The 56785-nt window shown below is 71.4% G+C and carries 57 protein-coding genes (2 of these 57 cut by a window edge); 43 read left to right on the top strand and 14 right to left on the bottom strand.

Annotated features, from left to right (window positions below; translation table 11 throughout):
- Positions 1-2187, top strand: partial view of an isoleucine--tRNA ligase gene (gene ileS, locus EUA94_RS05510; RefSeq protein WP_129425505.1) — the 3' portion only. 1023 nt of this gene lie to the left of the window's left edge; only the last 2187 of its 3210 coding nucleotides appear in the window; its start codon lies beyond the left edge, outside the window; it ends in the stop codon at positions 2185-2187.
- Positions 2188-2211: 24 nt separating this feature from the next.
- Here ileS and EUA94_RS05505 read toward each other — a convergent pair whose 3' ends face one another.
- The 3 genes from EUA94_RS05505 to EUA94_RS05495 form a co-directional block, all read right to left on the bottom strand.
- A complete protein-coding gene (locus tag EUA94_RS05505; protein ID WP_129425503.1) occupies positions 2212-4101 on the bottom strand; it encodes a PKD domain-containing protein in 1890 nt (629 codons plus the stop codon).
- A gap of 90 nt (positions 4102-4191) precedes the next feature.
- Complete coding sequence (locus EUA94_RS05500) at positions 4192-4980, bottom strand: ABC transporter permease (protein ID WP_129425501.1); 789 nt, start codon at positions 4978-4980, stop codon at positions 4192-4194.
- A complete protein-coding gene (locus EUA94_RS05495) occupies positions 4977-5966 on the bottom strand; it encodes an ATP-binding cassette domain-containing protein (RefSeq protein ID WP_129425500.1) in 990 nt (329 codons plus the stop codon). Before EUA94_RS05495 ends, EUA94_RS05500 begins: the two co-directional genes overlap by 4 nt.
- A 91-nt stretch (positions 5967-6057) precedes the next feature.
- Here EUA94_RS05495 and EUA94_RS05490 point away from each other — a divergent pair, with 91 nt between their 5' ends.
- From EUA94_RS05490 to EUA94_RS05465, 6 genes are read left to right on the top strand one after another with little or no spacing between them, the layout of a single operon-like run.
- Positions 6058-6813, top strand: coding sequence for a TetR/AcrR family transcriptional regulator (locus EUA94_RS05490; RefSeq protein ID WP_129425498.1), 756 nt, complete (start codon positions 6058-6060; stop codon positions 6811-6813).
- 13 nt (positions 6814-6826) lie between these two features.
- Entirely contained in the window at positions 6827-7882 is a 1056-nt protein-coding gene (gene dapE, locus EUA94_RS05485; protein ID WP_422879884.1) for a succinyl-diaminopimelate desuccinylase, read from the top strand.
- Positions 7883-7914: 32 nt separating this feature from the next.
- A complete protein-coding gene (locus EUA94_RS05480) occupies positions 7915-8661 on the top strand; it encodes an LOG family protein (protein ID WP_129425699.1) in 747 nt (248 codons plus the stop codon).
- Between the two features lie 4 nt (positions 8662-8665).
- Complete coding sequence (locus EUA94_RS05475) at positions 8666-8941, top strand: DivIVA domain-containing protein (protein WP_242494688.1); 276 nt, start codon at positions 8666-8668, stop codon at positions 8939-8941.
- 16 nt (positions 8942-8957) lie between these two features.
- The gene (locus EUA94_RS05470) at positions 8958-9380 is read left to right on the top strand and encodes a hypothetical protein (RefSeq protein WP_129425494.1); all 423 of its coding nucleotides are present in this window, start codon (positions 8958-8960) and stop codon (positions 9378-9380) included.
- A complete protein-coding gene (locus EUA94_RS05465; RefSeq protein ID WP_242494701.1) occupies positions 9380-10147 on the top strand; it encodes a M14 family zinc carboxypeptidase in 768 nt (255 codons plus the stop codon). The genes EUA94_RS05470 and EUA94_RS05465 overlap by 1 nt, the downstream gene beginning before the upstream one ends.
- 62 nt (positions 10148-10209) lie before the next feature.
- Here EUA94_RS05465 and EUA94_RS05460 read toward each other — a convergent pair whose 3' ends face one another.
- On the bottom strand, positions 10210-11040 hold the full coding sequence (locus EUA94_RS05460) for an enoyl-CoA hydratase/isomerase family protein (protein ID WP_129425490.1): 831 nt from the start codon (positions 11038-11040) through the stop codon (positions 10210-10212).
- Positions 11041-11224: 184 nt separating this feature from the next.
- On the opposite strand from EUA94_RS05460, the gene EUA94_RS05455 reads away from it, so the two are divergent.
- The 3 genes from EUA94_RS05455 to EUA94_RS05445 are packed head-to-tail and all read left to right on the top strand — an operon-like array spanning position 11225 to position 13268.
- Positions 11225-11392 (top strand): DUF3117 domain-containing protein, encoded by a 168-nt coding sequence (locus tag EUA94_RS05455; protein ID WP_129425488.1) that lies wholly within the window; start codon positions 11225-11227, stop codon positions 11390-11392.
- Between the two features lie 2 nt (positions 11393-11394).
- Complete coding sequence (locus tag EUA94_RS05450) at positions 11395-12930, top strand: leucyl aminopeptidase family protein (RefSeq protein ID WP_129425486.1); 1536 nt, start codon at positions 11395-11397, stop codon at positions 12928-12930.
- On the top strand, positions 12930-13268 hold the full coding sequence (locus EUA94_RS05445; protein WP_129425484.1) for a hypothetical protein: 339 nt from the start codon (positions 12930-12932) through the stop codon (positions 13266-13268). The genes EUA94_RS05450 and EUA94_RS05445 overlap by 1 nt, the downstream gene beginning before the upstream one ends.
- A gap of 12 nt (positions 13269-13280) precedes the next feature.
- Here EUA94_RS05445 and EUA94_RS05440 read toward each other — a convergent pair whose 3' ends face one another.
- The gene (locus EUA94_RS05440; protein ID WP_242494687.1) at positions 13281-13940 is read right to left on the bottom strand and encodes an O-methyltransferase; all 660 of its coding nucleotides are present in this window, start codon (positions 13938-13940) and stop codon (positions 13281-13283) included.
- Between the two features lie 209 nt (positions 13941-14149).
- Here EUA94_RS05440 and sigE point away from each other — a divergent pair, with 209 nt between their 5' ends.
- The 3 genes from sigE to EUA94_RS05425 are packed head-to-tail and all read left to right on the top strand — an operon-like array spanning position 14150 to position 16763.
- The gene (gene sigE / locus EUA94_RS05435; protein ID WP_207210409.1) at positions 14150-14737 is read left to right on the top strand and encodes an RNA polymerase sigma factor SigE; all 588 of its coding nucleotides are present in this window, start codon (positions 14150-14152) and stop codon (positions 14735-14737) included.
- Positions 14737-15258, top strand: a complete 522-nt coding sequence (locus tag EUA94_RS05430; protein ID WP_129425481.1) for an anti-sigma factor family protein — start codon at positions 14737-14739, stop codon at positions 15256-15258. Before sigE ends, EUA94_RS05430 begins: the two co-directional genes overlap by 1 nt.
- Positions 15255-16763 (top strand): S1C family serine protease, encoded by a 1509-nt coding sequence (locus EUA94_RS05425; protein WP_129425479.1) that lies wholly within the window; start codon positions 15255-15257, stop codon positions 16761-16763. The genes EUA94_RS05430 and EUA94_RS05425 overlap by 4 nt, the downstream gene beginning before the upstream one ends.
- 144 nt (positions 16764-16907) lie before the next feature.
- Here EUA94_RS05425 and EUA94_RS05420 read toward each other — a convergent pair whose 3' ends face one another.
- Positions 16908-17153, bottom strand: coding sequence for a helix-turn-helix domain-containing protein (locus EUA94_RS05420; RefSeq protein WP_129425477.1), 246 nt, complete (start codon positions 17151-17153; stop codon positions 16908-16910).
- Positions 17154-17253: 100 nt separating this feature from the next.
- Here EUA94_RS05420 and EUA94_RS05415 point away from each other — a divergent pair, with 100 nt between their 5' ends.
- From EUA94_RS05415 to EUA94_RS05405, 3 genes are all read left to right on the top strand, one after another.
- Positions 17254-17943 (top strand): SAF domain-containing protein, encoded by a 690-nt coding sequence (locus tag EUA94_RS05415; protein ID WP_165356810.1) that lies wholly within the window; start codon positions 17254-17256, stop codon positions 17941-17943.
- A 3-nt stretch (positions 17944-17946) separates the two neighbouring features.
- Positions 17947-19194 carry a CpaE/TadZ family protein gene (locus tag EUA94_RS05410; RefSeq protein WP_129425473.1) on the top strand — a complete coding sequence of 416 codons (1248 nt, stop codon included), beginning with the start codon at positions 17947-17949 and terminating at the stop codon, positions 19192-19194.
- 70 nt (positions 19195-19264) lie between these two features.
- The gene (locus EUA94_RS05405; RefSeq protein WP_129425471.1) at positions 19265-20158 is read left to right on the top strand and encodes a calcium-binding protein; all 894 of its coding nucleotides are present in this window, start codon (positions 19265-19267) and stop codon (positions 20156-20158) included.
- On the opposite strand, the gene EUA94_RS05400 is transcribed toward EUA94_RS05405, so the two are convergent.
- Together EUA94_RS05400 and EUA94_RS05395 are read right to left on the bottom strand one after the other, a co-directional pair.
- The gene (locus EUA94_RS05400) at positions 20121-21437 is read right to left on the bottom strand and encodes a hypothetical protein (RefSeq protein ID WP_129425469.1); all 1317 of its coding nucleotides are present in this window, start codon (positions 21435-21437) and stop codon (positions 20121-20123) included. The two genes, EUA94_RS05405 and EUA94_RS05400, sit on opposite strands and share 38 nt — an antisense overlap.
- A gap of 7 nt (positions 21438-21444) precedes the next feature.
- Entirely contained in the window at positions 21445-21828 is a 384-nt protein-coding gene (locus EUA94_RS05395; protein WP_129425467.1) for a hypothetical protein, read from the bottom strand.
- Between the two features lie 50 nt (positions 21829-21878).
- On the opposite strand from EUA94_RS05395, the gene EUA94_RS05390 reads away from it, so the two are divergent.
- Genes EUA94_RS05390 through EUA94_RS22875 form a run of 4 tightly spaced genes read left to right on the top strand, consistent with a single transcriptional unit; the run spans position 21879 to position 25498 of the window.
- Entirely contained in the window at positions 21879-23327 is a 1449-nt protein-coding gene (locus tag EUA94_RS05390) for a WS/DGAT/MGAT family O-acyltransferase (RefSeq protein ID WP_129425465.1), read from the top strand.
- Positions 23324-23668, top strand: coding sequence for a DUF6912 family protein (locus tag EUA94_RS05385; protein ID WP_129425462.1), 345 nt, complete (start codon positions 23324-23326; stop codon positions 23666-23668). The genes EUA94_RS05390 and EUA94_RS05385 overlap by 4 nt, the downstream gene beginning before the upstream one ends.
- A gap of 56 nt (positions 23669-23724) precedes the next feature.
- Positions 23725-25353: an L-glutamate gamma-semialdehyde dehydrogenase gene (pruA, locus tag EUA94_RS05380; protein WP_129425460.1), complete on the top strand. Its 1629-nt coding sequence runs from the start codon at positions 23725-23727 to the stop codon at positions 25351-25353.
- A gap of 10 nt (positions 25354-25363) precedes the next feature.
- The gene (locus EUA94_RS22875) at positions 25364-25498 is read left to right on the top strand and encodes a hypothetical protein (protein ID WP_277986080.1); all 135 of its coding nucleotides are present in this window, start codon (positions 25364-25366) and stop codon (positions 25496-25498) included.
- On the opposite strand, the gene EUA94_RS05375 is transcribed toward EUA94_RS22875, so the two are convergent.
- Positions 25495-25962 (bottom strand): DUF2505 domain-containing protein, encoded by a 468-nt coding sequence (locus EUA94_RS05375; RefSeq protein WP_165356809.1) that lies wholly within the window; start codon positions 25960-25962, stop codon positions 25495-25497. The genes EUA94_RS22875 and EUA94_RS05375 overlap by 4 nt on opposite strands.
- Before the next feature lie 74 nt (positions 25963-26036).
- On the opposite strand from EUA94_RS05375, the gene EUA94_RS05370 reads away from it, so the two are divergent.
- A complete protein-coding gene (locus EUA94_RS05370; protein WP_129425456.1) occupies positions 26037-30914 on the top strand; it encodes an NAD-glutamate dehydrogenase in 4878 nt (1625 codons plus the stop codon).
- 78 nt (positions 30915-30992) lie between these two features.
- Here EUA94_RS05370 and EUA94_RS05365 read toward each other — a convergent pair whose 3' ends face one another.
- Both EUA94_RS05365 and EUA94_RS05360 read right to left on the bottom strand, forming a co-directional pair.
- Entirely contained in the window at positions 30993-31763 is a 771-nt protein-coding gene (locus tag EUA94_RS05365; protein WP_129425454.1) for a sulfite exporter TauE/SafE family protein, read from the bottom strand.
- Entirely contained in the window at positions 31760-32461 is a 702-nt protein-coding gene (locus EUA94_RS05360; protein ID WP_129425452.1) for a FadR/GntR family transcriptional regulator, read from the bottom strand. The genes EUA94_RS05365 and EUA94_RS05360 overlap by 4 nt, the downstream gene beginning before the upstream one ends.
- Before the next feature lie 117 nt (positions 32462-32578).
- Between EUA94_RS05360 and EUA94_RS05355 the strand changes: the two genes are divergently transcribed.
- From EUA94_RS05355 to EUA94_RS05340, 4 genes are all read left to right on the top strand, one after another.
- Positions 32579-33898: an SLC13 family permease gene (locus tag EUA94_RS05355; protein WP_129425450.1), complete on the top strand. Its 1320-nt coding sequence runs from the start codon at positions 32579-32581 to the stop codon at positions 33896-33898.
- A gap of 7 nt (positions 33899-33905) precedes the next feature.
- Positions 33906-35081: a CaiB/BaiF CoA transferase family protein gene (locus tag EUA94_RS05350; protein WP_129425448.1), complete on the top strand. Its 1176-nt coding sequence runs from the start codon at positions 33906-33908 to the stop codon at positions 35079-35081.
- A 61-nt stretch (positions 35082-35142) separates the two neighbouring features.
- The gene (locus tag EUA94_RS05345) at positions 35143-36588 is read left to right on the top strand and encodes a carboxyl transferase domain-containing protein (protein WP_129425446.1); all 1446 of its coding nucleotides are present in this window, start codon (positions 35143-35145) and stop codon (positions 36586-36588) included.
- A gap of 18 nt (positions 36589-36606) precedes the next feature.
- Positions 36607-37497: an alpha/beta fold hydrolase gene (locus tag EUA94_RS05340; protein WP_129425444.1), complete on the top strand. Its 891-nt coding sequence runs from the start codon at positions 36607-36609 to the stop codon at positions 37495-37497.
- A 283-nt stretch (positions 37498-37780) separates the two neighbouring features.
- Here EUA94_RS05340 and ku read toward each other — a convergent pair whose 3' ends face one another.
- Entirely contained in the window at positions 37781-38704 is a 924-nt protein-coding gene (gene ku / locus EUA94_RS05335; protein WP_129425442.1) for a non-homologous end joining protein Ku, read from the bottom strand.
- 47 nt (positions 38705-38751) lie between these two features.
- Here ku and ligD (EUA94_RS05330) point away from each other — a divergent pair, with 47 nt between their 5' ends.
- The 5 genes from ligD (EUA94_RS05330) to EUA94_RS22380 all read left to right on the top strand — a co-directional run bounded on the left by ligD (EUA94_RS05330) (position 38752) and on the right by EUA94_RS22380 (position 42164).
- Entirely contained in the window at positions 38752-39666 is a 915-nt protein-coding gene (gene ligD, locus EUA94_RS05330; RefSeq protein ID WP_129425693.1) for a non-homologous end-joining DNA ligase, read from the top strand.
- Positions 39667-39727: 61 nt separating this feature from the next.
- Positions 39728-40642, top strand: coding sequence for a non-homologous end-joining DNA ligase (gene ligD, locus EUA94_RS05325; protein ID WP_129425440.1), 915 nt, complete (start codon positions 39728-39730; stop codon positions 40640-40642).
- Positions 40643-40762: 120 nt separating this feature from the next.
- Positions 40763-40909: a hypothetical protein gene (locus tag EUA94_RS22065; protein WP_165356808.1), complete on the top strand. Its 147-nt coding sequence runs from the start codon at positions 40763-40765 to the stop codon at positions 40907-40909.
- 20 nt (positions 40910-40929) lie between these two features.
- The gene (locus tag EUA94_RS05320; protein ID WP_129425438.1) at positions 40930-41625 is read left to right on the top strand and encodes a response regulator transcription factor; all 696 of its coding nucleotides are present in this window, start codon (positions 40930-40932) and stop codon (positions 41623-41625) included.
- The gene (locus tag EUA94_RS22380; protein WP_242494700.1) at positions 41622-42164 is read left to right on the top strand and encodes a GNAT family N-acetyltransferase; all 543 of its coding nucleotides are present in this window, start codon (positions 41622-41624) and stop codon (positions 42162-42164) included. Before EUA94_RS05320 ends, EUA94_RS22380 begins: the two co-directional genes overlap by 4 nt.
- Here EUA94_RS22380 and EUA94_RS05310 read toward each other — a convergent pair.
- Both EUA94_RS05310 and EUA94_RS05305 read right to left on the bottom strand, forming a co-directional pair.
- Entirely contained in the window at positions 42136-43431 is a 1296-nt protein-coding gene (locus EUA94_RS05310; RefSeq protein ID WP_129425434.1) for a type II toxin-antitoxin system HipA family toxin, read from the bottom strand. The two genes, EUA94_RS22380 and EUA94_RS05310, sit on opposite strands and share 29 nt — an antisense overlap.
- On the bottom strand, positions 43424-43720 hold the full coding sequence (locus EUA94_RS05305; RefSeq protein ID WP_129425432.1) for a helix-turn-helix transcriptional regulator: 297 nt from the start codon (positions 43718-43720) through the stop codon (positions 43424-43426). The genes EUA94_RS05310 and EUA94_RS05305 overlap by 8 nt, the downstream gene beginning before the upstream one ends.
- Positions 43721-43933: 213 nt before the next feature.
- Between EUA94_RS05305 and EUA94_RS05300 the strand changes: the two genes are divergently transcribed.
- From EUA94_RS05300 to prfB, 13 genes are all read left to right on the top strand, one after another.
- Positions 43934-45229 carry a TadA family conjugal transfer-associated ATPase gene (locus EUA94_RS05300; protein ID WP_129425430.1) on the top strand — a complete coding sequence of 432 codons (1296 nt, stop codon included), beginning with the start codon at positions 43934-43936 and terminating at the stop codon, positions 45227-45229.
- Positions 45229-46083 (top strand): type II secretion system F family protein, encoded by an 855-nt coding sequence (locus EUA94_RS05295; RefSeq protein WP_129425428.1) that lies wholly within the window; start codon positions 45229-45231, stop codon positions 46081-46083. The genes EUA94_RS05300 and EUA94_RS05295 overlap by 1 nt, the downstream gene beginning before the upstream one ends.
- Entirely contained in the window at positions 46080-47021 is a 942-nt protein-coding gene (locus EUA94_RS05290; RefSeq protein ID WP_129425426.1) for a type II secretion system F family protein, read from the top strand. The genes EUA94_RS05295 and EUA94_RS05290 overlap by 4 nt, the downstream gene beginning before the upstream one ends.
- 39 nt (positions 47022-47060) lie before the next feature.
- Positions 47061-47234: a hypothetical protein gene (locus EUA94_RS22060; protein ID WP_165356807.1), complete on the top strand. Its 174-nt coding sequence runs from the start codon at positions 47061-47063 to the stop codon at positions 47232-47234.
- Between the two features lie 10 nt (positions 47235-47244).
- Positions 47245-47646: a TadE/TadG family type IV pilus assembly protein gene (locus EUA94_RS05285; RefSeq protein WP_129425424.1), complete on the top strand. Its 402-nt coding sequence runs from the start codon at positions 47245-47247 to the stop codon at positions 47644-47646.
- On the top strand, positions 47643-48095 hold the full coding sequence (locus EUA94_RS05280; RefSeq protein WP_129425422.1) for a hypothetical protein: 453 nt from the start codon (positions 47643-47645) through the stop codon (positions 48093-48095). Before EUA94_RS05285 ends, EUA94_RS05280 begins: the two co-directional genes overlap by 4 nt.
- A 38-nt stretch (positions 48096-48133) precedes the next feature.
- The gene (locus EUA94_RS05275; protein WP_242494686.1) at positions 48134-48547 is read left to right on the top strand and encodes a pilus assembly protein TadG-related protein; all 414 of its coding nucleotides are present in this window, start codon (positions 48134-48136) and stop codon (positions 48545-48547) included.
- Positions 48548-48551: 4 nt separating this feature from the next.
- Positions 48552-49061, top strand: a complete 510-nt coding sequence (locus EUA94_RS05270) for a hypothetical protein (protein ID WP_129425420.1) — start codon at positions 48552-48554, stop codon at positions 49059-49061.
- Between the two features lie 98 nt (positions 49062-49159).
- Positions 49160-51340 (top strand): glycogen debranching protein GlgX, encoded by a 2181-nt coding sequence (gene glgX / locus EUA94_RS05265; protein ID WP_129425418.1) that lies wholly within the window; start codon positions 49160-49162, stop codon positions 51338-51340.
- Positions 51337-53616 (top strand): malto-oligosyltrehalose synthase, encoded by a 2280-nt coding sequence (gene treY, locus EUA94_RS05260; RefSeq protein WP_129425416.1) that lies wholly within the window; start codon positions 51337-51339, stop codon positions 53614-53616. Before glgX ends, treY begins: the two co-directional genes overlap by 4 nt.
- A 1-nt stretch (position 53617) precedes the next feature.
- A complete protein-coding gene (gene treZ, locus EUA94_RS05255) occupies positions 53618-55366 on the top strand; it encodes a malto-oligosyltrehalose trehalohydrolase (protein WP_129425414.1) in 1749 nt (582 codons plus the stop codon).
- A 60-nt stretch (positions 55367-55426) separates the two neighbouring features.
- Positions 55427-56209, top strand: a complete 783-nt coding sequence (locus EUA94_RS05250) for a hypothetical protein (RefSeq protein ID WP_129425412.1) — start codon at positions 55427-55429, stop codon at positions 56207-56209.
- 107 nt (positions 56210-56316) lie between these two features.
- On the top strand, positions 56317-56785 hold the start of the coding sequence (prfB, locus tag EUA94_RS05245; protein WP_129425410.1) for a peptide chain release factor 2. The gene runs 647 nt beyond the window's last position; only the first 469 of its 1116 coding nucleotides appear in the window; its start codon is at positions 56317-56319; the stop codon falls past the right edge of the window.

Below are 56785 nucleotides of genomic sequence, written 5' to 3'. Positions count from 1 at the left end.
CTGGTGCACACCGCGGGCGCCTTCGGTGAGGACGACAAGGTCGTCACCGACCGCGAGGGCATCGAGGCGGTGATGCCGGTCGGCAAGGACGGTCGCTTCACGTTCCCGGTCGCCGACTACGAGGGCCTGCAGGTCTTCGACGCCAACCTCCAGATCATCGACCACCTCAAGGCCGCCACCTCGGGAGTAGGCGAGACGGGAAGCGTCACGCCCGGCACCGTGCTGGTGCGCCGCGAGACGTACGACCACTCCTACCCGCACTGCTGGCGTTGCCGGCAGCCCCTGATCTACAAGGGCGTCTCGTCGTGGTTCGTCGAGGTGACCAAGGTCAAGGAGCGGCTCATCGCGCTCAACCAGGACATCCGCTGGGTGCCGGACCACATCAAGGACGGCCAGTTCGGCAAGTGGCTGGAGAACGCCCGCGACTGGTCGATCACCCGCAACCGCTTCTGGGGTAGCCCGGTGCCGGTGTGGAAGTCCGACGACGAGCACTACCCGCGCGTGGACGTCTACGGCTCGTTCGAGGACATCGAGCGCGACTTCGGCCGGCTGCCGGTCGACAAGGACGGCACCCCCGACCTCCACCGCCCGTTCGTCGACGACCTCACGCGCCCCAACCCCGACGACCCCACCGGCATCAGCACGATGAGGCGCGTCACCGACGTCCTCGACGTCTGGTTCGACTCGGGCTCGATGAGCTTCGCCCAGGTGCACTACCCGTTCGAGAACAAGGACTGGTTCGACAACCACTTCCCGGGCGACTTCATCGTCGAGTACATCGGCCAGACCCGCGGCTGGTTCTACACGATGCACGTCCTGGCCGGCGCGATCTTCGACCGCCCCGCGTTCTCGACCTGCCTGAGCCACGGCATCGTCCTGGGCAACGACGGCCAGAAGATGTCGAAGAGCCTGCGCAACTACCCCGACGTCCGCGAGGTCTTCGACCGCGACGGCGCCGACGCGATGCGCTGGTTCCTGATGTCGAGCCCGATCCTGCGCGGCGGCAACCTCGTCGTCACCGAGCAGGGCATCCGCGACTCCGTGCGGCAGGTGCTGATCCCGCTCTGGAACAGCTGGTCGTTCTTCAGCCTGTACGCCAACGCAGCGGGCGACGGCGCGGGCCACGACGCCACCTGGCGCACCGACAGCGCGCACCCGATGGACCGCTACATCCTGGCCAAGCTGCGCGACTACGTCGCCGCAATGACCGACCAGCTCGACAACTACGAGGTGGCGGCGGCGTGCGACTCGACGCGCGGCTTCCTCGACGTGCTGACCAACTGGTACATCCGGCGCTCCCGCGAGCGCTTCTGGGACGAGGACGCCGACGCCTTCGACACGCTCTACACGGTGCTCGAGGTCGTCTGCCGCGTGACCGCGCCGCTGATGCCGCTGACGACCGAGGAGGTCTGGCGCGGCCTCACCGGTGAGCGCTCCGTGCACCTCACCGACTGGCCGGCCGCCGACGACCTGCCCGGCGACGAGGCGCTGGCTGCGTCGATGGACGCCGTCCGTGACGTCTGCTCGGCCGGCTCCGCGCTGCGCAAGGCCGCAAACCTCCGCAACCGCCTGCCGCTGCAGTCGCTGACGGTCGTCGTGCCCGACGCGGCGCTCCTCGGCGGCTTCGACGGCCTGGTCGCCGACGAGCTGAACCTCAAGGAGGTGCGCCTCCTCGACCTCGACACGCCCGAGGCTGCGGCGTACGGCGTCGAGCAGCGGCTCACCGTCAACGCCCGCGCCGCCGGACCGCGGCTCGGCAAGGACGTCCAGCTCGCGATCAAGGGCTCCAAGACCGGCGACTGGTCGGTGGCCGATGACGGCATCGTGACGTCAGGCGGGCTGCGGCTGGAGGACGGCGAGTTCACCCTCGACACGGTGGCAGGTGCCACCGACACCGGCACCGCGGTCGGCGTGCTTCCGCGCGGCGGCTTCGTCGTGCTCGACACGGACGTCACGCCGGAGCTGGCCGCCGAGGGCACCGCCCGCGACCTCGTCCGCGCGGTCCAGCAGGCCCGCAAGGACGCCGGCCTCGCCGTCTCCGACCGGATCTCGCTCACCGTGTCCGCACCCGCCGAGACCCTTGACGCGGCACGGACACACGAGGCGCTGATCGCCGCGGAGACGCTCGCCAGCAGCGTGGCGTACGACGACGCGGCCGAGGTCACTGTCGAGGTGGCGAAGGCCTGACCCGGCCGTCGCCACCTCGGCGGATCAGCGGACGACCGTGAGCCGTACGCGCATCCCGGCGCTGCGGCCACCGGCGTTGGTGGCGACGGCGCGAACCTTGTACGTGCCCGGCTTGAGCTTGACCTTGCCGATCTTCGCGCTGAGCTTGAAGGTGTTCTTGCCCGCCCTGAGGGACTTCACCAGTTTGGCCTTCGTCTTGCCCGCGAAGACCAGGCGCACCGTGGCGGCGTCCGTCAGGACAATCGTGACCTTCGTCCTTGCCGGCGTCCGGCTCGTGGATCCCGATGCGCGGATCGTGGCGGGCTTGAGCTTGAAGACCTTGATCTTCGGAGGGATCGTCGGCGTCGTCGGTGCGGCACTGACGACGACGTCGGTCCTCCTCGTCGTGACGTTGCCGACCGCGTCCGTCAGCCTGACAGTGACCGGATAGGTCCCAGCTCGGGTGAAGGAGTGGCTGGTCGACGCACCGGTCGCGGTGGCTCCGTCCCCGAAGTCCCAGCTGATGGCGGAGAGCGTGGACCACACGTCGATGCCGGCCACACCGTAGGCGAGGGAGGTGCCCGCGACGCCGCTACTCGGTGCCGTGAAGGCCGTGATGAGTGGGCCGGCACCGTCCAGCCCGCGCGCCTGGGCGATCTGGTCCGAGCCGGCGCCCCGGACCCACACCGCGACGGCGTTCCCGAAGGGGTCGGGCGCGATCTCGGGCCCGAACGCGTCCCCGCCGGCAGCGGAGAGAGCGGCAGGGGCCGACCAACCGCCACCGGTGGAGCGGGTCGCGAACGTCACCAGGTCGTCGGAGGCTTCGTTCGTGATCCAGACCGCAGTGGCGTTGCCGGAGGGGTCGACGACGAGCCGCTGCCCGCTCGCGCCCTGACCCGTCGAGGAGACGTTCACGGACGGCGACCAGGTGCCCGCCGGGCTGCGCGTGGCGGACTGGAGGATGGAGGTCACCGAGTCGGATCCGCGCCAGATCGCGGTGAGGGTGCCGGCTGCGTCGAAGGCGATCCGTGGCTCGCTGACCAGAGGACCGGTGGTGGTGATGTAGCTGGCTGCCGACCAGGTGCCACCTGCCGGACGGGTCGCGTTCTGGAGGAAGGACCCACCTTCCGGTCGGGTCCAGAGGGCGGCGGCGTTGCCGGCCGCGTCGATCGCAACCTGCGGGTTGGCCGCATTCGCACCAGGAACGGAGAGGTCGATCGGTGGCGCCCAGCTCCCTCCGACGGGACGGGTGGAGGACTGGATGATCGTGTGGGTGCCGTTGGAGCCCGCCCAGACGGCCGTGGCGTTGCCCGCCGGGTCGAGGGCGACCTGTGGGAGGTCGGAGCTCCGGTTGGTGGCCGTCAGGTCGACGGGCGCGGACCACGTGCCTCCGGCGGGACGGGTCGCGGTCTGGATGACGCGATTGGTGGTGCCGCCCTCCTGGCGCGCCCAGATGGCGGTCACGTTGCCGGCCCGGTCCACTGCGAGCCTCGGGTTGTACGGCTGGATCGCCGCGACGGTCGTCGGTGTCGTCCAGGCGCCGCCCGCGCTTCGGGTGGCGGACTGGAGGCCGGGCGAGCCCAGCCAGACGGCGGTGGCGTTGCCCCCCTCGTCCAGGGCGATCTGCGGGGCCTCGGCGTAGAAGTCCGTGCCGAGGGTGTCGGGGCGAGGCAGTACGGCGTTCGACCAGGTGCCGCCCGCCGGCCGGGTGGCGGTCTCGACGACGTAGTGGGTGCCGTCGTAGAAGGCCCAGATCGTCACCGACGTGCCGGCTGCGTTGACGGCGACCTGGACGCGACCGGAGGTGAACCCCGTCGCCGACAGGTCCGTCACCGGCTGCCACGTGAGCGCGGCCTGAGCTGGTGCGGCGACGAGGATCGTCGAGGCGAACGCGAGCGACGTGAGAGCTGCGACGAGACGGTTCTGCCGGACCATGGATGCCCCCGTGTGGAGTTGGGATGGATGCCATTTGGTGCGGTGCGTCGGCCACTCCACAAGCCCGGTCCAGACCGCGGCCGTACGGCCTCAGGCCGACAGCCGCCGGAAGGCGCGCGCCGAGAGCGGGACGAACACTGCGGCCAGCACGAGAGGCCAGACGAGCGCGACCGCCACGGCGTGCTCGGCCAGGACCCCGTCGGTGACCCCGGCCGGGTTGCCGAACAGCTCGCGGCAGGCCGCGGCCGTCGCCGAGACGGGGTTCCACTGCGCCAGGAACCCCAGCCAGGCCGGCATGTCCTGGGGTGAGACGAAGACGCTCGACAGGAAGCCGATCGGCCAGACCAGGATCTGCACCGCCATCACGCCGCCCTCGCCACGCAGGACCAGGCCGAGGAAGATCCCCAGCCACAGCAGGGCGAAGCGGAGCCAGAGCAGGAGGCCCACCGCGAGCAGGCTCTCCGACCACGACCCGCCGGCGCGCCAGCCGATGAGCAGACCGCCCGCCATCAGCACGACCAGCTCGACGGCCGAGTTGGCGAGGTCAGCCCCGGCACGGCCGAGCGGCACCGCGACGCTGCTGATCGGCAGCGAGCGGAAGCGGTGTGTCACGCCCTTCTTGGAGTCGTTGGCGATGGCCGTCATCGTCCCCTCGAGGCCGAACATCATGGCGAGGGCGAACATCCCGGGCATCAGGTACGACAGGTAGTCGCCACCACCGGGCAGCTCGATCGAGCCGCCGAAGAGGTAGCCGAAGACGAGCACCAGCATGATCGTGAAGGCGATCCCGAACAGTGGCGTCCAGGGCTCGCGCTGCCAGTGCTTCAGGTCGCGGAGCATGATGATCCAGCTCTGTCGCAGGGCGCTGGTCGCGTTCATCGGTGGCCTCCGTCGGCGGTGGCGGTGCGGTCTGAGGTGGTGGGGCGGTCGGTGAGGTGCAGGAACACCTCGTCGAGCGTGGGCTCGCGGAGCTGGACCTGGGTGGGCGTGATCCCGGCCGCGTCGAGGGCGCGGACGACGGCGAGCAGGGCGGCGGTGCCGCCCGCCGCCCCGGCCTCGACGACGATCTCGGCGCGCTCCTCGTCGAGGCGTACGTCGACAGGGACCGCGGTGGCCACGGCGTCCCTCGCCGCGACCGCGACAGCCGCGGTCGGCAGGCCGACCAGCACCCGGTCCCCACCGAGCGTGGCCTTCAGCTCGGCCGGACTTCCCTCGGCAACGACCCGTCCGGCCGTCATCACGGTGATCCGGTCGGCGAGCCGGTCGGCCTCGTCGAGGTACTGCGTCGTCAGCAGCACCGTCGTACCCAGGGCCACCACGCGGCGTACGGCGTCCCACACGTCGGCGCGGCCGCGCGGGTCGAGGCCCGTCGTCGGCTCGTCGAGGAAGAGCACCGCCGGACGGGTGATGAGCCCGGCAGCGATGTCGAGGCGCCGTCGCATGCCGCCGGAGTACGTCGAGACCTTGCGGTCGGCCGCGTCGACGAGGTCCAGCGCCTCCAGCAGCTCCGCGGCCCGGCTACGCGCCGCGGACGTGGTGAGCCCGTGCAGCCGGCCGAACATCACCAGGTTCTCGCGCCCGTGCAGGATCTCATCGAGCGCGGCGGACTGTCCGACCAGGCCGATGGACGCGCGCACCTGTGCATGCTGGGTGGCGACGTCGAACCCGGCGACCCGCGCTTCGCCCTCGTCGATCCGGGTCAGCGTCGCGAGGGTATGGACGGCGGTGCTCTTGCCGGCACCGTTGGGGCCGAGCAGGGCATGCACCGACCCGGCGGAGACGGTGAGGTCGAAGCCGTCGAGGGCGTACGTGCCGCCGTAGCGCTTGCGCAGTCCGCGGGCCTTGAGGGGTGGGGCGAGGGTCATCTTTCCTCCAATAATCGTACGACGTACGGAGTTGAACGCGCGGAGAGTAGCACATATTCCGTACGCCGTACGATGTCGTTAGGGTGGCCCCATGCCCGACCCCGATCCCGTGCTTCCGCTGCTGTGGCGGCACAACGCGCCCAGCGCTGACGGCGCACCGCGCAGGGGGCCGAAGCAGAAGGTGAGCGTCGACGACGTCGTCGACGCAGCGATCGACATCGCCGACGCTGAGGGACTGGCCGCGCTGTCGATGCGCGGCCTCGCGCAACGCCTGAACCTCGGGGCGATGACTCTCTACACCTACGTCGCGACCCGCAACGACCTCGTCGTGCTGATGGTCGACCAGGTGCTGGGCCGCACCGCGCTGCCGGCGCACCCCGACGACCTGCGCGAGCGGCTCGCCCTCGTTGTCCGGGTGCAGTACGACGACTGCCGCGCCCACCCGTGGCTCCTGGACGTGACCGGCGTACGAGCCTGGCTGGGGCCGCACATGGCCGACCGCTACGAGTGGCAGCTCGGCGCGGTGGAGGGCCTCGGCCTCGACGACATCGAGATGGACCAGACGGTCACCCTCCTTGCCACCTTCGGGACCGGTGTCGCGCGCGCCGAGCAGGCCGTACGCCACGCCGAGCGCGAGACCGGGATGAGCGACGCGGTCTGGTGGGAGGCCAACTACGAGGCCCTGGGCGAGGTGATGGCGGGGCACGACTACCCGCTCGCCGGTCGCGTCGGCACGGCCGCGGGGGAGGCCTACCAGGCCGCCAGCGACCAGCGGCGCGAGCTGGAGTTCGGGCTCGCCCGGATCATCGACGGACTGGTCGCCCACATCGCGGAGCGGGGTCGCTGACAAGATGGCGAGCATGGATCTCGACCTGACCGCCGACGTCGTCACCCTCACCCAGCAGCTCGTCGACATCGAGTCCGTCTCCCACGACGAGCAGGAGATCGCCGACGCGGTCGAGGCGGCACTGCTCACGCTGCCGCACCTGACGGTCACCCGGCGCGGCCACACCGTGGTCGCGCGCACCGACCTGGGGCGCGGCGAGCGCGTCGTGATCGCGGGCCACCTCGACACGGTGCCGCTCAACGACAACCTGCCCTCGCGGCTCGAGGACGGCATCCTCCACGGCCTCGGCAGCTGCGACATGAAGGGCGGCGACGCGGTGATGCTCAAGCTCGCCGCCGACGTCACCGAGCCCAACCGCGACCTCACGTTCATCTTCTACGAGGCCGAGGAGGTCGACTCGGTCCACAACGGACTGCGCAAGCTCACGGTCAGCGACCCCGACCTCGTGCAGGCCGACTTCGCGATCCTGATGGAGCCCAGCAACGCCTCGGTCGAGGCCGGCTGCCAGGGCACCATGCGCGTCGACGTACGCACCACCGGCGAGCGGTCCCACAGCGCCCGGAGCTGGAAGGGTGTCAACGCCATCCACCTCGCCGCGCCGGTGCTCGCGCGGCTCAACGAGTACACCGCCCGGCAGCCCGTCATCGACGGCCTGACCTACCACGAGGGCCTCAACGCAACCGGCGTACGCGGTGGAGTCGCAGGCAACGTGATCCCCGACGAGTGCGTGGTCGAGGTCAACTTCCGCTTCGCCCCCGACCGCAGCGAGGACGACGCGGAGGCGTTCGTCCGCGACTTCTTCGAGGGCTACGACGTCACCGTGACCGACACGGCCGCCGGCGCTCTCCCCGGCCTCGACCGCCCGGCCGCGAAGGCGTTCGCCGACGCGGTCGGCGGCGAGATCAACCCGAAGTTCGGCTGGACCGACGTCGCGCAGTTCACCAAGCTCGGCGTCCCGGCCGTCAACTTCGGCCCCGGCGACCCGATGTTCGCGCACAAGCAGGACGAGCACGTCCCCACCGAGCACATCGAGCGCTGCGAGCGGATCCTCAAGGAGTGGCTGTCGTGAGCGACCACACCGACGACGGGACCCACGACCGGATGAAGGGCCGCGAGATCGAGCGCCGCGGCCAGGTGCACGAAGGCAGCACGACGGACCAGCGGCTCCTCGATTCCCGGGGCCCCACTGACTGGCTGCACTCGGACACGTGGCGCGTGTTGAGGATTCAGTCGGAGTTCGTCGAGGGCTTCGGCGCACTCGCCGAGCTCGGCCCGGCGATCGCCGTCTTCGGCTCCGCCCGTACGCCGACCGACCACCCCTTCTACGCCATCGGGGAGGAGGCCGGCCGCAAGCTGACCGAGGCCGGCTTCGCCGTGATCACCGGCGGCGGCCCCGGCGCGATGGAGGCCGCCAACAAGGGTGCGTGCGAGGCCGGCGGCATCAGCGTCGGCCTCGGCATCGAGCTGCCCTTCGAGTCCGGGCTCAACCAATGGGTCGACAAGGGCATCAACTTCCGCTACTTCTTCGCCCGCAAGACGATGTTCGTCAAGTACTCCCAGGGCTTCGTGGTCCTCCCCGGCGGCCTCGGCACGCTCGACGAGCTCTTCGAGGCGCTGACCCTCGTACAGACGCAGAAGGTGACCTCGTTCCCGATCGTGCTGATCGGCACCGACTACTGGCAGGGCCTCTTCGACTGGCTGCGCGGGACGGTCCTCGACGAGGGCAAGATCAACGCCAAGGACCTCGACATGATGGTCGTGACCGACGACGTCGACGAGGCGGTCGCGCTCATGGTCGCGGCGCGCGAGGACCGTTGGCCGACGCCCACCCCCGAGAGGCCGGAGTGATCCGATGATGTGGCTCTTCGCCGTCCTGATCGTGCTGGCCATGGGCGGGGTCGCCGTGGTCGCGTCCGGTCGCGGCGGGTCGATGGCGCCGGCGTACGACGACCGCCCCGACGTCCTGCTGCCCGACGACCGCCCCCTCGTGGCGCAGGACCTGCGGACCGTACGTTTCCCCCTCGCGGTGCGCGGTTACCGGATGTCCGACGTCGACGCGCTGCTCGCCCGGCTGGCCACCGAGCTGGAGGACGACGAGCGCTCGTCTGGCGACCCGGACCCCGCCTAGGGCAGACTCCTGCGACATGTCCTTCCCGATAGTCGTGTGGATCCTCACGGCACTGGCCGCCGTGGCGATCGTGCTCACCCGGCTGCGCCTGCGCGGGGAGGACGCGGCGGGCCGGTTCTCGATCAGCCGTCGGGTGCCCCTCGTCCACTTCTTCTCCGGGATCGTGGCGCTGGTGCTCTGGCTGGGCGTGCTGGTGGCGCCCGAGGACAATCCGCTCGGCGGACCGCTCGTCGGCATCCTCGCCATCGCCGCCTGGTGGTTGACGGCCGTCTGCGGGCTGCTGATCCTGATGCGCTGGCTGCCCGCGAGGGGGCGGCACGCCCCCGAGGCGTCGGGTGACAGCTGGAGCGACGGGCCGGGGCTCTCGCTGCTGGCCCACCTCGGCATGGTGGTCGGCGTCCTCGTCTTCACCTACGCCTACCTCACCGCCGCGGTGTGATGCCCCGCAGGCTCGGGGTGCTGTCGACCGTCGCCGGGCTCGTCGTCGGGCTCCTGGCCCAGCCGGTCGTCGCCCACGCCAGCCACGCGGCCACCGCTGATCCCGGCGACCGGCCGGCGGTGGTCGAGGTCCGCATGATCGGTACGTCGGTCCGCGGCCGCCCGATCCGTGCCTGGCGCCTGGGTGAGCCGGGCAAGCGGCCGATCGTGCTCGTCTCGACGATGCACGGCAACGAGCCCCACACCCGCCGCATCCTGGAGAGCCTGCGTGACGGCCCCGCCATCAGTGGCGTCGACCTGTGGGTGATCCCCACGTACAACCCCGACGGGCTGGCGCGCGGCTCGCGCCGCAACGCCCGCGGCGTCGACCTCAACCGCAACTTTCCCTACCGCTGGGCCGATCTCGACGGCAGCTACGAGTCCGGACCGCGTCCGGCCAGCGAGCCCGAGACCCGTGCCGTGATGGCGTTCCTGAAGGAGATCGACCCGCGTCGGGTGATCAGCTTCCACCAGCCGCTGCACGGCGTCGACACCGACACGAAGGACGCCGGCTTCGCCCGACGGCTGGCCCGCGCGCTCCGCCTGCCGCGTACGTCACTCGACTGCGGCGGCCTCTGCCACGGCACCATGACGATGTGGTTCAACCACCGCTTCGCCGGCTCCGCCCTGACGGTGGAGTACGGCGCCCGTCCCGCCCGCCGCCGGATGTCGGTGCAGGCACCGCGCCAGCTCCTCGACGTGCTCCGCGCCCGTCGAGAGGCGGGATAGTCCGCATCACAGTTCTTGCCCGAAGGCCCAGGGACAAGAATTTTGATGCGGATTATCCCGGGTCAGCGGCCCTGGTAGACCGGCTTCTCCTTGGCCACGAAGGCATTGACGGCGGCCAGGTGGTCCTCGGTGCCGCCGGTGAGCGCCATCTTCTCCGCCTCGAAGGCGAGGGACTCCTCGAGCGGGTGGGCGGCGGAGTACGCCACCGCCTGGCGGATGGACCCGAAGGCGACGGTGGGGCCGTCGGCGAGCCGCCGCGACAGCTCGCCGACCGCAGCTGCGAGCTCGCCCTCGGACACCACCTGCGTGGCGAGGCCGAGCTCGAGCGCCTCCTGGGCGGACACCGTGCGCGGGAAGTAGAGCAGCTCCATCGCCTTGGCCCGCCCGACCAGGCGCGGCAGCGTCCAGCTCGACCCGGTGTCGCACGACAGCGCGACGTCCGCGAACGACGTGTTGTAGCCCGCCGTGTCGACCAGGATCCGGAAGTCGGCGGCGAAGGCGAGGCTCGCCCCGGCGCCGGCGGCGACTCCGTTGACCGCGGCGATCACCGGCTTCGGCATCGTCGAGAGGGCCAGCATGATCGGGTTGTAGTGCTTCTCGACCGTGTCCGACAGCGGCACGTCGGCCGCGCCGGTCAGCCCGGCGAGGTGCTCCTTGAGGTCCTGGCCGACGCAGAACGCACGCCCGCTGCCGGTGAGGACGACGCACCGGACCGACGGGTCGTCGGCGACCTGGTGCACCGTTTCGAGCAGGAGGTCCTTGGTCGCGATGTCGAGGCCGTTCATCGCCTCCGGGCGGTTGAGCGTGATCGTGGCCACCGCGTCGACCACGTCGAGGAGGACGGGCGCGGGCGACGAGTTCGGGGAGGCCGGGGCGGTCGCAGAGGTCGTCATGGGGGCAGTCTGCCCGACGGCTGAGGGGCGTCCGTGCGCCCTGTGGTGCCGATCACGTGCGGGATGGGGGATAATAGGAGCGTACGACGCCTATCGGGGCGGCCAAGGATGACTCAGCCGCCTCGATTCGCATGTTGAGAGCCACCATCGCCAAGGCGATGGTTGAACAGGAAGAGGTGCGCCGATGGCCGCCATGAAGCCCCGCACGGGCGACGGACCCCTCGAGGTCACCAAGGAAGGACGCGGCATCGTCATGCGCGTCCCGCTCGAGGGTGGTGGCCGGCTGGTGGTCGAGCTCAACGCCGACGAGGCGCGAGCTCTCGGAGACGCCCTCAAGGGCGTCGTCGGCTGATTGTGGCCGCGACCCCGCAGCTCCCACCACAGGTCTCCCCTCCGCAGTTCGCGCTCAGCCCCGCGCTGCCGCACCAGATCGGCGGGGCCGAGGTCTGGGCCTTCCCGGTCCTCCCCGACGAGGGCGGGCCGCTGCTGGGTCCGGGTGCTGACGAGGCGTCCGAGGCCCTCGGTGTTGACCTGCTCGCGGCCCTGGACGCCGTACGCGGCACCGGACGCGCCGGCGAGGTGACCACGGTCCCGGTGGCCAGCGTGGACCGCGACGACGACGTACGCCTCGTGCTGCTCGTCGGTGTCGGCGACGGCTCGGTCACCGACTTCCGCCGGGCCGGCGCTGCCGTCGCCCGCGCGACCAAGGACCGCGCCAGCGTCGTGACGACGTTGGCGGCCATCGCTCCCGACGAGGGCCTCGGCGCCTTTGTGGTCGGCGCGATGCTGGCCTCGTTCACCTTCCACTGGCGCTCCACCGGCCCCCGGGAGCGCCCCGTCGCGCGGATCGTCCTCGCCGACGTGAGCGACGACGGCGCCGACAGCGAGCTCGCCCGGGCCATCGCGCTCGGCGGCGCCGGCTGGCGCTCGCGCACGCTCGCCACCGTCCCCGCCAACCTCAAGACGCCCGCGTGGCTCGCCGACCAGGCGGTTGAGGTGGGCGAGGCGGCCGGCCTCGAGGTCACCGTGTGGGACGGCGCGCGACTGGAGGCCGAGGGCTTCGGCGGCATCCTCGCCGTCGGCGGCGGCTCGGTGAACCCCCCGCGGCTGATCCGCATGGACTACGCCCCGCCCGGCGCCTCACGGCGTACGCCGACCGTGGTGCTCGTGGGCAAGGGCATCACCTTCGACAGCGGCGGCCTGGACATCAAGCCCAGCGAGAGCATGCTGACGATGAAGCGCGACATGAGCGGCGGCGGCGCGGTCATCGCCACCATGGCTGCGCTCCGCGACGTCGACTGCCCGGTCCGCGTGATCGGGCTGGTGCCCGCCGCCGAGAACTCGGTCAGCGGCTCCGCGATGCGCCCCGGCGACGTCATCACCCACTTCGGCGGACGCACCTCGGAGGTCAACAACACCGACGCCGAGGGGCGTCTCGTGCTGGCCGACGCGATGGCGTACGCCGTCTCGGAGATCGCGCCCGCCGCGATCGTCGACATCGCCACCCTCACCGGCGCGATGAAGGTGGCGCTCGGTCAATGGACCGGCGGCTACTTCGCCAACCACGAGGCGCTGGCCGCACAGGTCGAGTCGGCCGCCGTCGCCTCCGGCGAGAACGTCTGGCGGATGCCGCTGGTCAAGGACTACGAGGAGAGGGTGACCTCCAAGATCGCCGACGGCGACAACGCCGCCGGCGGCGCGGGCGCGATCACCGCGGCCCTGTTCCTCCAGCACTTCGTCGGCGACGTGCCGTGGCTCCACGTGGACTTCGCCTCCGCGGCGGAGTCGCCGGTCGACCGCCACGAGTGGACCGCAGGCCCCAGCGGCTACGGCCCGCGCCTGCTGCTCGCCTGGCTCGGCACGGAGGACCCGCTCGAGGGCATCGCCTGATGCTCGGGCTCACGATCCGCTGGTCGCTGGCGGATGCGCCCGAGGGTGCTGAGGAGGCACTCGCGGCCTTCGTCGCCGAGACGTCGTACGCGCGCTTCACCGGCATGGCGGGGCTGCGCTGGAAGACGTGGCGGATGGTGCGCGGCGAGTGGTTCGAGGGCAGCTACGTCTTCGCCACCAGCGAGGCCCGCGACGAGTTCCAGCGGGCCTTCACCGAGGGTGCGGCGGAGTCGCCGGGATCACAGATGATCGGCTCGCCGCCGATCCTCGTCGAGGCGTGCGACATCGTCGCGGTCGCCGAGGGCTGGGACGGCTTCGCCGCGACGCCTCGCGCCTGACGTACGACGGGCTCAGGCCTCGGGGGCCCACTCCTTCTTCGCGGCCAGCAGGCCGTCGCCGACCGGCAGCAGCACGGGCACGAGGGAGTCGTGGTCGAGGATCGCGCGACCCAGGTCGCGGATCGTGACGGTCTCCTCGTCGCGCTGCGCGGGGTCGGCGACGCGGTCGTGCCACAGGGCGTTGTCGAACGCCACGATCCCGCCGGGACGCAGCAGCCGCAGCGCCTCCTTGAGGTAGGCGGCGTACTCCCGCTTGTCGCCGTCGCAGAACACCAGGTCGTAGTGGCCGTCGGTGAGGCGGGGGAGCACGTCGAGCCCCGCCCCTGCGATCGTGCGGGCCCGGTTGGCCGGGATGCCGGCCTCGGCGAAGGTCTCCTTGGCCAGCCGCTGGTGCTCGGCCTCGATGTCGACGGTCGTCAGGACGCCGTCGGCGCGCATCCCGCGCAGCAGCCACAGGCCGGAGACGCCCGTCCCGGTGCCGATCTCGACGACCGCGCGGGCGTCGAGGACGGAGGCGAGGAACCGCAGGGCGGCACCCACGCCGGAGCCCACCGGTGACACGCCGACCTCCTCGGCACGGCTGCGCGCGGCGGCGAGGACCTCGTCCTCGGCCACGAACGACTCGGCGTAGGTCCAGCTCGCGGGCTTGATCGGCGAAGTAGGCGTCGGCACGGGCGCGACTCTATCGCGCACGATGCCGCTGCTGTGGGCGGGAACACACGCGCCACCTCGCTCGTTGGACGCAGTACGCCGCCGCGAGCCGGATCAGTTTCTTGGTCGGAGCGCATGAGGTTCACAGGCAACTCTCAGGCGGGGTGCCTAGCGTCAGGAAGGACAGAGAGCCGTTGCAGCTGCGGTCGAGGAAGAACGAGGGGTCACCCGTGGGTGAGCACGTCGACACGAGCCCGGCCTCCGGCCAGGTTGCAGGCGATGTCCCGACGTGGGACGAGGTCGTCGAGCAGCACTCCGACCGGGTCTTCCGGCTGGCCTACCGCCTCACCGGCAACCGGCCCGACGCGGAGGACCTGACCCAGGAGGTCTTCGTCCGCGTCTTCCGCTCGCTCGACACCTACACGCCCGGCACCTTCGAGGGCTGGCTGCACCGCATCACCACCAACCTCTTCCTCGACGGTGCCCGTCGCAAGCAGCGGATCCGCTTCGACCCGCTCTCCGACGAGCGCGCGGCCCGGCTGACCAGCACGGCGCCGGCGCCCGAGCTCGCGCTCGCCGACCAGACCTTCGACGACGACATCGAGACCGCGCTCGCCACGCTGCCTCCCGACTTCCGCGCCGCCGTGGTGCTGTGCGACGTCGAGGGCCTGAGCTACGAGGAGATCGCGGAGATCCTCGACGCCAAGCTCGGCACCGTGCGCTCGCGCATCCACCGTGGCCGCGGCATGCTCCGCAAGGCGCTCGCCCACCGTGAGCCCGCCGCGGTCGGCCAGCGCTACCGAGGGGCGGTGTCGTGATGACCCACCTCGGATCCCGCGTCAGCGCCCTCGTCGACGGCCGCCTCGGCCCCGAGGAGGAGGAGCGCTGCTGGGACCACGTCCACGCCTGCCACACCTGCCGCGACCTCGTCGAGCACGAGGGCTGGGTCAAGACCCAGCTGGCCCAGCTCGGTCTCGGCGCCTCCGAGCCGTCCCACGACTTCAAGTCGGCGCTGGTCGGCCGGTGTGCCGCCCTCGCCCCGTCGTCGAGCCCGCTCGCCGCGGCTGCGTTCCCGACCGCCGGACAGCGCTCCCGCCGCAGCCTCGTGGCGATCGGCGGTGGCGCTGCGAGCGCCTGCGTCGTCGGCGTGCTGGTGCTCGGTGCCGCCGGCACACCGCGGATCGAGCCGCGCCCGCCGGCCACCGACCTGAGCCGTCCGGCCGGTCCCGCGACCCCCGTCAACGGGGTCGACGACCGCACTGCACGCGGCCCCGTCTCACCCTCCCGGATGCCCCTGGCCGAGCGCCTCGTGGCGATCCGGGAGAAGATTGCTCCGTGAGCGACGAGCACAAGCCCGACGGGCAGACGCCCGAGCAGCCCCACGACCAGTCGTACGACGCGTCGACCGGCCCCTCGGCCGCGCCCGAGCCGCCGGCCCCCGAGGAGCCGACGCAGCCCCTCGCCGGCTGGCCGGACGGCCGCGCCTACGGTCGTCCCGGCTCGGAGGACATCGCACCCGCCGGCCCGCCGCCCTACGGCAGCACGTACGGCCAGCAGCAGCCCCCGCAGCAGCAGCAGCAGCAGCCCGCACCCCCGCAGGGGCAGGGTCCGTACGCCCCGGCGGCGCCGACGGTCCCGTTCGCGCCGCCCGGTGGCCCGGGTGGTCCCGGCGGCCAGGGCGAGTCGATGTACTTCGGTCCCGGTCCCTATCCGCCTGCCGGCTACCCCCGTCAGCAGCGCCCCCGCCCCTTCCCCCTGTGGGCATGGCCCGCGATCGCTGCCCTCGCCCTGGTGGTCGGTGTGCTCGGCGGTCTCGCCGGCGGTGCCCTGCAGGACGAGCTGGCCTCCCAGCGCGGCACGGTCGACAACGGCCTCGACGGCGTCCGCACCCAGTCGGCCGCCCCGCTCGACGCCGACAACGGGTCGGTGCCGGCCGTGGCGCAGGCGCTGCTGCCCAGCACCGTGCAGATCGTCGCCGAGTTCGACGGCCAGGCCGCCGGGGCGACGGGCTCCGGCTTCGTGCTGGACCGCGAGGGTCACATCGTCACCAACAACCACGTCGTCGCCTCCGCCGCCGAGGACGACGGCCCGATCGTCGTCATCGACCACGAGGGCAAGCGCCACGAGGCGACCGTGGTGGGCCGCAGTGCCGTGTACGACCTCGCGGTGCTGGACGTGGAGGACGGCGAGGGTCTCGAGCCCGCCGCCCTGGGCAGGTCGCAGGTGCTCCGCGTCGGCGACCCGGTCATCGCCTTCGGTGCGCCGCTCGGACTCAGCCAGACCGTCACCTCGGGCATCGTCAGCGCGCTCGACCGCCCGGTGACCACCTCGGGCGAGTCCGACGACGAGTCGTCCTACATCAACGCCGTGCAGACCGACGCCGCGATCAACCCGGGCAACTCCGGTGGGCCGCTGGTCAACCTCGCCGGAGAGGTGGTCGGCGTGAACTCGGCGATCGCCACCAACGGCGGCTCTTCCGGCGAGGCCGGCAACATCGGGGTCGGCTTCGCCATCCCGATCGAGCAGGTCATCACCACGGTCGACCAGATCCTGCGGACCGGGAAGGCGGAGTACCCCGTCATCGGCGCCCAGGTGCGTACGGGCGGCGAGCCCGACTCCGCGGGCGCCACAATCACCGAGGTCATGCCCGACACCCCGGCCGAGCGGGCCGGGCTGCTGAAGGACGACATCATCACCGCGGTCGACGACAAGCCGGTCAACGACGGGATCGCCCTCATCGTGGCGATCCGCACCCACCTGCCCGGCGACACCGTGGAGATGTCCGTGATCCGCGGTGGCGACGAGCAGGTCGTCGAGGTCGAGCTCGACGGCAAGGTCGGTTAGCCCCTCATCCTCTGACGCTGACCGGGCAGTTCCTCGCGCTGCAGGCCGCTGACCGGGCAGTTCCTCGCGCTGCGTACCGCGAGGAAGTGCCCGGTCGGGGCGTCTCAGCGCGAGGAAGTGCCCGGTCGGCGCGTTGGCTGAACCTCACCGCTCCGGCGTCGGGGCCTCGGACTCGACGAAGGGGTGCTCGTCGACGAAGGTCCTCGTCTCCGCGTACATCCGCTGGATGAACTCCTCGAGCTGCACCCGCTCGACCCGCCACTGCCCGCGTCCGCCGATCTTGATGGCGGCCAGGTCGCCGCGACGGACGAGCGCGTAGACCTGCGCGCTCGAGGTGTTGAGCGTCTCGGCGACGTCGGCGAGCGTCAGGAAGCGGGGGTCGTCGGCCATGGGGTCATCGTGCCACCGCAGGGGCCCCCGCCGGACCGCCCCTGCCGTGCCTGTGGAGAGACAGGTGTGAACTTCGGCCTGGGGGGCAATGATGACCCCTGTGTCTCGGAACGCGTCCCGGATCTTCTCTCGCAACCCAGCTCGCCCCGCGCGGGCTCCCGACGTCCCTGCCGCCACGCGCGCCGGCACGGCCGGGTGGCGCGACCCGCGGCTGTGGATCGGGATCGTGCTGGTGACCGGCTCGGTCGTGGCGGGCGCACGCCTGCTGTCCACCGCCGACGACATGACCGCCGTCTGGGCCGCCTCCGCCGACCTGCCGGCCGGTCAGACCCTCACCGCCGACGACCTGCGCGCGACACGGGTCCGCTTCGACGACGGTGCCGACGAGCAGCGCTACCTCGGTGTCGACGACGAGCTGCCGGCCGACCTGACGCTCACCCGCGCACTCACGGCCGGCGAGCTCGTACCCGCCGGCGCGCTGGGGGAGGAGACCGATGCCGACACCGTCAGCGTCTCGGTCGCCGTCGCCGCGGAGCACGTGCCGACAGACCTGGCCCGCGGGTCCCGCGTCGACGTCTGGGTGATCGGCGAGGACCGCGGCTCGCGGGCCGAGGCCGAGCTCGTGCTCGACGACGTGCTGATCCTCGACGCTCCCGTCGTGTCTGACTCGTTCGCCTCCGCGACCTCGCGGCAGCTCGTGCTCGCGGTGCCGCAGGACGACGAGGAGTCGCTCGGGCTGGTGCTGGCAGCCAGCGGCGACGATCGCGTCCGTGTCGTCGGCCGGGGCTGACACGTGATCTGCGTGCTGCTGCTGGCGGCGGGGGAGGCGTGGGAGTCGCCGGCGCTGGCCGACCTCGAGGAGCATCCCGGGGTCGTGGTGCTCAAGCGCTGCGTCGACGTGGACGACCTGCTCGCGTCGGTCACCAGCGGCCAGGCCGACGTGGCGGTGGTGTCGCTCGACGCCCCGGGGCTCGACCCCGCGAGCGTCGCGCACCTGCGTCGCCACGCCGTACGCCCGGTTGCCGTGACCGCCGTCCGGGCCGACGACGTCGACGTCCGCGAGCGCGCCCAGCGTCTCGGTATCACGTCGGTCGTGGGGGCCGGGGGCCTGGCGACGCTGCCGGAGGTGGTGACCAGCGTCGAGGAGGGCGACACCCGCGTCCGCGGCTCCGAGGGCCCCGAGGCGGGTGAGGAGCCGGCGGCTCCCTCGCCGGAGGACGCCGGCCGAGTCGTCGTCGTGTGGGGCCCGGCCGGCGCGCCGGGACGTACGACGATCGCCACCAACCTGGCCTGGGAGGTGGCGCGCCGGGAGGTGACCGTCGTGCTGGCCGACCTCGACCCGTACGGCGGCTCAGTGGCCCAGCAGCTCGGCATCCTCGACGAGGTGTCCGGTCTGCTCTCCGCGTCGCGGCTGGCCGCGTCGGGTCAGCTCGACGACCGCTTCGCATCGGTGTGCCGGGGCATCGGTGAGCACCTGGCCGTGGTGACCGGGCTGCCGCGTGCCGACCGGTGGCGCGAGGTCCGCGCCGCCCAGGTCGACCAGCTCCTCGAGCGCGCCCGCGACCTCGGCCAGGTCGTCGTCGACACCGGTTTCAGCCTCGAGGACGAGGCCGGGTCGGACTTCGGCGGGCGGCCGGGCCGCAACACCCTGACCCTGGCGGCGCTCGACGTCGCCGACGAGGTGGTGGTGGTCGGCGCCGCGGACCCGGTCGGCCTCGCACGACTGGCGCGGGCGCTCGTCGATCTCCGCGACCGGGCCGGGGGAGTACCGGTGCGCGTCGTGGTCAACCGCATGCGCGGCTCGATCGGGTGGTCGGAGCGGGAGATCGCCGGGATGGTCGAGGGCTTCGGCCGCGTCGCCGGCCTGCACTTCCTCCCCGAGGACCGGTCCGCCCTCGACCGTGCGCTCGTCTCCGGCCGCCCGCTGGCGGAGATCGGGGACTCCGCGCTCGTCTCCGGGCTGGCCGCGCTCGCCGACGCGCTCTTCCCGGCCACTGTCAGATCCGACCGTGGCGGCCGGCGAATACGTCGCCGAAGGTAAAAAACCTCGGGAATTCGGACTTTCCTCAAGATTCATCGTACTTTGGGCCTTGAATCTTGAGGAGAACCCCGTGATACGACCGCTCCGCGCCAGCGTCCTCGCGCTGACCGTGCTTGCCCTGACCGCGACGCCCGCTCTCGCGGCGAAGGGGCGTGGCACGACGGGCGACGACATCATCAACGGTCGGGGCCGCGCGGACCACATCATGTCGCTGGGCGGTCGCGACAGCGTGAAGGCCTTCGGCGGGGACGACAAGGTCTACGCGGGGTCGGGTGACGACACGGTCTACGGAGACGACGGCCACGACTGGATCACCGCGCAGCCGGGCAACGACTGGGTCTCCGGCGGGACGGGCAACGACCGGATCGACGGCGGCTCGGGCGACGACACGGTGTACGGGGGCGAGGGCGACGACATCCTGGCCGCCAACGTCGGCAACGACGTGCTGTACGGCGAGGCAGGCAACGACCTGCTCGGCGGCAACGACGGCGACGACCGCCTCCTCGGCGGCGACGGCTCGGACAAGAGCATCGGCGGTGACGGCAACGACTGGGTCGATGCCGGCCCGGGCGACGACGGTGCCATCCAGGGCGGCGCCGGCAACGACGTGCTGATCGACGGCGAAGGCCACGACTGGCTGATCAAGGGCGACGAGGGCGACGACGTCGTCTTCCTCGGCCCCGGAGCGGACAAGGTCTTCAGCGAGCAGGGCAACGACACCATCTACGTCTTCCCGGACGGCTTCGTCGACAAGATCCGCTGCGACGACGGCACGCAGGAGAACGGGATCGCCGACCGCGTGATCTTCGTGGGCTGGCGCGACCCGCTCGACGTGGTCGACCCCTTCGGGAGCTGCGAGATCGTCGAGGTCGTCACCGATCTCCCCGTCAACTGGCCGTACGGCCCGATCCCGCTCGAGGGTTCCGTCACGCTGCGAACAGCAGGTACAGACCTCCCACGGTGAAGCCCACCATGGCCACGAGCAGCGGGAGCTGACCGGTCAGCTGGTGGCGTCGCGGCAGGAGCCTGATGGCCCGGTCGTGGGCGGCAACCACGCCGACCACGTGGCCGAGCGCCACGGCGACGACCTTCGTCACCGCCAGGAACGTCGGGTGGTTCGAGAGCCAGTAGTTGATCTGCAGGTCGGCCGTGCCCAGGTAGTCGTCGCCCCGGGTGAACGGGTCGCTGAGGTCGAGCAGCGTGCGCTGGCCGTACTCCACGAAGTAGGTCAGGTAGTGGGCGACGATGTAGCCCACGATGATCGGCACCACGGAGTGCGCGAACAGGTCCGGCAGGGCCCGTCTCGGGGTGCCGCTCGTGACCCCGGTGGCCATCGTCGCGATCGTGAGGACGATCGCGACGCCCGCGGAGAAGCCGATGAGCGCGAGGGTGTCCGGCAGCACGCGTGAGCCGGACATCGACTGCACGAGCTTGAGCCATGGGGTCGACTCGCGGAACGAGTCGAAGGCGGTGCTGCCGAACAGCACACCGACCACGGCGACGAGGCCGGGTCGGGCGACGAAGGTGTCGAGGTTGGCCAGCGGGCTGCGCAGGACCAGGCGTCCGTCACGCCGACCCCAGATCGAGAGCTTGGCGACCAGCGAGGAGTAGACCTCGAACGGGTCGGCGCGCGCGAGGAACGTCGTACCCCACACGGCGGAGCCGATGAGCATGATGCCGAGGTAGGCGGCGCACCACAGCCGGACCGGTCCGACGTCGGTGGCGTTGGGGTAGACGAGCTCGAGCCAGACGAACGTGAAGAGCCCCAGGGCGGCCGGCCAGTAGCCGAGCCGCTCGGGGTAGGCGCGCAGTCCCTCGCCCTCGGGGACGCCGGAGACGCGGGCGAAGAGCATGCTGATCGTCCGGGCCGGGCTCACCGCCTTGAAGAACGGGCCGAGCAGCAGCGACGCGGGGACCAGGCCGACCCAGAGCAGGACATAGAAGGTGCCGAGGAACGGGTTGACCGCGCTGTCCTTGCCCAACACCGCGGCGGCGGCGACGTAGAGGAAGAACGCCATGCCGAGCACGCGCGCGGTGACGGCCAGAGCCCGCGACGACACGAGGCGGTCCAGCCACATCGGGGCTGGTCGCCCACTGGTCGCGACGTCGTAGCGGGGCTCGCGCCACGCGATGGCGAGCACCGTGAAGGAGATGACGAGTGCGGCCACGGCGCCGGCGATCGCCAGCTCCGAGGGGATCGGCAGGTCCTTGGCGCCGCCCAGGCCGTGGGCGGAGATCCTCACCCGGTGCTCAGCGGACTTCGAGCTGGAGCAGGACGATGTCGGGCTCGTGGCTCTCGACCTCGACCACGCCCGGCCGGTCGATGGTGAGCTCGTGCTCCGAGGTGCCGGCGTCGTACTCGATCTCCTGCTCCGGCGTGCTGTGCACGTGGAGCTCGCCGGCCTCGTCGGCGTCGATGGTGAGCACGAGCGTCTGGTCGACCGCGAGCTCGACCCGCTCGCCGTTGGGGGTGAACGCGTCGCCCTCGCGCGTCACCGTGATGGCGACGTCGTCGCCGTCCGCCGTGGCGCCCTGGGAGCTGGCCGGCGGGTCGGCGTCGTCACTGCCCCCGCAGGCGGTGAGGCTCGCGGCGAGCACGAGGACGAGGGGTACGGCAACGGCGGACAGGCGCATGTCTGTCAGAATCCCATGCGGGACAAGCGTCCCCGACGAGAGGGCAGTGCATGAGTGAGCGGCTCCGGCCTCGGGACCTGGCCATCCTGGCCGCCGAGTCCCCCACGACGCCGATGCACAACGCGACGGTCGAGATCTTCGACCCCGGTGCCTCGGGGTTCGACCACGACCGCCTCGTCGACCTGATCGCCGACCGGATCGCCTTCGTGCCGCGCTACCGCCAGCGGCTGCAGCTGGTGCCGGGGCGGCTGGCCAACCCGGCCTGGGTGGACGACGAGACCTTCGACCTCGGCTACCATGTACGCCGCTCGGCGCTGCCGCGGCCCGGCACTATGGACCAGCTCCGCGAGCTCGTCGCGCGCATCGCCTCGCGACCCCTCGACCGCAGCCGTCCGCTGTGGGAGGTCTACTTCGTCGAGGGCCTCGCGGAGGGCCGGATCGCACTGCTGACCAAGAGCCACCAGATCCTCGTCGACGGCCGCGAGACCGTCGACATCGGCCAGGTCCTCCTCGACACCTCGGCCGACCGCTCGACGCTGGGCCACGACGACGACTGGCGCCCACGGCGTACGGCGGGTCCCGTCGGGGTCGCCCTCAACGCGGTGACCGACAGCCTCGAGAGCCCGCGGACGCTGTGGTCGACCACCCGCGCCAACGCCGAGTCGCTCGCCCGCCAGGCGTCCGCGACGGGCGGCCGTTTCGCCGAGGTCGCCAACGCCCTGGCGGGGCGCGGGCCCGTCCACTCGACGCCGGTCCACCGCAAGCTGTCTCAGCAGCGCCGCTTCGTCACCGTGAGCACCGAGCTCGCCGACTACCGCAGGATCCGCGAGGTGCACGGCGGCACGGTCAACGACGTCATCCTCGCGACCCTCGCGGGCGGCCTGCGCGGCTGGCTGATGACGCGGGCCGAGTCCATGGGCGGGCTGCGCACGATCAAGGCGATCGTGCCGATGTCGGTCATCGACGACGACCTCGAGGCCACCTCGCTCGGCACCCAGATCACCGGTCACCTGGTGAACCTCCCGATCAGCGAGCCGAGCCCGGTCGTCCGCCTCCACCAGGTGAGCTACGACCTCAAGGCCCACCGCGACAACGGCCGCAACGTCTCCGCCCGGCGTCTCTCCGGCATCGCCGGATTCGCGCCCACCACCTTCCACGCGCTGGGCTCCCGGCTGGCCGCGGCCGAGCTCCGGGGCGGGTTCCACCTCGCGATCACCAACGTCCCGGGCCCGCAGTTCCCGCTCTACGCCGACGGCGCGCGGATGCTGGAGTCCTACCCCGTCCACCCGCTGCTGCCCGACCACCCGCTCGCGATCGGTGTCACGTCGTACGACGGGGGCGTGTTCTACGGCATCACCGCAGACCGCGACGCCGTGCCCGACGCCGACGTGCTCGGCCAGTGCGTCCTGGAGTCGCTCGAGGAGCTGAAGGACTCGGCCAGCGACTCCCGGCCGCGGGCGCCGCGCGGTCGTACGAAGGCACCGGGGAGAAAGAAGTGACCCGCCGCTACCTGCCCAGCACCCTTCCGCGCCTGGGCGCGGAGTGGGATGGCGCCGGGCCCGACGACGGGGACCCCGTGGTGGCCGCCGACGACGGCGAGGAGAGCGAGTACGCCGCCCTGATGACCGCGGCGGACGCGTCAACAGAGCTGCTGGCGGGCCTGCCCGACGGGCAGCGGCGCCGGGTCGTGGTGGTCGTCGAGAGCGCCTCGGCCGAGGGACCGGCGACGTGGCGTGAGGTGGTCGCCGTACATGTCGACGACCGCGACGACGCCGATCCCGACGACGACCTCGCGTGGTGGGCGAGCCAGGAGATCGGCGACCTGCTCGCCTCCACCTGAAGCTGCCCTGAGTCGGCACTTGGAGGCCCGCGTCCGCGTCTGACACGATCAGCCGCATGGACGCGATCACCTTCCCGCCGGCTCCCACCAACGAGCCGAACCTGACCTACGCCCCCGGCAGCGCCGAGCGTGAGGCGCTCATCACCGAGCTGGCCGTGCAGGAGCGGAAGCAGCAGTCCTTCCGGGCCGTGATCGGCGGCAAGCGGCGCAACGGTGGGGGCGCCGAGATCAAGGTCGTCCAGCCGCACGACCACGGCCACGTCCTGGGCACCCTGCGGAACTCGACGACCAAGGACGCCGAGGCCGCCATCAAGGCGGCCGCGGCCGCGGCACCCGACTGGCGGGCGATGCCGTTCGACGAGAAGTGCGCGATCATCCTCAAGGCCGCCGACCTCCTGGCCGGCCCGTGGCGCCAGCGCCTCAACGCCGCCACCATGCTCGGCCAGTCGAAGACGGCCTACCAGGCCGAGATCGACGCCGCCTGCGAGCTCATCGACTTCTGGCGCTTCAACGTCCACTACGCCAAGCAGATCCTCACCGACCAGCCGATCGCCAACAGCCCGGGCATCTGGAACCGTACGGACCACCGCCCGCTCGAGGGCTTCGTCTACGCGATCACGCCGTTCAACTTCACCGCGATCGCCGGCAACCTGCCGACCGCTCCCGCCCTCATGGGCAACACCGTCATCTGGAAGCCGTCGCCGACCCAGCAGCTCGCCGCGTCGCTGACGATGGAGCTGCTCGAGGAGGCCGGGATGCCGCCCGGCGTCATCAACATGCTGCCCGGCGACGGCCTCGACGTGTCCAAGGTGGCGCTCGCCCACCGCGACCTCGCCGGCATCCACTTCACCGGATCGACGCCGACCTTCCAGCACCTGTGGCGCACCATCGGCGAGAACATCGCCTCCTACCGCACCTACCCGCGCATCGTGGGCGAGACCGGTGGCAAGGACTTCATCGTCGCCCACCCGTCGGCCGACCCCGACGTGCTGCGCGTGGCGATGATCCGGGGCTCGTTCGAGTTCCAGGGCCAGAAGTGCTCGGCCGCCTCGCGGGCGTACGTCCCGAAGTCGGTCTGGGCCAAGATCAAGGACCAGCTGATCGCCGACACCGAGGCGCTGTCGATGGGCGACGTCACCGACCTGTCCCACTTCATGGGCGCGGTGATCGACGACCGGGCGTTCGCCAAGCACAAGGCGGCCATCGCGCGGGCCAAGCGGACCAAGCACCTCACGGTGCTCGCCGGCGGCCAGACCGACGACTCGGTGGGCTACTTCGTGCGTCCGACGATCGTCGAGTCCACCGACCCGACCGACCAGATGTTCTCGGACGAGTACTTCGGTCCGATCCTCGCCGTCCACGTCTACGACGACGACCGGTTCGAGCAGGTCGTGGAGCAGATGGAGTCGTTCGCGCCGTACGCCCTCACCGGCGCGATCATCTCGCAGGACCGCGCGGCCATCGCCTGGGCCCGCAAGACGCTGCGCTTCGCCGCGGGCAACTTCTACATCAACGACAAGCCGACCGGCGCCGTCGTGGGCCAGCAGCCGTTCGGCGGTGGCCGCGCGTCGGGCACCAACGACAAGGCCGGCGCCGCGGTCAACCTGCTGCGCTGGACGTCGCCGCGGTCGATCAAGGAGACCTTCGTGCCGCCCAAGGACCACCGTTACCCCCACCAGGGCTGACGCCCTCGTGGTGCCGCTGCACATGGGCGCGCTGCACCCGTACGAGCAGGCGCTGGTACTGCTGCTGGCGTTCGGCCCGTTCGTGGTGCTCGGGGTCGTGGTGTGGCTGCGACGCCGCGCGGACGCGGCCGAGGGGTCCGACTAGCGCGCGAGCCACTCCCGGCCGACGCGCTGCTCGACGTCGAGCGCCGACTCGATGATCCCGGCGATGAGCTTCTCGATCTTGCCGCCCACCAGCGGGATCTTCACGCTGATGTCGAGGGCGATGGTCTCCGTCGTCGTGCCACCGGACTCGACGAGCTCCAGCGTCCCGACCGCCTCGCCCGGCTTGCCGGGGATCGCCAGGCGTACGTCGGCCGAGGTCGGGGAGGTCCAGTTCTCGGTCTGCACGATCAGGATCTCGTCGCCGACGAACGAGCGCGCGAACGACGGGAGGTCGTCGCCGGCACGCACCTGCTCGATGGTCACGACGTCGCCGTCGATGGTCGCCGAGCCGCGTACGACCTGCTGCCGCTCGAGCACCTCCTCGCGGAACTGGGGGTCGTCGAGCATGGCGGTCACGGCCTCCGCCGTGGCGTCGTACGTCAGCTTCTTGGTGAGCTTGTTCATGGCGCCCATCATGTCCCAAACGGGGTCCTGACCCCGTGTTGTGACCGTCACTCGGCGGGTTCTATGGTCGGTGCGTGGCGACGCCCGAGGAGACCAAGGACCAGCAGCTCGACGAGGCGACGCGGGCACGGCCCGACTGGGGCGACCTGCTCCGCGCCTACTACCGCCACGTGGCCCCCGAGGAGGTCGCCGAGCGCTCGCCCGAGGACCTGTTCGGCGCGCTGGCCTCGCACCGCGAGCTCGCCTCGTCGCGCCCGCAGGGCACCGCCGCCGTCCGGGTCGTCACCCCCACCAGCGCCGACGCGGGCTGGTCCGCGGCCGGCCGGTCGGTCGTCGAGGTGGTCACCGACGACATGCCCTTCCTCGTCGACTCGGTGACGATGGAGCTCAACCGGCTCGGCCACAACGTGCACTCCGTGATCCACCCCCAGCTCACTGTCGAGCGCGACATCACCGGCACGCTCCAGGAGGTCGGCGCGGCCGCCGAGGAGCCGTCCGCGACGCCTGGTAGCGGAGGTGACGAGGGTGGCACCGAGTCGTGGATGCACGTCGAGATCGACCGCACCGACGAGCAGGAGGCTGCCGCGATCACCGAGGGCGTCCAGCGGGTGCTGCGCGACGTCCGGGAGTCGGTCGAGGACTGGGCCAAGATGCACGCCCAGGTGCTGGCCCTCGTCGACGAGCTCGCCGACGCACCCCCGCCGCTGACGGAGGTCGAGGTCACCCAGGGACGCGACTTCCTCACCTGGCTGGCTGACGACCACTTCACCTTCCTCGGCTACCGGGAGTACCAGCTGGAGGCGGAGGAGGGTGTGCCCGAGGAGTACGGGCTGCGCGCGATGCCCGGCACCGGGCTCGGCATCCTGCGCCACGACCAGGACCTCTCCAGCTCGTTCGCCAAGCTGCCGCCGATCGTCAAGGCGAAGGCCCGCGAGAAGAAGCTGCTCGTGCTGGCCAAGGCCAACTCGCGCGCCACCGTGCACCGTCCGGCGTACCTCGACTACGTGGGCGTGAAGACGTTCGGCGCCGATGGCCAGGTCATCGGCGAGCGCCGCTTCCTCGGCCTCTTCTCGAGTGCTGCCTACACCGAGTCCGTCACGCGGATCCCCGTGCTGCGCGAGAAGGTCGGCGAGGTGATGGCCCGCGCCGGCTTCGACCCGCGCAGCCACGCCGGCAAGGCGCTGATGGACACGCTGGAGAACTACCCGCGCGACGAGCTCTTCCACACCTCGCCGGCCGAGCTCGCACCGGTGGCGCAGGACGTGATGTTCGCGCGCGAGCGGCGCCAGCTGCGGGCGTTCGTACGCCGCGACACGTACGGGCGCTACGTCTCGGTGCTCGTGTACCTGCCCCGCGACCGCTACAGCACGGCCGTGCGCGAGCGCTTCTCGGAGATCCTGAGCGAGCGGCTCAACGGCGAGCACGTCGAGTTCACGGCCCGCGTCAACGAGTCGACGACGGCCCGCGTGCACTTCGTGGTCCACCCGCCCAAGGGCACCCAGATCCCCGACTTCGACGTCCCCGACCTCGAGCGCCGGCTCACCGAGGCGTCCCGGTCGTGGCGCGACGACTTCATCGCGGCCGTCGTCAGCGAGCACGGCGAGGGCGGGGGCTCGCAGCTGGCCCGCGCGTGGTCCAACGCCTTCCCGGAGGCCTACAAGGAGGACTTCCTGCCGTGGCAGGGCTCCCTGGACCTCGGCCGGATCGAGGCGATCTCCGGCGGCGACGAGGGCATCGACCTTGTCCTCTTCGACCAGGACGAGCAGGCCGGCACCTACCGCCGTGGCGAGTCGCGCCTCAAGGTCTTCCGCGTGGGCGAGCCCCTGTCGCTCAGCACGATGCTGCCGATGCTTACCTCGATGGGCGTCGAGGTCGTCGACGAGCGCCCCTACGAGCTCGAGGGCCTGGCGCGGCCGTCGTACATCTATGAGTTCGGGCTGCGCCACGGGCGCGTGCTGCCTCTCCACGAGCGCACCCTGTTCGCCGAGGCGCTGCGCGCGGTGTGGGACGGCTACAACGAGATCGACGGGTTCAACCAGCTCGTCCTCGCGGCCGGGCTGACGTGGCGCCAGGCCACGGTGCTGCGCGCGTACGCGAAGTACCTCAAGCAGGGCAACTCGCCCTTCGCCCTCGACTACATCGAGGAGGCGCTGCGCAGCAACGTCGACATCACCCGGCTGCTCGTCGAGCTCTTCGAGTCGCGCTTCGACCCGGGTCGGAGCGACCGGGTGCTCGCCGCCGACGCCGAGGCGCGCGTGGCCAAGGTGGAGGCGATCGAGGAGCGGCTCGCGAAAGCGCTCGACGACGTGGTCAGCCTCGACCACGACCGCATCCTGCGGTCCTACCGGACCCTCGTCCGGGCCACGCTGCGCACCAACTTCTTCCAGCGGACCGCGGACGGCAACGTCCACCCGTACATGTCCTTCAAGCTCGAGCCGTCGGCGATCCCCGACCTGCCCGAGCCGCGCCCGCGCTACGAGATCTTCGTCTACAGCCCGCGGGTCGAGGGCTCCCACCTGCGCTTCGGCGCGGTCGCCCGCGGTGGCCTGCGATGGTCGGACCGACGCGACGACTTCCGCACCGAGGTGCTCGGCCTGGTGAAGGCGCAGATGGTGAAGAACACCGTCATCGTGCCGGTGGGCGCGAAGGGTGCGTTCTTCTGCAAGCAGCTGCCCGACCCGGCCGACCGCGACGCGTGGCTGGCCGAGGGCGTGGCCTGCTACAAGACCTTCATCTCCGGCCTGCTCGACATCACCGACAACCTCGTCGACGGCGAGACGGTGCCGCCGCGCGAGGTCGTCCGCCACGACGGCGACGACTCCTACCTCGTCGTCGCCGCCGACAAGGGCACCGCGACCTTCTCCGACATCGCCAACGGCGTGGCCAAGGACTACGGCTTCTGGCTCGGCGACGCGTTCGCCTCCGGCGGCTCCGTGGGCTACGACCACAAGGCGATGGGCATCACCGCCAAGGGCGCGTGGGTCTCCGTGCAGCGCCACTTCCGCGAGATGGGCGTCGACTGCCAGGCCGAGGACTTCACGGCCGTCGGCATCGGCGACATGTCCGGCGACGTCTTCGGCAACGGCCTGCTGTGCTCCGAGCACACCCGCCTGGTCGCCGCCTTCGACCACCGCGACATCTTCATCGACCCGGTGCCCGACGCCGCGTCGTCGTACGCCGAGCGCCAGCGGCTCTTCGACCTGCCGCGCTCGAGCTGGAAGGACTACGACTCCTCGCTGATCTCCGAGGGCGGCGGCGTGTGGCCGCGATCGGCGAAGTCGATCCCGGTCTCCGCGCAGGTGCGCGAGGTGCTCGGGCTCGGCGCAGACATCACCGCGATGACCCCGGCCGAGCTGATGAAGGCGATCCTGCTGGCGCCGGTCGACCTGCTCTGGAACGGCGGCATCGGCACCTACGTCAAGTCGTCGGAGGAGACCAACGCCGACGCCGGCGACAAGGCCAACGACGCGATCCGCGTCAACGGCGAGGACCTGCGCGCGAAGTGCATCGGCGAGGGCGGCAACCTCGGCTTCACCCAGCTCGGCCGGGTGGAGTACGCCCGCTACGGTGCCGGCGGCGACGGCGGCCGGATGAACACCGACTTCATCGACAACTCCGCGGGCGTCGACACCTCCGACCACGAGGTCAACATCAAGATCCTGCTCGACCGTGTGGTGCGCGCGGGCGGGATGGACGAGACCGGACGCAACCAGCTCCTGGCCGAGATGACCGACGAGGTCGGCACGCTGGTGCTGCGCGACAACTACGAGCAGAACCTCGCCCTCGCCAACGCCGAGGCGCACGCCCCGTCGCTGCTCCACGTGCACGAGGAGTGGATGCGGGCCCTGGAGAAGCGGGGCGTGCTCAACCGCGACCTCGAGGGCCTGCCGAGCACGCGCCAGGTGCGTCGCCGGCTCGACCGCAAGCAGGCCCTGTCGGCGCCCGAGCTCTCGGTGCTGCTGGCGTGGACCAAGATCGTGCTCGCCGACGAGCTGATCGAGTCCGACCTCCCCGACGACCCGTACCTGCGCGAGGACCTGCTGGCGTACTTCCCGAAGCAGATGGTGCCCGACCTCCAGGCGGCCATCGAGGACCACCCGCTGCGCCGCGAGATCATCGTGACCCAGGTCGTCAACGACCTGGTCAACGGCGCCGGCATGACCTTCTGGCCGCGGCTCGCGGGGGAGACGGGCGCGAGCCCGGCCGACCTCACCCGCGCGAACTTCGTGGCCCGGGAGATCTTCGGGTCGCTGCCGCTGCGCCAGGAGATCGCCGCGCTCGACAACCGGGTGCCGGCCGAGCGCCAGACCCGGATGCGCATCGAGATGCGTACGCTCGTCGAGCGCGCGTCGCGCTGGCTGGTGACCAACCGGCGCCCGCCCCTCGACTCACGGGCGACGGTCGACTTCTTCCGCGAGCGGGTGCAGGCCGTGATGGCCGAGCTGCCGTCGATCATGAGCGGCCGCGAGCTCGACGACTTCCGGGCACGACAGTCGCGCCTCGATGCCAACGGCGTGCCCGCCGAGCTGGCGTCGCGCGTCGCGGTGCTCGCCTCCGCGTACGCCGTGCTCGGCATCGTCGAGACCGGCGACCGGCTCGGCATCGACCCGGTCGACGTGGCCCGAGTCCACTTCGCCCTCGGCGAGCGGCTGGGGCTGCCGGCCCTGGTCGAGCGGATCTTCGCTCTGCCCCGCGACGACCGGTGGCAGACCATGGCGCGCGCCGCGGTCCGCGACGACCTCTACGGCGTGCACCAGCAGCTGACCGCCCAGGTGCTCGAGTCCACCAGCTCCGACGACCCCGCCCCGGTGCGGGTCGCCGCGTGGGAGGACGCCGACCAGGAGCTGATCAGCCGCTCGGCCGAGACGCTCGAGGAGATCTGTCGCGAGGAGACCGCCGAGCTGGCCCGCCTGTCGGTGGGCCTGCGCGTGGTGCGCGGCCTGCTGTCCTGACGCCCGCGGGTCGAGTGCGCTCGCGGTAGTGGTCGCCGCCAGGCTCCGCACTCGACCCAGCGGTGGCCTCCGGGCAGGTCAGAACAGCAGCAGCGCCGCGACGATCCCCGCCGCGACGACGGCCCACCGGAAGACTGCGTCGGGCAGCTTGCGGCCGATGCGGGCTCCGACGTAGCCACCGACGAGCGAGCCGCCGGCGAGCAGCGCCGCAATGTCCCAGCGCGGGTCGGCGACCACGACGAAGATCAGCCCGGCCACGATGTTGCCGACCATCAGCGACAGCGTCTTGAGGCCGTTGACGATGCGCAGCTCGAGGTCGGTGCCGAGGCCGAGGACGGCGACCATCATCACGCCGGCCCCGGCGCCGAAGTAGCCGCCGTACATCCCGGTGATCGTGGCGAAGACGGTCGTGGTGGGGGACATGTGGCGGCGCTCGGCCAGCGCCTCGCCGTGCCGCCGCTCGTGGCGGGCGCGCAGCCAGGCGGCGACCCGCGGCTGGATGCCGACGAGCAGGCAGGTGAAGAGGATGAGGAACGGCACGACCGTCTCGAAGACGCCGGGCGGCAGCCCGAGGAGCAGCGCCGCGCCGAGCACCGCGCCGCCCGCGCAGACCAGGACGATGACGTACGCCAGCCGCCCCGCCTCGCGCACCTCGTCGCGGTAGCCGACCACGCCGCCCAGGCCGGCCGGGATCATGCCGAGCGTGTTGGTCACGTTGGCCACGACGGGCGGCAGGCCGAGCGCCACGAGGACCGGGAAGCTCAGGAGCGAGGCGACGCCCACGGTGCTCGAGAGCACCCCGGCGAAGACTCCCGTCACGACGACCAGCAGCGCCTCGACCAGGGTCACGACTGCTCGCGCAGGAGGGCGACGTCGCTGACCATCTCGACGTGCGCGTGCATGGCAGCGGCGGCGGCCGCGGGATCGCCGGCGCGGATCGCCTCGGCGATGGCGCGGTGCCCGGCGAGCGAGGCCTGCGGACGTCCGGGCTGGCCGAGCGACTCCAGTCGGGTCTCCTTGATGAGGTCGCCGATCTCGTCCATCAGCCGGGCGAGGAGCAGCGAGTGCGAGGCCGCGGTGACCGCGCCGTGGAACCGCTCGTCACCCTCGACGCCGCGTCCACCGACCTCGATGTCGGACTCCATGAAGGCGAGCGCGTCGTCGATGCGGGCCAGGTCGTCGTCGGTGCGGCGGGCGGCGGCGAGGGCGGCGATCTTGGTCTCCAGCGCGTCGCGGGTCTCGATGACCTCCGGCAACCGGTCGGCGTGGCTGCGGATCGCCTCGACGATGCGGGTCGACTGACGGTGCCCCGCGGTGACGACGGTGCCGTCGCCGTGGCGTACCTCCACCACCCCGATCACCTCGAGCGCCACCAGCGCCTGGCTGAGCGTGGCCCGGCTGACGCCGAGCCGCTGGGCCAGCTCGCGCTCCGGCGGCAGCCGGTCGCCCGCCTGGAGGCCGTTGTCACCGATCCAGGACGAGATCTGGCCGGCCACCTGCTCGTAGAGACGGGTGCGGAGCAACCGGGGAGGGAACGACTCGCTCATGCGGACACCCTATTGACGAAAGGCTCATTGTCCTATTGGCTAGGCCACTGAGCCAAGCACGTGACGAGGGTCACCCCAGGTCCCCGCCGTGTCGGCCATCGAGCTCGGAGGTTCGAGATGGGTCCGGAATGGGTGGCGATCATCGCACTGGTCGCCTTGTTCGTGATCGGCACGCTGCTGCCGATCAACATGGGAGCGCTGGCCTACGTCGCCGCGTGGTTCGTCGGGATGTACGCCCTCGACCTCACCGAGAAGGAGATCCTCGCCGGAGTCAGCGGTGACCTCATCCTCACCCTGATCGGCGTGACGTACCTGTTCGCGATCGCGCGCAACAACGGGACGGTCGACCTCATCGTCCGCACCGCGGTGCGCGGCGTCGGCGGACGGGTGGCGCTGATCCCCTGGGTGATGTTCGCGGTGACCGCGGTGCTGACCGGCATCGGCGCCGTCAGCCCGGCGGCCTGCGCGATCATCGGCCCGATCGCACTCGGCTTCGCCGGCCGCTACGGGATCAGCCCGCTCATGATGGGCATGTTCGTCGTGCACGGTGCCCAGGCCGGCGGCTTCTCGCCGATCTCCATCTACGGCGTGATCACCAACTCCGTCATGGAGGACGCCGGTCTGCCGTCCAGCGAGATCACCGTCTTCCTGGCCAGCCTGATCGTCAACACGATCATGGCCGCGATCCTCTTCGTGGCCCTCGGCGGCCGCAAGCTGATGGCCATGCGGATCGACCCCGACGACCCGGACACGCTCGACGAGGACCTGCACCGCGGCGGCGCGACCGTCCCGGCCCGGGGCATGGGCGCCAGCGCACCGGTCGGCACGCAGGCCCAGGGCGTACGCCGTGACCAGATCCTGACGCTCCTCGCCTTCGTCGCCGTCGCGCTCGTCTCTCTGGTCTTCGACAAGAACATCGGTTTCGTCGCGATCACCGCTGCCGTCATCCTCGCGATGCTCAACGCCAACGAGCACAAGGACGCGGTCAAGCAGATCGCGTGGCCGACCGTGCTGCTGGTCGCGGGTGTCAGCACCTACGCCACGATCCTCACCACGGCGGGCTCGCCGGAGTTCGTCGGGAAGTGGGCCGCCGGTCTCGGTGCGGCCGCGATCGGTGCCCTGATCCTCTGCTACGTCGGCGGCGTCGTGTCCGCGTTCGCCTCGTCCACGGCCCTGCTGCCGGTGATCATCCCGATCGGGGTGCCGCTCATTGCCGACGGTGGCATCAACGCCGCGCTCTTCGTGGCTGCCCTTGCGGTGTCGTCGACGATCGTCGACGTCAGCCCGTTCTCCACCAACGGCGCCCTGATGCTGGCCAACAAGCCCGACTCCATCAGCGAGCCGGTCTACTACAAGCAGATCCTCGGCTACGGCGTGATCGTCACCCTGGTCGGGCCGCTGCTCGTCTGGGCCGCCCTCGTCCTCCCGGGATGGTGACCCGCTGATGACCGGACCACTCAGCGACCTCCTCGTCGTCGACCTGACCCGCGCCCTCGCCGGGCCTCACGCCACCCAGATGCTCGGCGACCTCGGCGCCCGCGTGATCAAGGTGGAGGCGCCCGGCAGCGGCGACGACACGCGCGGCTGGGGGCCGCCGTTCGTCGGCGAGCCCGACGCCCGCCAGTCGACGTACTTCCTCTGCACCAACCGCAACAAGGAGTCCATCGCGCTCGACCTCAAGGACGAGGCCGACAAGGACGTGCTCATCGGCCTCGTCGAGCGCGCCGACGTGCTGGTCGAGAACTTCCGCACCGGAGTCCTCGAGCGGCTCGGCCTCGGCATCGAGGAGCTGATGCGCCGCAACCCGCGGCTCGTCGTCCTCTCGATCACCGGCTTCGGCCACGACGGTCCGGAGGGCGGCCGCGCGGGCTACGACCAGATCGCCCAGGGCGAGGCCGGCCTGATGTCGCTGACCGGCTCCGGTCCCGACGACCCGCAGCGCGTCGGCGTGCCGATCGCCGACCTGCTGTCCGGGATGTACGGCGCGTACGGCGTGCTGGCCGCGCTGCACGAGCGCCACGCGACCGGCAAGGGCACGGTCGTGCGTACGTCGCTGCTGGCCTCGTGCGTCGGGGTGCACGCCTTCCAGGGCACCCGCTGGACCGTGGCCGGCGAGGTCGGCCGGGCGCAGGGCAACCACCACCCCTCGATCGCGCCGTACGGGCTCTTCCGCTGCCGCGACGGAGCGGTGCAGATCGCGCTGGGCAGTGAGGGACTGTGGAAGCGGTTCTGCGGCGGCTTCGGGATCGACCCCGACGCCGACGGCCTGGCCACCAACCAGGAGCGGGTCGGCCAGCGCAACCGCGTCATCGAGGTCGTCGAGGCGGCCTTCGCCGACTGGGACGCCGAACCCCTGCTCGCCCGGCTCGCCGAGGTCGGCGTGCCGGCCGGCAAGGTGCGCAACCTCGACGAGGTCTACGAGTGGGACCAGGTCGCCAGCCAGGGCCTGCTCGTCGACGTCGAGCACCCGACGCTGGGCGACATCACGCTGCCGGGTTCGCCGCTGCGGTTCTTCGACGCCTCCGGTGACGAGGTGACGCGCAAGGACCACACGGCACCGCCGCTGCTCGACCAGCACGCCGACGAGATCCGCGCCTGGGTCGGGGGCGGAGGGGCGTGAGTACACCCCACGACGTTCTCCTCCTCCGCTGCGCTCCTCCAGACAACGCCGCGGGGACCCCGTGACGCGTCGCTGGTCGGCCCACGAGCTGCTCGACCTGGTGCTCGACCCCGGCACCTTCGTGTCGTGGGACGAGCCGATCGACCTCTCGTCGGTGGAGCCCGGCTATCGCGCCGTCCTCGAGGCGGCAGCCGCCAAGGCCGGCACCGACGAGTCCGTGCTCACCGGCCGCGGTGAGGTCCGCGGCCGGCCGGTGGCGGTCGTGGTCAACGAGTTCGGCTTCCTCGCCGGCTCGATCGGCCGCGCCGCAGCCGACCGGATCACCTCGGCCGTACGTCGTGCCACCGTCGAGGGCCTGCCCCTGCTGGCCAGCACCGCGTCGGGCGGCACCCGCATGCAGGAGGGCACGCCCGCCTTCGTACGGATGGCCGAGATCTCCCGCGCGCTGATGGAGCACCGGGCCGCCGGCCTGCCCTACCTCGTGCACCTGCGCCACCCCACGACCGGTGGCGTCTACGCCTCGTGGGGATCGCTGGGGCACGTCACCGTGGCCGAGCCCGGCGCGCTGGTGGGCTTCCTGGGGCCGAAGGTCTTCGAGGCGCTCAACGGGCGGCCGTTCCGTCCCGGCGTCCAGGTCGCGGAGAACCTCGCCGCCGCCGGCGTCATCGACGGCGTCGTCGCCGCGGAGGACCTGCCCGCGATGGTCGACCTCGCCCTCGGGGTGCTGGTCGACGCACCCGGCCCGGGCCGGCTGCCCGGCCGTGCCGCCCGGCCGCTCGCCGGCGCGAGCGCGTGGGAGAGCATCGAGCGCACGCGGCGTACGGACCGGGCGGGCCTGCGCGACCTCCTCGCCCACGGCGCGAGCGGGACGATCCAGCTGCGCGGCACCGACGAGGGCGAGCGCGACTCGACAGTCATGGTGGCGCTCACCCGCATCGACGACCAGCCGTGCGTCGTCGTCGGCCAGGACCGGGCTCGCCAGACGCCCGGCCACGCGATGGGGCCTGGTGCCCTCCGCGAGGCACGCCGCGGCATGCGGCTCGCCGGGGAGCTCGGCCTCCCGCTGGTCACGGTCATCGACACCCCCGGCGCAGAGCTGTCGCCCGAGGCCGAGGAGCGCGCCATCGCAGGCGAGATCGCCCGGTGCATCGCGACGCTCACCACGATGACGGTGCCGACAGTCGCGGTCATCCTCGGCCAGGGGTGCGGGGGAGGGGCGCTCGCGTTCCTGCCCGCCCGTACGGTCATCGCGGCCGAGCACGCGTGGCTCGCCCCGCTCCCGGCGGAGGGAGCGAGCGTGATCGTGCACGGCGACGTCGACCACGCCGCGGAGATGGCGACGCGCCAGCGGGTGCGTGCCACGGACCTCCTGGCCGACGGGATCGTGCAGCACGTGGTGCCGGAGGTCGACGGAGAGTCCGCGCGCGACCTCGCGGTCGCGGTCGCCGCCGAGGTGTCGGCACTGCTGCGCGAGGCCACCCGTACAGAGGTGCGGATCGGCGCCTGAGGCGTGCGACGATCGGGCATGGTCGAGTTGCTCACCCTGCCCGACGGCCGCTTGCTCGAGTACCTGACCGGCGGTGACCCGGACGGCTTCCCCTTCGTCCACCACTACGGCACACCGACGGCAGTCGTCGAGGACCGCACGCTCTCCGACACCGTGGCGCGGGCCGGCCTCCGGCTGGTCACGTACTCGCGGCCCGGCTACGGCGCCTCGACCCCCCGGCCCGAGGTGGGCGAGTGGCCGGTCCCGATCGCCGCGGACGTCGACGACACCGTCCTCCTGCTCGAGCACCTCGGGATCGGTGACTTCGTCACCCTCGGTTGGTCAGGCGGCGGCCCGCGTGCGCTGGCGTGCGGCGCGCTGCTCCCCGAGCGGTGCCGCGCGGTGGCGACCCTCGCCGGCGTCGCGCCGTACGGCGTCGACGGCCTGGACTGGACGGCCGGCATGGGCCCTGAGAACGTCCGCGACTTCGAGGCCGCCCGCATCGGACGCGAGGCCTTCCGTCCGCTGGCCGACGAGCAGACGGCCGAGCTGGCGCAGGTCGGCGGCGACGACATCGTCGCCGCCCTCGGCGGCCTCGTCGACGAGGTCGACGCTGCTGCGCTGACGGGCGACTTCGCCGATCACCTCGCCGCGACCTTCCGGCACTCCGTCGCCCAGGGTGCCGTCGGGATGCTGGAGGACAACCTCCAGATCGTCCGGCCCTGGGGGTTCGACGTCCGTGACATCACGGTGCCCGTCTCGGTGTGGCAGGGCGCCCACGACAAGATGGTGCCGTACGACCACGGCCGCTGGCTGGCGCGCGCCATCCCGGGCGCCCGCGCCCACCTCCACGACGACGAGGGACACCTCTCCCTGGTCGCGAAGCTCGACGAGATCCTCGCCGACCTCCGGGATCTCGCGGGGCTCTAGCCTCTGCTCTTCGGGCTCGTGGCAGTCCGCCCGAGCGGTGGTCCACCCACAGTCCGTACGCCGCGAAGGTGGCTGGGCCACCGCTGACCAGGGCGCCGTACCACCGCTCTGCCCGCGAGCGGTGGTCCACCCACAGTCCGTACGCCGCGAAGGTGGCTGGGCCACCGCTGACCAGCGCGCCGTCCGACGACGGCGCCTGACAGCCCGGTTGGAGCGGTGGGTGGCGCATGTTCCGGGCGCGCGGAAGATGTCTCACGCACCGCTCGAGGCGGCGCGGCAGCGGTCAGCTGGCCTTCTTCGCCTGCTTCTTGGCAGCGGTCTTCTTGGCGGCGGTCTTCTTGGCCGGCGCCTTCTTCGCAGCGGTCTTCTTGGCGGGAGCCTTCTTGGCTGCCGCCTTCGTCGCCGGCTTGTCGTCAGCCGCGTCGGCGTCCTCGCCGCGCGCGGTCTTGGCGGCGGCGACCGACTTCTGCAGGGCCGCGAGCAGGTCGACGACCTCGCCGGAGGTCTTGGTCGAGGTCTCGGTGCGCTTGATCTCGCCGCCCTCGATCTTCGACTTCACCAGCGCCTCGACGGCACCCGCGTAGTCGTCCTCGAACTCGGTGGCGTCGAAGTCGCCGGCCAGCGTCTCGACGAGCATGTGCGCCATCTTCACCTCGGCGGGCTTCACGTCGCCGGACTCGACCGAGAAGTCGGGGGTGCGGATCTCGTCGGGCCACATCATCGTCTGGAGCACGATGATGTCGTCCTTGACGCGGAGCACCGCGATGCTCGTGCGCTGGCGCAGGGCGACCGTCACGACGGCCATCCGGTCGGCGTCGAGCAGCGCCTGGCGGAGCAGGGCGTACGGCTTGGCGCCGGCGCCCTCGGGCTCGAGGTAGTAAGACTTCTCGAAGAGCAGCGGGTCGATCTGCTCGCTCGGCACGAACTTTTCGACAGCGATCTCGCGCGACGACGTCGACGGGAGCTCGGCCATGTCGTCGTCGGTGAGGATGACCATCTCGCCGTCCTCGGTCTCGTATCCCTTGGCGATGTCGGCGTAGGCCACCTCCTCGCCGTCGAGGGAGCAGACGCGCTGGTACTTGATGCGCCCGCCGTCCTTGGCGTGCACCTGGCGGAACGAGACGTCATGGCTCTCGGTGGCCGCGTAGAGCTTCACGGGGACGCTGACCAGGCCGAAGGAGACGGCACCCTTCCAGATCGCTCGCATCCCGAAACGATAGCCGCAGTGACTGACAGACTGCAGCCGTGCGCCCGATGCTCGCCAGCAAGACCGACCGCGTGCCGACCGGCGCGCAGTGGCTCCACGAAGTCAAGTGGGACGGCGTCCGCGTCCTCATCGACGTACGCGACGGGGTCGCCCGGATGACCAGCCGCAACGACAACAACGTCACGGCCGCCTGGCCCGAGCTGAGCGACCCGCCCCTCGGGGACCGCGACCTGCTCGTCGACGGCGAGGTGATCGCGCTCAACGAACGCGGCCTTCCCGACTTCCGCGTCCTCCAGCACCGGATGCACCTGCGCAACGCCAAGGAGGTCGCCCGGCTCGTGAAGTCGGTGCCGGCGACACTCATGGTGTTCGACCTGCTCCGCCTCGACGGCGAGGACCTCACCGGTCGTCCGCTGGACGAGCGCCGCGCGCTGCTGGAGGAGCTGCCCCTCGCCGACACGACGTGGCAGGTGCCGGCGGCGTACGACGACGGCGACATGCTGTTCGACGCCACCCTCGCCCAGGGGCTCGAGGGGGTCGTGAGCAAGCGCCGCGCCTCGCGCTACCGCTTCGACGCCCGCAGCGAGGACTGGCGCAAGCTGGCGCACCGCCACCGCGGGTCGTTCGTCGTCGGCGGCTGGCGCCCGCAGGTCGGTACGCCGGACCGGCTGGCCGCACTGCTCGTCGGCGAGCAGACCGCCGGCGGGCTGCTCTACCGCGGCCGGGTCGGCAGCGGCATCGCCGGAGCCACCAGCACGAGGCTGGCTGCGCTCCTCGCCCCGTTGGCCAGCGACTCGTCGCCCTTCGCCGACGACGTACCCCGGGTGGATGCCGACGGCACGTTCTGGGTCGAGCCGCGGGTCGTGGTGGACATCGACACGCACGGACTGGGGTACGAACGGCTCCGGCAGCCGTCCTTCCGGGGCGTCCGCGACGACCTCTCCCCAGAGGATCTTGGATGACCACCCCCCAACGTTCTTCTCCTCCGCTTCGCTCCCCCGAACAACGCCGCGGGGACCCCGGATGAGCCCGACCAACGAGGTGCACGTCGACGTCGAGGGCCGCACGCTCTCCATCAGCAACCTCGCCAAGGTGCTCTACCCGCGCACCGGCACGACCAAGGGCGAGGTGCTCAACTACTACGCCCAGATCTCGCCCGTGCTGCTGCCGCACCTCAAGGACCGCGCGGTCACCCGGATCCGCTGGCCGCACGGCGTGGAGGGGTCGAGCTTCTTCGAGAAGAACGCGCCGGCCGGCACGCCGTCGTGGGTGCGTACGGCCACTGTGTCCACCACCGGCTCGCGGGCCGGCAAGGGCGATGGGACGCTGCGCTTCCCGATCTGCGACGACCTCGCGACGCTCACCTGGCTGGCCAACCTCGCCGCCCTCGAGCTGCACGTCCACCAGTGGACGGTCGACGCGAAGGGCGTGCCGCGCAACCCCAACCGCCTGGTCATCGACCTCGACCCCGGTGACCCGGCCGGCCTGCACGAGTGCGCGCAGGTGGCGCTGCTCGTACGCGCCGCGCTGGCCGAGCGCGACCTGACCTGCTCGCCGGTGACGAGTGGGAGCAAGGGCCTGCACCTCTACGCCCCGCTGCCCGACACGGGGAGGAAGAGCCTCGACAGCGACGGCACGACCGCGCTGGCCAAGGAGATCGCCGAGGAGCTGCAGAAGGAGCGCGGCGACCTCGTGACGGCGACCATGACGAAGGCCAGGCGGCCGGGCAAGGTGTTCCTCGACTGGTCGCAGAACTCCGGCTCGAAGACCACCGTCTCGCCCTACTCCCTGCGCGGCAAGGAGCGGCCCACTGCCGCAACGCCGCTGACCTGGGACGAGGTCGAGGAGGGCGCGGAGGACGAGCTCGCGCTCGACCAGTTCACCTTCGAGCAGGTGCTCGCGCGGGTGGCCGAGCTGGGGGACGTCTTCGAGGCCTGAGCGGGCCCTCCGATGCCATTGCCCGTCATTGCCCGTTTGCACCCGTTCCTGCCCGATTCTTTTACTTCATGTGACCGTCACGAGGGTCGCGCGTGGAGGGACGCAACCGATCCTTGACACGTGTCCCGCCTCCTGCTGATCCCGGTCGCCGTCCTCCTGGCGGCGGGATCCGTGGTGCTCGGACCCGGTGAGCAGGCCCCGGCCTCGCCGTCGCAGACGGTCATCACCCCGACCAGCGAGATGGGCATTCACCACACCTCTCGATGACCGGCCTCTATGCTCCCTGCATGGTGCACGACGTGTTGGTGGTTGAGGACGAGGAAGACATCGCCGTCCCGCTGATGCGCACCCTGGAGCGGGAAGGCTACGACGTCAGTCGCGTCTCGGGTGGCGCAGAAGCAGTGGAGTTCGTGATCGAGGAGGCTCCGGCGGTCGTCATCCTCGACCTCGGCCTGCCCGACATGGACGGCATCGACGCCTGTCGGCAGATGCGCGCGGGCGGCTACACCGGGGGGATCATCATGGTCACCGCGCGGGCCGGCGAGCTCGACCGGGTGGTCGGCCTCGACGTCGGTGCGGACGACTACCTCGCCAAGCCGTTCGGCCTCGCCGAGCTGCTCGCGCGGGTGCGGGCGCTGCTGCGCCGCAGCGCGGTCGTCGTACCCAACGACACCACCGTCACCACCGCCTCGGGCCTCAAGATCGACGCCGCCTCGCGCCGCGTACACCTCGGCGAGCGCGAGCTCGCGCTGACCGCCAAGGAGTTCGACGTCCTCGCGGTCCTCGCCTCCCACCACGACAAGGTGGTGCCGCGCGAGACGTTGATGAACCAGGTGTGGGACCAGAACTGGTACGGCTCGACCAAGACCCTCGACGTCACCATCGGTCGCCTGCGCAGCAAGCTCGAGGCTGCCGAGGCGGGGGAGCGCGTCGTCGCCATCCGCGGTGTCGGCTTCCGCCTCGAGACCGGCAGCCCGGCCTGAGGACCGAGCGCCTCCTGCTGCGGCCGTACGCCGCTGCCGACGCGCCGCGCGTCCTCGACACCCTCGGCAGGTCCGAGGTCATCCGCTGGCTGGGCAACCCGCCGCCAGCGCCGATGGCCGATCTCGACGAAGCGCTGGACTGGATCGACGTACGTCGGCAGCGCGAGGCGGCCGATCAGTTCGACGTGACTCGCGCGATCGTGGTCCGCGACACCGGAGTCGTCGCCGGGAAGGTGTCGCTCGCCCGCGCCCACCGTCTCGACACCGGACTCTTCATGGGGGAGTACGAGGTCGGCTGGTGGCTGCACCCCGACTCGGCCGGCCACGGCTACGCCACCGAGGCCGCCCGAGCACTGATCGACGACGTCTTCGAGCGCGGGCTGGCGGAGGTGTGGTGCGGGATGTACGTCGACAACGACGCGTCGGCCCACGTCGCCGAGCGCCTCGGCCTGCCGTTCCTCGGTGTGCAGCAGGACCCGTGGTACGAGGGGGACAGCCGGCTCTACCGGGTCACGCGCGACGAGTGGCTTGTTCGTTGACGCGCCAGGATCGCGTGGCCCACAGGTTCTCGAGCTGAGGGAGTACCCGCTCGATCCCGGCCGGAAGTGGCGTCGCGTGCACTGCGTCCCACGTGGAATCGATGACTGATCGCACCGTGCTGGCCGCCCGGCTGGCGCTCATCCCCCAGCTGGCGCCTTCCGCAGCGAGGTCGGCGACGGAGACGGCCGGGATCCGGGTGCGGCCGTTGATGAGCTGCCCGGTGTTCTGGAAGCGCGCGGCGAGGAACATCACGGGTGCCGCGTCGTACAGAGGTGCGAGGGTGACCTCGCCCTGGGTGCCCAGCAGCAGGGAGTAGTTCTTGGAGTGCGCGTCGCCGTTGCCGATGACGGCGTTGAAGGTGACGAAGGAGAGCAGCTGTCGTCGGAACGCGTCGGGGTCCGTGCTGCGCACCGCGGCCAGGGAGGTGAGCCGACGCAGGCGCGCGGCGCCGTAGGTCTCGCGCTCCGCCGGGGACTCGTACTTGGCCTGGGGATCCAGCCCGAGCGCTTGGCAGAAGTCCTCCTGGTGTCGACGGTGCCCCTCGGCGGTCCGGTCGTAGCGGGTGACCACGATCGCGGGGCGTTCGCCGAAGGTCGTCAGGCGGGTGCGCGCGGCATCGAGTCCCGCCGCGGCAGCGACGCGCATGGCCCAGTCCTCGGCCTCGATGAGGCGGTCCAGGACGTTGCCGGATGCGGGTTGCGGCTTGATCAGGTGAGTCGACGCCGCCCCGTCCTCGGGCCACCCCCAACCCCCGTCCGACAGGGCGGTCAACAACACCTTGTCCTGGATGCCGGCGAGCGACGCCTGCACGGCGGCGCCGTGTGGCAGGTGGTAGATGGGCAGGTCCTCGACGATGGCGTCGACCTCGGTCTGGTCCAGCGGCCGGACATGCCCCGCGGTGGGCGCCTGACCCGCCGGCAGGAACTGGACTGCGCCGGCGCACTCGGCACCGACCTGCCGCAGGAGCGCCATCTTGTCGGTGGCTGCGACCCTGGCCACGGTGGCGATCTGGGCGCGGAGGTTTCCCTCGGGCAGGAGTCCCTCGAGGAACGCCGAGACGGGCCTGGTCGTCGGGTCCGTCCGGTGGTCCTCCACGGGCGAGCGCGAGACCGGAATGGCGAGGGAGAGGATCCGCGCACCCTCTCCGTACTCGTCGAGAGCCTCCTCGGTGAAGCCGAGGTGGTAGCGGAACGCGGCCCGCTCCCGCAGGGTCGCGAGGTGCCGGCCGTGCAGCCACACCTCGAGCTCGGGAGAGCGGCTAGCCATCGGACGACTCGTCCGCAACGGCATGCGTGGTACGAGGCTGCGCGACCAGGCGGGTGAACTTGGGCGCGACCGCGATCGCATAGCCGCACTCGGAGAGGGCGCGCATGGCCGTCTCGACGGACACCGAATCACCGCGTTCCAGACGGGAGATCGTCATGCGACCGACGCCGAGACGCTCGGCGAGCTCCTGCTGCGTGAGACCACGCTCCTGCCGGGTGCCGCGGACGGCACGGCCGAGCTCGGCGGGTTCGTAGGCCCATCGAACATCGGGGCGCCGCGCTTGCTCCATATAGCGAGCATATACGAGGTTCAGCCGAATGCGCTGAATATGTAGCATCCGCCGTCTGAGGCCAGATGATCTGAAAAGCGATCAACCGATGCTCTCCGACGAGCCGTCGCCGATGCTCTGAGAGTTCTCCACAACCTTTACCAAGCCTCTGTTTTTCGACAGCCGGTGCTGGGTAGCGTCCGTGGTGCACGTTTCTCGGGGAAGCAGGCACGCATGGCACTGGACCGTCTGGCGATCGATCGGCCGGCGTCGACCCCGCGCGCCCACGACGAGCTGGTCGAGCGGCTCGACGCCCAGGTGCGCGACCGGGTCCGCCGCGAGGGCGTCGACCCGCAGCGCGAGGCGCTCGTCGTACGCCGCATCGCCGAGGACGTCGTACGCGACCACGACGACCTCAGCCTCACCGGAGCCGTGGCGCCGATCGCCGACGACGGCGCGATGGTCGGTGAGCTGGTGGCCCGCATTTCCGGGTTCGGGCCGCTGCAGCCCTTCCTCGACGACCCCGAGGTCGAGGAGGTGTGGATCAACTCGCCCGAGCGGGTCTTCATCGCCCGGCGCGGCCGCCACGAGCTGACCAACCTCAGGCTCGACGCCGCTCAGGTCAACGAGCTGGTCGAGCGGATGCTCAAGTCGAGCGGGCGCCGCCTCGACATCAGCACGCCGTTCGTCGACGCGATGCTGCCCGAGGGCCATCGCCTCCACGTCGTGCTCGAGGGCATCACCCGCGGCTTCACCGCGGTCAACATCCGTAAGTTCCTGCTCCGGGCGCACCGGCTCTCCGACCTTGTCGCGCTGGGCACCCTCACCCCGCAGGCCGCCTCGTTCCTCGAGGCCTCGGTCCGTGCCGGCTTCAACATCCTGGTCGCCGGTGGCACCCAGGCCGGCAAGACCACGATGCTCAACTGCCTCGCCGCGTCGGTGCCCGGCGGCGAGCGGGTGGTCAGCGCCGAGGAGGTCTTCGAGCTGAGGTTCAGCCACCCCGACTGGGTCGCCATGCAGACCCGGCAGGCGGGGCTCGAGCAGACCGGCGAGATCGTGCTGCGCGACCTCGTGAAGGAGGCACTGCGGATGCGGCCGAGCCGCATCCTGGTGGGTGAGGTGCGGGCGGCCGAGTGCCTCGACCTGCTCCTGGCGCTCAACTCCGGGCTCCCGGGGATGTGCACGCTCCACGCCAACAGCGCCCGCGAGGCGCTCGTGAAGATGTGCACCCTGCCGCTGCTGGCCGGCGACAACATCTCCGCGAGGTTCGTGGTGCCGACGGTGGCCACGTCGGTGGACATCGTCGTCCACCTCGGCCTCGGCGCGGACGGCGTACGCCGGGTCAACGAGATCGTGTCGGTGCCCGGTCGTGTCGAGGCCGACGTGATCGAGGTGGAGCCGATCTTCGTGCGCACCGGCGCCGAACTGAGGCGTACGGGCGGGGTGCCCGCCAGGGTCGAGCGCTACGAGCGGGTCGGGATCGACGTCCACGCGCTCCTCGCCTCCGAGCCGCGTCCGGGCGAGCGCTGATGGGCGCCCTGGTCGGGCTCGGCGTCGGGGTGGGCCTGCTGCTGATCTGGTCGGCCTTCGCGTTGCCGCGCCGACCCAAGGTCACCCACCCCACCTCGTCCGCGCTTGCCCGCCTGCTCGGCCGCGCCGGTCTGAGCGACGTCACCCCGGCCAGCGTCGTGGCGCTGTGCGCCGTGCTCTTCGCCGTCGCCCTCGCCGTGGTGCAGGCGGTGTCGCAGACCCTGCCGGTCGCGTTCGTGTTCGCCGCGATGGCCGGCTACGTGCCGGTCGCGGTGCTGCGCCAGCGGGCCGCCCGCCGGCTGCGCGACTTCGTCGAGGTCTGGCCCGAGGCGGTCGACAACCTCGCCAGCGCCGTACGCGCGGGGTTGTCGTTGCCCGACGCGGTCGCGGCGCTCGGCACGTCGGGACCGGAGCCGCTGCGCCACGACTTCGGCCAGTTCGCCCTCGACTACCAGGTCACCGGGCGGTTCGGCGAGTGCCTCGACCGGTTGAAGGACCGGCTGGCCGATCCGGTGGGGGACCGGGTGATCGAGGGGCTGCGCCTGGCCCGCGAGGTCGGCGGCGGTGACCTCGGCAGGCTGCTCCGCAACCTCTCGGGCTTCCTGCGCGACGACGCGCGCACCCGCTCCGAACTCGAGTCGCGCCAGGCGTGGACGGTCAACGGTGCGCGCCTCGCCGTCGCCGCGCCGTGGATCGTGCTGCTGCTCATGTCCTTCCAGACGACCGCCATCCGCCGCTACGCATCTCCCGGCGGCGCGCTCGTGCTGGGCATCGGCTTCGCTGTCTGCGTCCTCGCCTACACCGCGATGATGAGGATCGGACGGCTCCCGGTCGAGAAGCGGATCCTGTCGTGAGCACGACCGTGTGGGGCGCGCTGCTCGGTGGTGGCGCGGGCCTCGGACTCGTGCTCGTGGTGCTCCGGATCGCGGCGCTCCGACGTCCCCAGCTCGCTGTCCGCGTCCTTCCGTACGTGCGTGACGTCCCGCTCCGTGACCAGGCCCCGGCACTCCGGCCGGTGTTGTCGTCGCCGACCTCGGCCGCGACGGAGATCTTCGGCCCGGTCCTGCGGTCGGCGGCCGACCTCGTCGAACGGGTGATGGGTGGCAGCAGCTCCGTACGCCGCCGGCTGGAGCGCGCCGGGCTCGATCGCACGGTTCAGGACTTCCGCATCGAGCAGGTGGTCTGGGGCCTGGTCGGGTTCGCCGCGGCTGCCGCCTTCAGCCTGTTGCGCGCGCTCGGCGGGGTGGGCGGCGTCGGCTCCGCCGTGGTGTTCTGCGCGCTCGGCCTCGCCTGCGGCGTCTTCCTGCGCGACAACCGGCTCAGCACCCAGGTCAAGAACCGCGAACGACAGGTCCTCACCGAGTTCCCCACCATCGCCGAGCTGCTCGCGCTCTCGGTCGCGGCGGGGGAGAGCCCGGTCTCCGCGCTCGACCGGGTGGTCCGGCGCAGCCACGGCGCGCTTTCCGAAGACCTCGCCCAGGTGCTCGCCCGGGTGCGCACCGGTGAGCCGGTCGGCACGGCCTTCGAGACGCTGGCCCGCTCCACCGGACTGCCCATTGTCGCCCGCTTCGCTACCGGCATCACCGTCGCGATGGAGCGCGGCACGCCCCTGGCCGACGTGCTGCACGCCCAGGCCGCCGACGTACGCGAGGCCGGGCGCCGGCTCCTCATCGAGACCGCCGCCCGCAAGGAGATCGCGATGATGGCGCCGGTCGTCTTCTTCGTGCTGCCCGTGACGATCCTCTTCGCCTTCTACCCCGGCGTGCTCGGCCTGCGCCTCACCACACCCTGACCCCACCCCGACCTGGCTCCACCAACGAAAGGACTGCTCATGCACCAGTCGATCTCGGGACTGATCCACCGCCCACGCGACGACCGGGGTGACGTGCCCGGCTGGGTGATGGTCACCTTGATGACCGCGATCGTCGTCGCCGCGCTCACGCCGTTCGTCGGCGACGAGCTGCGCAACCTGCTGGTGCAGGCCTTCTCGATGGTGAGCGGCTGAGGCCGCTCCCGTGACCCGTCGCGCTCGCGCCGGCGAGCGCGGGGCAGCAGTCGTCGACTTCGTGCTCGTCCTGCTGGTCCTGCTGCCGCTGGTGCTCGGCATCCTCCAGCTCGCCCTCGTCCTCCACGTGCGCAACACGCTCGCGTCGGCCGCCGCCGAGGGCGCACGCCATGCCGCGGTCGCCGGGTCCTCGGCACCTGCTGGTCAGGCCAAGGTCGAGGACCTGATCGACGGAGCGCTGTCGCAGGACTTCGTGCGATCTGTCAGCGTGCGCCCGGCGCTGGTCGGCGGGGCGCCGGGCTACGAAGCCGTCGTGGAGGCCGAGGTCACCGTGCTCGGGCTCGGCGGCACCGGCGTCCGCGTACGCGTCGAGGGCCATGCCGTCGCCGAGCAGAGCGTCGTGGCACCGTGAAGCCCCGCGACGAGGCGGGCTCGGCGCTGATCGAGTTCAGCTGGCTGGCGATCATCCTCATCGTCCCGCTCATCTGGATCGTCGTCTCCGTGTTCGAGGTCCAGCAGGGCGCCTTCGCGACGAGCGCCGCGGCACGTGCCGCAGGCCGGGCGTACGCCCTCGCTCCCGACGACGCCACCGGCGACGCCCGGGCGCGCGCGGCCGTCGCGCAGGTCCTCGCCGACCAGGGCACGCCCGGTCAGAGGGCCCGCGTCCGGATCACCTGCGAGGCGCCCGGCGACAACTGCCACGTCGGCACCTCGGTCATCACGGTCAGCGTCGACTCCGGCGTCGACCTGCCGTTCTTTCCCACGATCCTCGGCAAGGGAGCGGCGACCTTCTCCCTCGACGCGACCCACACGGTGCCGATCGGCCAGTACGTCGAGAGCGCGCAGGAGGACGACGAGTGAAGCCCCCCATCCGAAGAAACGACAGTGAGCACGGCCAGGTGACGCTGCTGATCATCGGCTTCGCCGGCATCCTGCTGATGGCCATCGTGGTCGTCATCGACGCCTCGGCGGCGTACCTCCAGCGCCAGGGCCTGGACAACCTCGCCGACGGCGCGGCGCTCTACGGTGCCGACCTCGGGTCAGCCGCGATCTACGAGCAGGGCCTCGGCGACGCGCGGCTGATCCAGCAGGAAGCCGCGGTCGAGGCCGCCGTCCGCGAGTACCTCGCTCGCGCCGATGCGGCGTCGCGGTTCCCCGGGATCGATGTGGGCGTCCGCGTCGATCCGATCGGTCGCTCGGTCACGGTCCGGCTGCAGGCGCCGCTCGACCTGCCGCTCACCATCCCCGGCTCGCCGGCCAACCCCACCGTCGGCGCCAGCAGCACCGCCGCGGTCACGGTCGTGGTCCGATGAGCTCGTGGCGACAGTGGAGCGCACGGACGGACCTAGCGTCCTGTGGCTCCACCGTCGTCCTCTCGTCGTCGTCGACGCCCAAGGGGCATCGAGCAAAGGAGACCTCATGAGGAGCAACGGGGCGGTCGACAGTTCGGCCACAGGGGATCTCGATCCTCGTCGACTCCTTGCGATGGCAGTGATCTTCATGTGCTTCTACCTCGCGATGCCTCTCATGGTGCCCGAGGCGAAGGTCCAGCCCTGGCTGTTGGCGTCGGCACTCATAGGCAGCGTTGTCGCTGGCGTAGCCGTGGCAACGATTCAATCGAAGCGAGTGGGCGCGGACCAGGGCCGGTCGACGCGTTCTCCCGCCGCAACTGCGGCACGTATCGGGATGATGGGACTGATAGGCATCAGTCTGATTCTCGCGCAATCGCTGTCAATGGTCGGAGTCGGGTGGCTCGTGATCGGTGGTGCCGCGCTCGCGACTGGCGCAGCGGCACATGGGTGGATGAGGAAGCGCCGGAACAGGTAGCGCGGGTCCTGGGTGGTCCTCGTGACCGTCGTCACCGCCACCACCTGACGGGGTGGACGAATCGTCGCCACCCCCGGGTGCGCCGGTAGCGTCGAGCCATGACTGAGACCTGGCCGGGCACGGCGTACCCCCTCGGCGCGACGTTCGACGGCAGCGGCACCAACTTCGCGATCTTCAGCGAGATCGCGGAGCGCGTTGAGTTGTGCCTGTTCGAGCCCGACCCCGACAACGCCGGGGCCTTCGTCGAGACCAAGCTCGAGGTCACCGAGGTCGACGCGTACGTGTGGCACTGCTACATCCCGACGGTCCAGCCGGGCCAGCGCTACGGCTACCGCGTCCACGGCCCGTGGGACCCCGAGAAGGGCCTGCGCTGCAACCCCAACAAGCTGCTCCTCGACCCCTACGCCAAGGCGACCAGCGGCGAGATCGAGTGGGACCAGTCCCTGTTCTCCTACAACTTCGGTGAGGAGGACAGCAAGAACGACGAGGACTCCGCCGCGCACATGACCCACGGCGTCGTCATCAACCCGTTCTTCGACTGGGAGGGCGACCGCCGCCTCGCGATCCCCTACAACGAGTCCTTCATCTACGAGGCGCACGTCAAGGGCCTCACCCAGCTGCACCACGACGTGCCCGAGGAGCAGCGGGGGACGTACGCCGGGCTGGCGCACCCGTCGATCACGGCCCACCTGCAGAAGCTCGGCGTGACCGCGATCGAGCTGATGCCGGTGCACCAGTTCATCCAGGACTCCACGCTGCTCGACCAGGGCCTGCGCAACTACTGGGGCTACAACACCCTCGGCTTCTTCGCGCCGCACGCCGACTACTCCGCCACCGGCCTCGGCCAGCAGGTGCAGGAGTTCAAGGCGATGGTCAAGGCGATGCACGTCGCCGGCATCGAGGTCATCCTCGACGTGGTCTACAACCACACCGCCGAGGGCAACCACCTCGGCCCGACGCTGAGCTTCAAGGGCATCGACAACGCGGCCTACTACCGCCTCGTCGAGGACGACCAGCGCTACTACATGGACTACACCGGCACCGGCAACACCCTCAACGTGCGCCACCCGCACTCGGTGCAGCTGATCATGGACTCGCTGCGCTACTGGGTGACCGAGATGCACGTGGACGGCTTCCGCTTCGACCTCGCCGCCACCCTCGCCCGCGAGTTCTACGACGTCGACAAGCTGTCCACCTTCTTCGAGATGGTGCAGCAGGACCCGGTCGTCAGCCAGGTCAAGCTGATCGCCGAGCCGTGGGACATCGGCCCCGGCGGCTATCAGGTCGGCGGCTTCCCGCCGCAGTGGACCGAGTGGAACGGCGACTACCGCGACACCGTCCGCGACTTCTGGCGCGGCGAGCCGTCGCTCGGCGACTTCGCGTCGCGGCTGTCGGGTTCTTCGGACCTCTACGAGCACTCCGGCCGGCGCCCGTTCGCCAGCATCAACTTCGTCACCGCCCACGACGGCTTCACCCTGCGCGACCTCGTGTCCTACAACGAGAAGCACAACGACGCCAACGGCGAGGACAACAACGACGGCGAGAGCCACAACCGGTCCTGGAACCACGGCGCCGAGGGCCCGACCGACGACGCCGAGATCCTCGAGGCGCGCGCCCGCGAGCAGCGCAACTTCATCGCCACGCTGCTGCTCAGCCAGGGCGTGCCGATGCTGCTGCACGGCGACGAGATGAGCCGGACGCAGGACGGCAACAACAACACGTACGCCCAGGACAGCGAGATCAGCTGGGTGCACTGGGCCGACGCCGACAAGCCGCTCATCGAGTTCACCTCCGCGGTCGCCAAGCTGCGCGCCGAGCACCCGACCTTCCACCGCAAGCGCTTCTTCACCGGCGGCACCGTCCGCACCGGTGACGGCGAGCGGCTCAACGACATCGTCTGGCTCGACCTCGACGGCGAGCCGATGGAGGACGGCGACTGGGAGGGCGGCAAGGCGATCGGGATGTACCTCAACGGCAACGGCATCGCCGGCAAGGACGCCCGCGGCGGCACCATCACCGACGACCACTTCCTGCTCTACTTCAATGCCGACGGTCCGGCGCAGGTGACCCTCCCGACGGAGGAGTACGCCGCCGCGTGGGACGTCGTCATCGACACCGGCGGCAACGCCGATGCCGACCCGATGTACGAGGCCGGGGCCGCGTTCGAGCTGTCCACGCACTGCCTCGTCGTGCTCCGCGAGCACTCCGAGCAGACGGCCAGCCCCGACCACTCGGTGGCGGCATCGCTCGCCGCCAGGACGGGTACGGAGACCACGTGACCGATCCCGCCCGACGTACGCCCCACAGCACCTACCGGCTGCAGGTCAGTCCCGACTTCACGCTGTTCGACGCGGCGGGCGTGCTGCCCTACCTCCACGACCTCGGCGTCGACTGGGTCTACCTGTCGCCGCTGCTGGCCTCCGAGCCCGGCAGCACGCACGGCTACGACGTGGTCGCCTTCGACCACGTCGACGTCGAGCGCGGTGGCGAGGAGGGCCTCGCCGCGGTGTCGGCCGAGGCGCGGCGGCTGGGCATGGGCGTGCTGGTCGACATCGTGCCCAACCACGTCGGCGTCGCGACGCCGTCGGAGGACCCGTGGTGGTGGGACGTGCTCAAGCTCGGCCGCGAGTCCGAGCACGCGACCGCGTTCGACGTCGACTGGGCCGCCGGTGACGGCCGGCTCGTCATCCCCGTCATCGGTGACGACGACGAGGACGCGATCACGATCGCCGTCGCCCAGGGCGAGGTCCGCTACCACGACCAGCGCTTCCCGCTGGCCCCCGGCACGACCACGCTCGAGGAGCAGCACTACGACCTCGTCAGCTGGCGCGCGGCCGACGAGGACCTCAACTACCGCCGGTTCTTCGCGGTCAACACCCTCGCCGCCGTACGCGTCGAGGACCCGGAGGTCTTCGCCGAGACGCATGCGGAGATCAAGCGGTGGTTCGACGAGGGCCTCGTCGACGGGCTGCGCGTCGACCACCCCGACGGCCTGCGCGACCCGAAGCGCTACCTCGACGACCTCGCCGCCCTCACCGGCGGCGCCTACGTGCTCGTCGAGAAGATCCTCGAGCCGGGGGAGGAGCTGCTCGCCGACTGGGCGACCGACGGCACCACCGGCTACGACGCGCTCGCGCTCATCGACCGCGTGCTGACCGACCCCGCCGGCGAGGCGCCGCTCACCGCGCTCGAGGACCGGCTGCGCGGTGCGCTGGTCGACTGGCACCGGATGGTCCACGACAACAAGCGCGCCGTCGCCGACGGCATCCTGCACTCCGAGGTCCTGCGGATCACCCGCGAGGTGGCCAAGGTGGTCGAGGGAGTCGACGAGGACGCCGTGGCCGACGCGATCGGCGAGCTGCTCGCCTGCTTCCCGGTCTACCGCTCCTACCTCCCCGAGGGCCGCGACCACCTCGACCAGGCCTTCGCCGCCGCGCGCGCGTCGCGTCCCGAGCTCGCGGCGACGTACGACGTCCTCGAGCCGGTCCTCAACGACGAGTGGGGCCAGCCGGCCCGGCGCCTCCAGCAGACCTCCGGCATGGTGATGGCCAAGGGCGTCGAGGACTGCTCCTTCTACCAGTGGTCGCGCCTCACCTCGCTCAACGAGGTCGGCGGCGACCCGTCGATCTTCGCGGTCGACGTCGACGCCTTCCACGCCGCGATGGCAGCGCGCCAGCGCGACTGGCCCGACGCGATGGTGACGCTGTCGACCCACGACACCAAGCGCGGCGAGGACGTCCGCGCGCGGATCACCGTCCTGGCCGAGGAGCCCGGCCACTGGGAGCAGGCGCTCGACGAGCTGCTGCGGCTCGCGCCCGTGCCCGACCCGGGCTTCGGCTCGCTGCTGTGGCAGGCCGTGCTCGGCGCCTGGACCCCCGACCACCTGCCCGACCTCCGCGAACGGCTGCACGGCTATGCCGAGAAGGCGATGCGCGAGGCGGGCGACCGGACGGCGTGGAACGAGCCCGACGAGGCGTACGAGGCCGCGGTGCACGCCGCGGTCGACGCGGTCTTCGACGACGACGAGGTGCGCGAGGTGCTGGTCGGCCTGGCCGCGCGGATCGACGAGCCGGCCCAGGCCAACTCGCTCGCCGCCAAGCTGCTCGCGATCACGATCCCGGGCGTGCCCGACGTCTACCAGGGCAGCGAGCTGTGGGAGACGTCGCTGGTCGACCCCGACAACCGCCGCCCGGTCGACTTCGAGCACCGCAAGGCGGTCCTCGCCGGCACCGCCGAGGACGACGCGGCCGCCAAGCTCCACGTCACCTGCGCCGCGCTGACGCTGCGCCGCGAGCGCCCCGAGCTGTTCACGGGCTACACGCCGGTCTCCGCTTCGGGTTCCGCCGCCGGGCACGTGGTGGCGTACGACCGCGGTGGCGCGATCGCCGTCGTCACCCGCCTCCCGCTGGGGCTCGCCGCTGCGGGCTGCGGCGACACGACGCTCGACCTGCCCGAGGGCCGGTGGCACGACGTGCTCACCGGGCTCGACACCGACGGCCGGCTGGAGCACCTGCTCGCCACGCACCCTGTTGCCCTGCTGGTGAGGAAGGACTGACGTGCAGCGCGGACCGTACGACGTGTGGGCACCGCGTCCGCAGCAGGTGCACCTGGTCGTGGCGGGCGAGACCGTCGCAATGACGCAGGGTGACGACGGGTGGTGGACTCCCAGCGAGCCGCTGACGGCAACGGACACCGCCGTCGAATACGGCTACCTGATCGACGACGACCCCGACCCGCGCCCCGACCCGCGGTCGCGCCGCCAGCCCGACGGCGTGCACGGCCTGTCGCGGCGGGACGCGACGACGTACGCGTGGAACGACGCCTCCTGGACCGGTCGCCAGCTCGCGGGATCGGTGATCTACGAGCTGCACATCGGGACGTTCACCCCGGAGGGCACGCTCGACGCCGCCGCGCACAAGCTCGACCACGTCCTCGACCTCGGCGTCGACCTCGTCGAGGTGATGCCGGTCAACGCCTTCAACGGCACGCACAACTGGGGCTACGACGGCGTCGCCTGGTTCGCCGTCCACGAGCAGTACGGCGGCCCGGACGCCTACCGGCGGTTCGTCGACGCCTGCCACGCGAAGGGTCTCGGCGTCGTGCAGGACGTGGTGCACAACCACCTCGGCCCGTCGGGCAACTACCTCCCGCTGTTCGGGCCCTACCTCAAGCCGGGCCGCAACACCTGGGGCGACCTGATCAACCTCGACGGCGAGGACGCGGCCGAGGTGCGCCGCTACATCCTCGACAACGTGCGCATGTGGTTCGAGGAGTTCCACGTCGACGCGCTCCGGCTCGACGCCGTGCACGCGCTCAGCGACACCTCCGAGGTGCACCTCCTCGAGGAGATGGCCGTCGAGACGGCTGCGTACTCGGCCCACGTACGCCGCCCGCTGACGCTCATCGCGGAGTCCGACCTCAACGACGCGCGGCTCGTCACCCCGCGCGAGGCCGGCGGCCACGGCCTCGACGCCCAGTGGAGCGACGACTTCCACCATGCCGTGCACGTCGCGCTCAGTGGCGAGACGGCCGGCTACTACGCCGATTTCGAGCCGCTGGAGGCGCTCGCCAAGGTCTGCGAGCGCGGCTTCTTCCACGACGGCACTTTCTCGTCGTTCCGTGACCGCGACCACGGCGTGCCCGTCGACACGGACCGGATGCCCACGTGGCGGCTCGTGGTGGCCAACCAGAACCACGACCAGATCGGCAACCGCGCCCGCGGCGACCGGCTCGCCGAGCACCTCGACGACGACCAGCTCGCCTGCGCCGCCCTGCTGACGCTGGCCGGCCCGTTCACGCCGATGCTGTTCATGGGGGAGGAGTGGGCAGCCTCGACGCCGTTCCAGTTCTTCACCTCGCACCCGGAGCCCGAGCTCGGCAAGGCGACCGCCGACGGCCGGATCGCCGAGTTCGAGCGGATGGGGTGGGACCCCGCCGAGGTGCCCGACCCGCAGGACGTGGAGTCCTTCCACCGCTCGCGGCTGGACTGGGACGAGCTGACGACGGGTCGGCACGCGGTCCTGCTCGACTGCTACCGCCGGCTCGGACGGCTGCGTCGCGAGCTCCCGCAGGTGACCGACCCGTCCTTCGGCTCGGTGTCGTGCACCGTCGAGGGCCGGCTCTTCACGATGCGCCGCGGCGACCTGCTGGTGGTCGTCAACGCCGGCTCGGACGAGGCTCGCATCGAGGTCGGCGGGCGGGACGTGCTCTTCGCGACTCCGCGCGGGGTCTCCCTCGCCGCCGGGATGTTGACCGTGCCGGCCCATGTCGGCGCACTTCTCGGACCGGTCGCAACTAATCCCTGAGCTGGCGCATCTCCCTTGCGAACCGGCCCTCGCGGGCCGTACACACACGAGGGAGATCCCATGAACCGCATCACCGCCCTGGCTGCCACCGCAGCCGTCGCCGCCTCCTCGATCGCGCTGACCGCGCCGGTCGCACAGGCGGCACCCGCCAAGGCCCGCGCCTACTCGGTGAGCGCCACGGCCAACATCGAGGTCGCCGTCGCCAAGGAGGACACCGTCAAGGTGCGCGGCCGCGTCACCCCGAAGGCCGCCGGTCAGAAGGTGACCCTCCAGCAGCGCGTGGGGAACAAGAAGCGCTGGGTCTCGACCGGCACAGCGAAGATCAAGGCCAACGGGACCTACAAGCTCACCGACAAGCCCTCGACGCCCGGCTCGCGCGAGTACCGCGTGGTCAAGCCCGCGTCGAACGGGTTCGCCAAGGGCACCAGCCCGTCCGTCGAGGTCGAGGTCTACCGCTGGGAGAAGCTCGGCTACCGCACCTTCGCCGGAACCGGCTTCGCGAGCAACGGCGCGACCATCGGCACCGAGTACTTCACCGCCAGCCTCTCGACCGTCACCCCGGGCACCGCGGCCACCGCGGAGTTCACCCTCGGTCGCAAGTGCACCGCGTTGCGCGCGACGTACGCCCTCACCGACTCCTCGCTCTCCGGTTCCAGCGGCGCCGTGACCGTGTCGGCGGACGGCAAGACCCTCGCCACGCACCCGCTGGCCGTGGGCACGATCGTCGCCGACGAGGAGCTCGACCTGACCGGCGTCTTCCGCCTGAAGCTCGACGCCAGCACCACCGCGACCCCGGCTGCGACCGCCGCTGTCGCCACGCCCGAGGTCCTCTGCACGCGCTGACGCGCACCCGTTCTGCAGCGGCGGGCACGACCGGGGTCACAGGCCCGGGAGTGCTCGCCGCTGCTGTTTTCGACACCCGTCATGGCGGCGCCGTAGTGTGGGCCGATGTGGCAGGCATCGACTACGACGCAGAGATCAAGCAGCTCCTGGCGACCATGAAGACCATCGGGTCGGTGCTCAACATCGACCGGATGCGCGGTGAGATCGCCGACCTGAGCGAGCAGGTCGCCGCACCCGACCTCTGGGACGACGTCGACAGCGCGACCCGCATCACCGGTCGCCTCTCCGCGCTGCAGGGCGAGCTCGACCGGTTCACCGGCCTCGAGGCCCGCATCGAGGACCTCGGCCTGATGGTCGAGATGGCCCAGGAGGAGGGCGACGCCGACTCGCTCGCCGACTCCGAGCGCGAGCTCAACCGGATCAAGAAGTCGGTGGAGTCCCTCGAGATCCGCACCCTCCTCGCCGGCGAGTACGACGAGCGCGAGGCGATCGTGACGATCCGCTCGGGCGCCGGCGGCGTCGACGCCGCCGACTTCGCCGAGATGCTCATGCGGATGTACACGCGCTGGGCCGAGC

The organism is Nocardioides zhouii (assembly GCF_004137345.1).
Lineage (GTDB): Bacteria > Actinomycetota > Actinomycetes > Propionibacteriales > Nocardioidaceae > Nocardioides > Nocardioides zhouii.
The sequence above is the reverse complement of the archived record's forward strand: the minus strand, read 5'-3'. Positions and strand labels throughout refer to the sequence as shown.

Excerpts from the sequence above, each read along its gene's own strand:
- EUA94_RS05505 (WP_129425503.1), bottom strand. The coding sequence starts at position 4,101 with ATGGTCCGGCAGAACCGTCTCGTCGCAGCTCTCACGTCGCTCGCGTTC.
- EUA94_RS05500 (WP_129425501.1), bottom strand. The coding sequence starts at position 4,980 with ATGAACGCGACCAGCGCCCTGCGACAGAGCTGGATCATCATGCTCCGC.
- EUA94_RS05495 (WP_129425500.1), bottom strand. The coding sequence starts at position 5,966 with ATGACCCTCGCCCCACCCCTCAAGGCCCGCGGACTGCGCAAGCGCTAC.
- EUA94_RS05490 (WP_129425498.1), top strand. The coding sequence starts at position 6,058 with ATGCCCGACCCCGATCCCGTGCTTCCGCTGCTGTGGCGGCACAACGCG.
- dapE (WP_422879884.1), top strand. The coding sequence starts at position 6,827 with ATGGATCTCGACCTGACCGCCGACGTCGTCACCCTCACCCAGCAGCTC.
- EUA94_RS05480 (WP_129425699.1), top strand. The coding sequence starts at position 7,915 with ATGAAGGGCCGCGAGATCGAGCGCCGCGGCCAGGTGCACGAAGGCAGC.
- EUA94_RS05475 (WP_242494688.1), top strand. The coding sequence starts at position 8,666 with ATGATGTGGCTCTTCGCCGTCCTGATCGTGCTGGCCATGGGCGGGGTC.
- EUA94_RS05470 (WP_129425494.1), top strand. The coding sequence starts at position 8,958 with ATGTCCTTCCCGATAGTCGTGTGGATCCTCACGGCACTGGCCGCCGTG.
- EUA94_RS05465 (WP_242494701.1), top strand. The coding sequence starts at position 9,380 with ATGCCCCGCAGGCTCGGGGTGCTGTCGACCGTCGCCGGGCTCGTCGTC.
- EUA94_RS05460 (WP_129425490.1), bottom strand. The coding sequence starts at position 11,040 with ATGACGACCTCTGCGACCGCCCCGGCCTCCCCGAACTCGTCGCCCGCG.
- EUA94_RS05455 (WP_129425488.1), top strand. The coding sequence starts at position 11,225 with ATGGCCGCCATGAAGCCCCGCACGGGCGACGGACCCCTCGAGGTCACC.
- EUA94_RS05445 (WP_129425484.1), top strand. The coding sequence starts at position 12,930 with ATGCTCGGGCTCACGATCCGCTGGTCGCTGGCGGATGCGCCCGAGGGT.
- EUA94_RS05430 (WP_129425481.1), top strand. The coding sequence starts at position 14,737 with ATGACCCACCTCGGATCCCGCGTCAGCGCCCTCGTCGACGGCCGCCTC.
- EUA94_RS05420 (WP_129425477.1), bottom strand. The coding sequence starts at position 17,153 with ATGGCCGACGACCCCCGCTTCCTGACGCTCGCCGACGTCGCCGAGACG.
- EUA94_RS05395 (WP_129425467.1), bottom strand. The coding sequence starts at position 21,828 with ATGCGCCTGTCCGCCGTTGCCGTACCCCTCGTCCTCGTGCTCGCCGCG.
- EUA94_RS05390 (WP_129425465.1), top strand. The coding sequence starts at position 21,879 with ATGAGTGAGCGGCTCCGGCCTCGGGACCTGGCCATCCTGGCCGCCGAG.
- pruA (WP_129425460.1), top strand. The coding sequence starts at position 23,725 with ATGGACGCGATCACCTTCCCGCCGGCTCCCACCAACGAGCCGAACCTG.
- EUA94_RS05375 (WP_165356809.1), bottom strand. The coding sequence starts at position 25,962 with ATGAACAAGCTCACCAAGAAGCTGACGTACGACGCCACGGCGGAGGCC.
- EUA94_RS05360 (WP_129425452.1), bottom strand. The coding sequence starts at position 32,461 with ATGAGCGAGTCGTTCCCTCCCCGGTTGCTCCGCACCCGTCTCTACGAG.
- EUA94_RS05355 (WP_129425450.1), top strand. The coding sequence starts at position 32,579 with ATGGGTCCGGAATGGGTGGCGATCATCGCACTGGTCGCCTTGTTCGTG.
- EUA94_RS05350 (WP_129425448.1), top strand. The coding sequence starts at position 33,906 with ATGACCGGACCACTCAGCGACCTCCTCGTCGTCGACCTGACCCGCGCC.
- EUA94_RS05340 (WP_129425444.1), top strand. The coding sequence starts at position 36,607 with ATGGTCGAGTTGCTCACCCTGCCCGACGGCCGCTTGCTCGAGTACCTG.
- ku (WP_129425442.1), bottom strand. The coding sequence starts at position 38,704 with ATGCGAGCGATCTGGAAGGGTGCCGTCTCCTTCGGCCTGGTCAGCGTC.
- ligD (WP_129425693.1), top strand. The coding sequence starts at position 38,752 with ATGCTCGCCAGCAAGACCGACCGCGTGCCGACCGGCGCGCAGTGGCTC.
- ligD (WP_129425440.1), top strand. The coding sequence starts at position 39,728 with ATGAGCCCGACCAACGAGGTGCACGTCGACGTCGAGGGCCGCACGCTC.
- EUA94_RS05320 (WP_129425438.1), top strand. The coding sequence starts at position 40,930 with ATGGTGCACGACGTGTTGGTGGTTGAGGACGAGGAAGACATCGCCGTC.
- EUA94_RS05310 (WP_129425434.1), bottom strand. The coding sequence starts at position 43,431 with ATGGCTAGCCGCTCTCCCGAGCTCGAGGTGTGGCTGCACGGCCGGCAC.
- EUA94_RS05305 (WP_129425432.1), bottom strand. The coding sequence starts at position 43,720 with ATGGAGCAAGCGCGGCGCCCCGATGTTCGATGGGCCTACGAACCCGCC.
- EUA94_RS05300 (WP_129425430.1), top strand. The coding sequence starts at position 43,934 with ATGGCACTGGACCGTCTGGCGATCGATCGGCCGGCGTCGACCCCGCGC.
- EUA94_RS05295 (WP_129425428.1), top strand. The coding sequence starts at position 45,229 with ATGGGCGCCCTGGTCGGGCTCGGCGTCGGGGTGGGCCTGCTGCTGATC.
- EUA94_RS22060 (WP_165356807.1), top strand. The coding sequence starts at position 47,061 with ATGCACCAGTCGATCTCGGGACTGATCCACCGCCCACGCGACGACCGG.
- glgX (WP_129425418.1), top strand. The coding sequence starts at position 49,160 with ATGACTGAGACCTGGCCGGGCACGGCGTACCCCCTCGGCGCGACGTTC.
- EUA94_RS05250 (WP_129425412.1), top strand. The coding sequence starts at position 55,427 with ATGAACCGCATCACCGCCCTGGCTGCCACCGCAGCCGTCGCCGCCTCC.